Origin of the sequence: Streptomyces racemochromogenes, from assembly GCF_044129415.1 — a bacterium.
GTDB lineage: Bacteria > Actinomycetota > Actinomycetes > Streptomycetales > Streptomycetaceae > Streptomyces > Streptomyces racemochromogenes_A.
The window spans coordinates 1-57671 of sequence record NZ_JBBDHD010000040.1 but is presented as its reverse complement, the minus strand read 5'-3'; the positions used below and the strand labels follow the sequence as shown (position 1 = coordinate 57671).

At 74.9% G+C, this 57671-nt stretch carries 29 protein-coding genes, 1 pseudogene and 1 riboswitch (1 of these 31 running past the window's edge); of the genes and pseudogenes, 24 read left to right on the top strand and 6 right to left on the bottom strand.

What is annotated here, in order from left to right:
- The 3 genes from WDV06_RS17605 to WDV06_RS17595 all read left to right on the top strand — a co-directional run.
- On the top strand, positions 1-384 hold the 3' end of the coding sequence (locus WDV06_RS17605) for a DNA gyrase/topoisomerase IV subunit B (RefSeq protein WP_395510704.1). 1734 nt of this gene lie to the left of the window's left edge; only the last 384 of its 2118 coding nucleotides appear in the window; the start codon falls outside the window, past its left edge; it ends in the stop codon at positions 382-384.
- Positions 385-523: 139 nt separating this feature from the next.
- Positions 524-1012 carry a DUF485 domain-containing protein gene (locus WDV06_RS17600; RefSeq protein WP_395510703.1) on the top strand — a complete coding sequence of 163 codons (489 nt, stop codon included), beginning with the start codon at positions 524-526 and terminating at the stop codon, positions 1010-1012.
- Positions 1009-2601, top strand: a complete 1593-nt coding sequence (locus WDV06_RS17595; protein WP_395510702.1) for a solute symporter family protein — start codon at positions 1009-1011, stop codon at positions 2599-2601. Before WDV06_RS17600 ends, WDV06_RS17595 begins: the two co-directional genes overlap by 4 nt.
- Positions 2602-2619: 18 nt before the next feature.
- Here the strand turns inward: WDV06_RS17595 and WDV06_RS17590 are convergent, their stop codons facing one another.
- Complete coding sequence (locus WDV06_RS17590; RefSeq protein WP_463668220.1) at positions 2620-3276, bottom strand: DUF7342 family protein; 657 nt, start codon at positions 3274-3276, stop codon at positions 2620-2622.
- A 38-nt stretch (positions 3277-3314) separates the two neighbouring features.
- Complete coding sequence (locus WDV06_RS17585; RefSeq protein ID WP_395510700.1) at positions 3315-4931, bottom strand: sensor histidine kinase; 1617 nt, start codon at positions 4929-4931, stop codon at positions 3315-3317.
- A 239-nt stretch (positions 4932-5170) separates the two neighbouring features.
- Between WDV06_RS17585 and WDV06_RS17580 the strand changes: the two genes are divergently transcribed.
- The 4 genes from WDV06_RS17580 (at position 5171) to WDV06_RS17565 (ending at position 11192) form a co-directional block, all read left to right on the top strand.
- Positions 5171-6835: a sensor histidine kinase gene (locus WDV06_RS17580; RefSeq protein ID WP_395510699.1), complete on the top strand. Its 1665-nt coding sequence runs from the start codon at positions 5171-5173 to the stop codon at positions 6833-6835.
- Positions 6832-7506, top strand: a complete 675-nt coding sequence (locus tag WDV06_RS17575; RefSeq protein WP_395510698.1) for a response regulator — start codon at positions 6832-6834, stop codon at positions 7504-7506. The genes WDV06_RS17580 and WDV06_RS17575 overlap by 4 nt, the downstream gene beginning before the upstream one ends.
- A gap of 148 nt (positions 7507-7654) precedes the next feature.
- On the top strand, positions 7655-8443 hold the full coding sequence (locus WDV06_RS17570; RefSeq protein ID WP_395510697.1) for an ABC transporter ATP-binding protein: 789 nt from the start codon (positions 7655-7657) through the stop codon (positions 8441-8443).
- 187 nt (positions 8444-8630) lie between these two features.
- On the top strand, positions 8631-11192 hold the full coding sequence (locus tag WDV06_RS17565; RefSeq protein ID WP_395510696.1) for an ABC transporter permease: 2562 nt from the start codon (positions 8631-8633) through the stop codon (positions 11190-11192).
- Positions 11193-11200: 8 nt separating this feature from the next.
- Here the strand turns inward: WDV06_RS17565 and WDV06_RS17560 are convergent, their stop codons facing one another.
- The gene (locus WDV06_RS17560; RefSeq protein WP_395510695.1) at positions 11201-12469 is read right to left on the bottom strand and encodes a citrate synthase; all 1269 of its coding nucleotides are present in this window, start codon (positions 12467-12469) and stop codon (positions 11201-11203) included.
- A 70-nt stretch (positions 12470-12539) separates the two neighbouring features.
- Here WDV06_RS17560 and WDV06_RS17555 point away from each other — a divergent pair, with 70 nt between their 5' ends.
- On the top strand, positions 12540-13691 hold the full coding sequence (locus WDV06_RS17555) for a citrate synthase/methylcitrate synthase (RefSeq protein WP_395510694.1): 1152 nt from the start codon (positions 12540-12542) through the stop codon (positions 13689-13691).
- Between the two features lie 14 nt (positions 13692-13705).
- Positions 13706-14812 carry a CobW family GTP-binding protein gene (locus tag WDV06_RS17550; RefSeq protein ID WP_395510693.1) on the top strand — a complete coding sequence of 369 codons (1107 nt, stop codon included), beginning with the start codon at positions 13706-13708 and terminating at the stop codon, positions 14810-14812.
- An 82-nt stretch (positions 14813-14894) separates the two neighbouring features.
- Here WDV06_RS17550 and WDV06_RS17545 read toward each other — a convergent pair whose 3' ends face one another.
- Entirely contained in the window at positions 14895-16991 is a 2097-nt protein-coding gene (locus WDV06_RS17545; protein WP_395510692.1) for a restriction endonuclease, read from the bottom strand.
- 99 nt (positions 16992-17090) lie between these two features.
- Positions 17091-19547: a DNA gyrase/topoisomerase IV subunit A gene (locus WDV06_RS17540; protein WP_395510691.1), complete on the bottom strand. Its 2457-nt coding sequence runs from the start codon at positions 19545-19547 to the stop codon at positions 17091-17093.
- 208 nt (positions 19548-19755) lie between these two features.
- On the opposite strand from WDV06_RS17540, the gene WDV06_RS17535 reads away from it, so the two are divergent.
- The 4 genes from WDV06_RS17535 (at position 19756) to WDV06_RS17520 (ending at position 24500) form a co-directional block, all read left to right on the top strand.
- On the top strand, positions 19756-21102 hold the full coding sequence (locus WDV06_RS17535) for a M16 family metallopeptidase (protein WP_395510690.1): 1347 nt from the start codon (positions 19756-19758) through the stop codon (positions 21100-21102).
- A 20-nt stretch (positions 21103-21122) separates the two neighbouring features.
- Positions 21123-22490, top strand: coding sequence for a M16 family metallopeptidase (locus WDV06_RS17530; RefSeq protein WP_395510706.1), 1368 nt, complete (start codon positions 21123-21125; stop codon positions 22488-22490).
- Positions 22491-22683: 193 nt separating this feature from the next.
- Positions 22684-22841, top strand: a riboswitch (cyclic di-AMP (ydaO/yuaA leader).
- Between the two features lie 13 nt (positions 22842-22854).
- Complete coding sequence (locus WDV06_RS17525) at positions 22855-23661, top strand: M23 family metallopeptidase (RefSeq protein ID WP_395510689.1); 807 nt, start codon at positions 22855-22857, stop codon at positions 23659-23661.
- A 173-nt stretch (positions 23662-23834) separates the two neighbouring features.
- A complete protein-coding gene (locus WDV06_RS17520; protein ID WP_395510688.1) occupies positions 23835-24500 on the top strand; it encodes a GntR family transcriptional regulator in 666 nt (221 codons plus the stop codon).
- A gap of 196 nt (positions 24501-24696) precedes the next feature.
- On the opposite strand, the gene WDV06_RS17515 is transcribed toward WDV06_RS17520, so the two are convergent.
- Positions 24697-24978 carry an HPr family phosphocarrier protein gene (locus tag WDV06_RS17515; RefSeq protein WP_045948746.1) on the bottom strand — a complete coding sequence of 94 codons (282 nt, stop codon included), beginning with the start codon at positions 24976-24978 and terminating at the stop codon, positions 24697-24699.
- Between the two features lie 212 nt (positions 24979-25190).
- Here WDV06_RS17515 and WDV06_RS17510 point away from each other — a divergent pair, with 212 nt between their 5' ends.
- The 11 genes and pseudogenes from WDV06_RS17510 to WDV06_RS17465 all read left to right on the top strand — a co-directional run.
- Positions 25191-28004: a bifunctional acetate--CoA ligase family protein/GNAT family N-acetyltransferase gene (locus tag WDV06_RS17510; protein ID WP_395510687.1), complete on the top strand. Its 2814-nt coding sequence runs from the start codon at positions 25191-25193 to the stop codon at positions 28002-28004.
- Between the two features lie 38 nt (positions 28005-28042).
- Complete coding sequence (locus tag WDV06_RS17505) at positions 28043-28639, top strand: DUF5998 family protein (RefSeq protein ID WP_211275092.1); 597 nt, start codon at positions 28043-28045, stop codon at positions 28637-28639.
- Positions 28639-29844 (top strand): alkaline phosphatase family protein, encoded by a 1206-nt coding sequence (locus WDV06_RS17500; RefSeq protein WP_395510686.1) that lies wholly within the window; start codon positions 28639-28641, stop codon positions 29842-29844. Before WDV06_RS17505 ends, WDV06_RS17500 begins: the two co-directional genes overlap by 1 nt.
- A gap of 64 nt (positions 29845-29908) precedes the next feature.
- On the top strand, positions 29909-30559 hold the full coding sequence (locus tag WDV06_RS17495) for a thymidine kinase (protein ID WP_395510685.1): 651 nt from the start codon (positions 29909-29911) through the stop codon (positions 30557-30559).
- 139 nt (positions 30560-30698) lie between these two features.
- Positions 30699-31691, top strand: a complete 993-nt coding sequence (locus WDV06_RS17490; RefSeq protein WP_395510684.1) for a Gfo/Idh/MocA family protein — start codon at positions 30699-30701, stop codon at positions 31689-31691.
- Positions 31688-32692, top strand: a complete 1005-nt coding sequence (locus tag WDV06_RS17485; protein WP_395510683.1) for a Gfo/Idh/MocA family protein — start codon at positions 31688-31690, stop codon at positions 32690-32692. Before WDV06_RS17490 ends, WDV06_RS17485 begins: the two co-directional genes overlap by 4 nt.
- 278 nt (positions 32693-32970) lie before the next feature.
- Positions 32971-33588 carry an FMN-dependent NADH-azoreductase gene (locus tag WDV06_RS17480; protein WP_395510682.1) on the top strand — a complete coding sequence of 206 codons (618 nt, stop codon included), beginning with the start codon at positions 32971-32973 and terminating at the stop codon, positions 33586-33588.
- A gap of 35 nt (positions 33589-33623) precedes the next feature.
- Entirely contained in the window at positions 33624-34820 is a 1197-nt protein-coding gene (locus tag WDV06_RS17475) for a cytochrome P450 (protein WP_395510681.1), read from the top strand.
- Positions 34821-34851: 31 nt separating this feature from the next.
- Positions 34852-50604 (top strand): type I polyketide synthase, encoded by a 15753-nt coding sequence (locus WDV06_RS17470; RefSeq protein ID WP_395510680.1) that lies wholly within the window; start codon positions 34852-34854, stop codon positions 50602-50604.
- 24 nt (positions 50605-50628) lie between these two features.
- Positions 50629-50688, top strand: a pseudogene (locus WDV06_RS37355) (polyketide synthase docking domain-containing protein); the annotation flags it as partial.
- 54 nt (positions 50689-50742) lie between these two features.
- Positions 50743-57671: type I polyketide synthase (locus WDV06_RS17465; protein ID WP_463668219.1), on the top strand; the 6929-nt coding region annotated here is incomplete at its 3' end.

Here is a 57671-nt window from a genome sequence, read left to right as displayed (position 1 = left end):
CCGATGGTCGAGGCGGGCCGGGTCTTCGCGGCCGTCCCGCCGCTGCACCGGATCGAGCTGGTCCAGCCCAAGAAGGGCCAGGACAAGTACGTCTACACGTACTCGGACAACGAGCTGCGCCAGACGCTGCTGGAGTTCCAGCGCAAGAACATCCGCTTCAAGGACGCCATCCAGCGCTACAAGGGCCTCGGCGAGATGGACGCGGACCAGCTCGCGGAGACCACGATGGACCCCCGCCACCGCACCCTGCGGCGGATCAACATCGGCGACCTGGAGGCCGCCGAGCAGGTCTTCGACCTCCTCATGGGCAACGAGGTCGCCCCGCGCAAGGAGTTCATCACCAGCTCGGCCGCGACCCTGGACCGCTCGCGCATCGACGCCTGAGCGCGCCACCCGCGGTCCCGGCGCTCTTCACCCCCTCACCTGATGGGGTGAAGAGCGCCAGGACACCAGTCCGGAAAGCGACCATTCGGCACATCCTTGTGAGCACGCCGCCAAGGCGGCAGCGGACAAGGAGAGTTCGGTGGACAAGCGCGAAGGTCGTGAAGCCGGAACGATCCGGTTGGACGACCCCTGGTACGACGCCCTGGCCGTGGGCTGGGGCGAGGGCGCGGAGCCCCATCCGCCGCGTCGGCACCCGGCGGACCGCGGCGCCCCCGGAGCGTCCGACATCTACCTGGAAGTGCAGCGCAGCGCCGCCTTCCAGGAGGTCCGCGGCCGGTACCGTAGGTTCGTCGTCCCCGCGACCGCCGGCTTCCTCCTCTGGTACGTCGCCTACGTGGTCGCCGCGACCGCCGCGCCCGGGCTGATGGCCCGTCCCGTGGCGGGCTCGCTCAACGTGGCCCTGCTGGCCGGCCTCGGCCAGTTCCTCAGCACGTTCCTGCTGACCTGGGCCTACTCCCGGCACGCGCGGCTGCGCCGGGACAGCGCCGCGCTCGACCTGCGCTGGACCGTCTTCGAACGGGAACGCGGCCAGGAGCCCACCCGCACGACCCCGGGGGAGGGCCGGTGACCTCCGAACACCAGACGCTCGCGCTGATCCTCTTCAGCCTCTTCATCGCGGTCACCCTGGGCATCACCACCTGGGTCAGCCGCAGGAGGCACGGCTCGACCGAGGAGTTCTACGCGGGCGGCAGACTGTTCTCCCCGATGGAGAACGGTTTCGCCATCGCCGGCGACTACATGTCCGCCGCCTCCTTCCTCGGGGTATCCGGGCTGATCTCCCTCTTCGGCTACGACGGCCTGCTGTACCTGATCGGCTTCCTCGTCGCCTGGCTGATGGTGTTGTTCCTGGTCGCCGAGCTGGTGCGGAACTGCGGGCGCTTCACCCTCGCCGACGTGGTCGTCGCCCGGATGAGCGAGCGCCCCGTACGGATCGCCGCTGGGAGCTCCTCGGTGGTGGTCTCGGTGCTCTACCTCGTCGCACAGATGGTGGGCGCGGGCAGCCTCGTGGGACTGCTCCTGTCGGACACGGGGCCGGCGGCCCGGACCCTGACCGTCGTCGGGGTCGGCGCGCTGATGGTGGTCTACGTGGCCTTCGGCGGGATGCGGGCCACCACCTGGATCCAGATCGTCAAGGCCGTCCTGCTGATCGGCGGGGCGATCACCCTCACCGTGCTGGTCCTGCTGCGCTTCCACGGCGACCTCGACCGGCTGCTGGCCGCCGCCGCGGAGCGCAGCGGGCACGGGGCCCGGTTCCTGAGCCCCGGCCTCAAGTACGGCGGGGGCTGGACGGCGCGGCTCGACTTCATGAGCCTGGGCCTGGCCCTGGTGCTGGGAACGGCGGGGCTGCCCCACATCCTGTCGCGGTTCTACACGGTGCCGACCGCGCGGGCCGCCCGCCGGTCGGCGGTGTGGGCGATCGGGCTCATCGGGGGCTTCTACCTGATGACGATCGTGCTCGGCTTCGGGGCGGCCGCGCTGGTCGGCCCCGACGCGGTGCGCGCCTCCAGCGCCTCCGGGAACACGGCCGTGCCCCTGCTGGCGGGCATCCTCGGAGGGGGCGCCGACTCCACCGGCGGGGCCGTGCTGTTCGCGCTCGTGGCCGCCATCGCCTTCGCGACGATCCTCGCCGTGGTCGCCGGGATCACCCTGGCCTCGTCGGCTTCGGTCGCGCACGACCTGTACGCCTCCCTCAGGCGGCGGCGGGCCCGGCAGCGCAGCGAGGTGGCCGTGGCCCGGGTGGCGGCCGTGGGGATCGGTGCGGTGGCGATCGCCCTCGGGCTGCTCGCCCAGGACCTGAACGTGGCCTTCCTGGTGGGGCTGGCCTTCGCGGTGGCGGCCTCGGCCAATCTGCCGGTGCTGCTGTACTCGCTGTTCTGGCGGGGGTTCACCACCCGGGGGGCCGTGTGGTCGGTGTACGGGGGGCTGGTGCCGGCGCTGCTGCTGGTCGCCTTGTCGCCCGTCGTCTCCGGGAGTCCCGGATCCCTCTTCCCCGGGCTGGACTTCCAGTACTTCCCGCTGCAGAACCCGGGCATCGTCTCGATCCCGCTCGGCTTCCTGGCGGGCTGGCTGGGCACGGTCACCTCCGCCGAGGAGCCGGACGAGCGCAAGTACGCCCAGACGGAGGTCCGTTCCCTCACGGGGGCCGGCGCCGTGTGAGTGCCGTGGGGCGGCGGGTCAGGCGCCGGCCGACGGGAGCCAGCTGTAGCGGTGTTCCGGACGGCCGGTCTCGCCGTAGCGCAGGGCCAGGGAGACGCGGCCGGCGCGGTCCAGGAGCTTCAGGTAACGCTGGGCGGTCTGGCGGCTGATGCCGGCCCGGTCGGCGATCTGCTGGGTGGACAGGGGGCCTTCGGCCGTGCGCAGCACCCGGCGGACCAGTTCGGCGGTGGTGGGGGAGTGCCCCTTGGGGAGCTCGTTGGGGGTGCCGGCCGTGGCGAGGGCCCCGAAGATGCGGTCCACCTCGGCCTGTTCGGCCTCGCCGCCGCCGGACAGGGAGCGGCGCAGCGCCGCGTACGCCTCCAGTTTGGCGCGCAGGCCGGCGAAGGTGAACGGTTTGACCAGGTACTGGAGGGCGCCGAGGCGCATGGCCGCCTGGACGGTGGCCAGGTCCCGGGCGGCCGTGACCATGATCACGTCGGTGTGCCGGCCCAGCTGGCGCAGACGGCGTACCAGGTCCAGGCCGGTCCCGTCGGGGAGGTAGTGGTCGAGCAGGACCAGGTCCACCGGGTTCCCGGCGAGGAACTCCAGGGCTTCGGCAGCCGAATGGGCCCGGCCCGACACCTCGAACCCGGGAACCTTCGCCACGTACGCCGCGTTGATACGGGCAACACGCATGTCGTCGTCGACGACCAATACGTGGATGGGGGATCCGCTCACCGCAGGGCCTCCGGAAGTACGACGGAGAACTCCGCCCCTCCGTCCTCTGCTGCACCGGCCCGGGCGCTGCCGCCCTGCCGCTCCGCGAGGCGGCGTACGAGGGCCAGGCCCAGCCCGCGCTCGCGGTGGCCCGCCGGCTGCTTGGTCGACCAGCCCTCGGTGAAGATCTCCTCGCGGCGCCCGGCCGGGATCCCGGGGCCGCTGTCGCGGACGCGCAGGACGGCGGTGCGCCCTTCCGCGCGGATGTCGACCTCGACCAGGGGCGCGGCGGAGCCGGCCGCGGCGTCCAGGGCGTTGTCGACGAGGTTTCCGACGATCGTGACGAGGCCGCCGGGGTCCACCAGGCGGTCGGGGAGGAGGGAGTCCGGGGCGAGGCGCAGCGGGACGCCGCGTTCCGCCGCGACGGTGGCCTTGCCCACCAGCAGCGCCGCCAGCAGGGGGTCGTGGACCTTCTCGGTGACCTGCTCGGCCGTCGTGCGGTGGACTCCCACCACTTCGGTCACGAACGCGGCGGCTTCCTCGTGCAGGCCCAGTTCGAGGAGGCCGAGCAGGGTGTGGAGGCGGTTGGCGTGCTCGTGGTCCTGGGCGCGCAGGGCGTCTATCAGGCCCTTGGTGGAGTCGAGCTCGCGGCTCAGGTGCTCCAGTTCGGTGCGGTCGCGCAGGGTGGCGACGGCTCCGCCGTCGGCGGTGGGCATGCGGTTGGCGACCAGGACGCGGGGGCCCTGGACGGTCAGCAGGTCCCGGCCGGTGACGCGGCCGGCCAGGACGTCGCTGGTGCGGCCCGCGCCGAGGACCTCGTCCAGCGGCCGGCCGGCCAGGGTGCCCGGGTGGTCCTGGTCGAGGCCCAGCAGGCGGGCGGCCTCGTCGTTGACGAGGCGTACCCGGTCGTCGGCGTCGAGGGCGATCACGCCCTCGCGGATGGAGTGCAGCATCGCCTCGCGTTCCGCGAGGAGGCCGGCGATGTCGGAGAAGGCCAGGTCCCGGGTCTGCCGCTGGATCCGGCGGGAGAGGAGGTAGGCGGCGAGCGCCCCGGCGGCCAGGGCGCCGCCGGAGTAGGCGAGCAGGCCGGGAATGGCGCCGACGAGCCGGTCGCGCACGCTGTCGTAGGCGATGCCGACGGAGACGGCTCCCACGATCTGCCCGTCGGCGGCGACGAGCGGGACCTTGCCGCGGGCGGAGCGGCCCAGGGTGCCCCGGTCGATCTCCATCACCTCGTGGCCGGCGAGCGCGTCGCTCGGGTCGGTGGAGACGGGCAGGCCGATGCGGTCGGGGCTGGGGTGGGAGCGGCGGATCCCCTTCAGGTCGAGGACGACGACGTACTCGGCGCCCGTCGCGCTGCGGATCCGCTCGGCCGCGGCCTGCACGGGGCTGTCGGCGGTGGGCCCCGACCGCAGGAGGTCGGCGGCCAGGGAGGGGTCCGCCGCCGCGCTCTGTGCGATGGCCAGCGCGCGCCGCATCGCCTGGTCGTCCAGCTGGTGGCTCAGGGGTGCCAGGAACAGTCCCGTGGCCAGGACGAGGACCCCGGCGGCGATGGCCAGCTGGGTGAGCAGGATCTGCGAGACGGCGCGTCGGGGCAGGCCGAGGCGCCGCGTGCGCAGGGGGAGGGACCGCATGACGAGTAACCGTAGGTCGGCGGGAGCGGAAGCGGAATGTCCGTCGCGCAGACCGGTCCCGAGGGTCACGGACGGTGAGCGGGTTCCGGGCCGGTCGCCGCCCGGCCCCGGAGGCCGTGCAGGGCGCGCGGGGCGGGGGGCGGGCGGCGGTACCGGGGCGAGCCTCTGCCTTTCGGCAGAGGGGCGGATCGGCCGTGAGGCGCATGCCCCCGCCGGTTCCGGAATCGATACTGGTCAGCGTGGTGAGCACCGGGCCGTTCCGTTTCCGTCGTCCGTTCCGGGGTCCCGTGCGCGCGGTCGCGGAGACGGCCGGGGTCCTGCTCGCGGGGCTGGGCGTGTGGGTGGTGGTCGGCTACGCCGACGTGCTTCCGCACCCCTGGGTCCAGCTGCCCGCGCTGGCCGTCGCCGGGGCCCTCTTCCCGTTGCGCCGCCGCTTCCCGGCCGCCGTCCTCCTCGCCCTCGCGGCGCTGACCGGTGTGGCCGGCTGTGTCGGCCCGGTCACTGCGGCGACCGCGTACACGGTGGCCCGGAGGACGGTCGGGGCGCGGCGGCGGGCCCGGCTGCTGGCGGCGGCGGCCGCCCTGCTGGTGGTGTGCGCGACGGTGTTCGCGCCCTGGCTCGGGCCCGGGCCGCTGCCGTACGGGCCGGCGCTCGGGCTGGTCCTGACACCGGTCGCCGTCCTGGTCCCGGGGCTGGTCGGCACCTCGTACGGGCAGCAGCGGCGGCTGGTGCGGGCGCTGCGCGAGCGCGGGGACGCGGCCGAGCGGGCCCGCCGGCTCGCCGACAGCGAGGCCCGCACCCAGGAGCGGTCCCGGATCGCCGCCGAGATGCACGACCTGGTGGGTCACCGGCTCAGTCTGATCTCCCTGCACGCCGGAGGGCTGGAGCTGGCCCTGAAGCACGCCGACCCCGAACTGCGCGAGGAGGCGGTCCTGGTCCGGCGCACGACCCGGGACGCCCTGCGCGAGCTGCGCCAGGCCCTCGGGGTGCTCGGGCCGCTGGGCCGGGACACCGGTCCGGAGGCCCTCACCGACGCCACCGGCACCCGCGCCGACATCGAGGCGCTGGTGGCGGAGTCCCGGGACGGCGGGGTCGCCGTGCGCCTCGCCTGGACGGGCCCGGACCTGGACGGCCGCCCGGCGGGGGTGCGGCGGGCGGTGCACCGGGTGGTGCGGGAGGCCCTGACCAACGTGCACCGGTACGCGAGCGCGGCGCACGTCACCGTCACCGTGGCCCACGGCGAGGAGGCGGTACGGGTCACCGTCCGCAACGGCGCCCCGCCCGGGCCGCCCGTCCCCGCCGGGAGCCTGGGCACCGGCCGGGGGCTCACCGGCCTGCGGGAGCGGGTCGAGCTGCTGGGCGGGACCCTCGCCGCCGCCCCGCAGCCGTCCGGCGGCTTCCGGGTCGAGGCGGTCCTGCCCGCGGAACCCGGCGACGCCCTCGCGCCCCGACGGCGGGAGGCCCCCGGCACCGCCGCCGGGGCCGCCGCGGGGCCTTCCGGACCCCCACCCGCCGAGCGCGGCACCGCGCAGACGCTGACGCTCGCCCTCGGGATGGTGGCACTGAGCGTGCTGATGGCCCTCGGCACGCTCTTCGTCTACGCGAGCGCCCCGCATCGCGACGCCGGACCGCGACCGCTGCCCCGGGTCGGCATGAGCTACGGCGACGTGACGGGAACGGGAGTCACCGACAACGCGGCGGTCCGGGCCGCGGCCGCCGACCGGGAACCGCCGCGCCCACCCGGCACGGCCGGCTGCGTGTACCCGTTCAACGGGGCCACCGCGTCCCGCCCCGGTTCCCTGACCATCGCCCGCTACTGCTTCGACGCCGGGCAGCGCCTGATCGCCATCGACCGATTCACCGTCCCGTCGGTCCGGGACGCCACACCCTGGGAGATCCCGTGACCGATCCCGCCCACCCGATCCGAGTGCTCCTCGCGGACGACGAGGCGATGATCCGCGCCGGAGTGCGCCTGATCCTGCGGCACGCCGACGGCATCGACGTCGTCGCCGAGGCCTCCGACGGGCGGCAGGCCGTCGCACTGGCCGCCGCCCACCACCCGGACGTCGTCCTGCTGGACATCCGGATGCCGGTCTGCGACGGGCTGGCCGCGATCGCCCCGCTGCTCGCCCTCGACCCGCCGCCGCGCGTGATGATGCTGACCACCTTCGGCGACGACGACAACGTGGTGCGGGCGCTGCGCGAGGGCGCGTCCGGGTTCCTGCTGAAGGACGAGGGCCCGCAGGAGCTGATCAGCGCGGTGCGGGCGGCCGCCGCCGGGGACGCCGTGCTCTCCCCGGGGGTGACCGGGGCCGTGATCTCCCGGATGCTGACCGCCGCCGAGCCGCGCGCCGCCGACGCGGCCGCCGACGACCGGATCGCCCGGCTGACCGGCCGGGAGCGGGAGGTCCTGGCAATGCTCGGCGAGGGGCTGTCGAACCAGGACATCGGCGCCCGGCTGGGCATCGGGACCGGCACCGTGAAGACCCACGTGGGCGCCATCCTCGACAAGACCGGCTCGACGAGCCGGGTCCAGGCGGCGCTGCTGGCCCACCGGACCGGCCTGGCCCCCTGAACGCCGCGCCCCGCCGAAGGACAGAGCGGAGCCGCCCTCTCCTCCCCCCTCCGGCAGAGGACGGGCGCCACGCACCGGTCCTTCGGCAGAGCCGAACTCCCGCCTCCAGAGCGATGTCTGTGCAGGTCAGCGCCATGACGATGAACGCATGTCACAGACCTTCCCCCCTTCGGCCTCCCCTTCCGGCGCGGCCCTCCAGGAACCGGCCGCCCGCGCCTGCGGCCTGACCAAGACGTACGGAAAGGGCGAGACCCGGGTCACGGCGCTCGACGCGGTGTCCGTGGACTTCGCCCGCGGCCGCTTCACCGCCGTCATGGGCCCCTCCGGGTCGGGCAAATCCACGCTGATGCACTGCATGGCCGGCCTGGACCCGGTGACGTCGGGATCGGCCCGGATCGGCGGGGTGGAACTGTCCTCGCTGAACGACCGGCAGCTGACGCGGCTGCGGCGGGAGAAGGTCGGCTTCGTCTTCCAGGGCTTCAACCTGATGCCCACTCTCACGGCGCTGGAGAACATCACCCTGCCGCTGCGGCTGGCGGGCCGCCGGCCCGACGCGGCCTGGCTGGACGCCGTCGTCGCCACCGTCGGGCTCTCCGGCCGGCTCGCGCACCGGCCCGCCGAGCTCTCCGGCGGCCAGCAGCAGCGCGTGGCGGTGGCCCGCGCCCTGGCGTCCCGGCCGGAGATCGTGTTCGCCGACGAGCCGACCGGCAACCTGGACTCCCGCTCCGGCGCGGAGGTCCTCGGCTTCCTGCGCGACTCGGTGCGGGAGCTGGGGCAGACCGTGGTGATGGTCACCCACGACCCGGTGGCCGCGGCCCACGCCGACCGGGTCGTGTTCCTCGCCGACGGACGCCTGGTGGACGAACTGCACGAGCCGACCTCCGGCGCCGTGCTCGACCGGATGCTCGCGTTCGAGGCCCGCGGCCGCACCTCCTGACCGGCCCCCGTTCCGGTCCGCCGCGCCGTCCGGCCATCCCTGCTGCGGCCGGCCGATCCGGTCCGCCGTGCCGTGCCGTGCCGTGCCGCGCCGTCCGCACGGTCGCGCCCGTGTCCGTCCGCCGCGCCGTCAGGCCCGTCCCGGCGCCGGTTCCCCTCCGCCCCGCCACCCCTCCTGAAAGCCCGCCATGCTGCGAACAGCCCTGCGCAACGTCCTCGCGCACAAGGCCCGTCTGGCCATGACCGTCCTCGCGGTCTGCCTCGGAGTCGCGTTCATCTCCGGCTCACTGGTCTTCGCCGACTCCACCACCGCCGCCTACCGTGCCTCCATGGCGCGGAACCACGCCGGCACCGCCGTCACCGTGGACCCCGAGTACCCGCTCGGGGCCCCCGCCGACCAGCGCGAATCCGTCCTCGACGACGCGCTCGTGGCCCGGCTGGCCGCCGTCCCCGGTGTCGCCGCGGTCCGCCCGTCCGCCGACGGCACGGCCACCCTGGCCGCCAAGGACGGCACCCCCCTGCGCGCCGGCAACACCATGGGGAAGCCGGCCGCCGCCTACGTCCCCGGCCCCGACGGCAAGGACGGCCGCTACCCGCTGACCGCCGGCCGGGCCCCGCGCACCTCCGGCGAAGTGGCCCTCGACCGGGGCACCGCCGAAGCCGGCGGGTACTCCCTCGGCGACACCGTCAGACTGGCCACCGACGGTCCCGTCCTGCGGATGCGGCTCGTCGGCATCGTCTCGACCACCGACCCCCGGGTGACCGCCGGCGGCACCCTCGCCGTACTCGACAAGGCCACCGCCCAGGGGCTGTTCGCCTCACCGGGCCGCTACACCGGCATCGACCTCGCCGCGACGCCCGGCACCGACCCGGGCGACCTCGCCCGCCGCGTCGGCGCGCTGCTGCCGGCCGACCGGGCCGAGGCCACCACCACGGCCGCGCTCGCCGCGCGGCAGGCGGTCTTCATCGACACCAAGACCAGCAGCTACTCCCGGCTGCCCCTGATTTTCGCCGTGGTCTCCCTTTTCATCGGCTCGTTCCTCATCATCAACACCTTCACCATGCTGGTCACCCGGCGCTCCCGCGAGATCGCGCTGCTGCGCGCGATCGGCGCCACCCGCCGACAGGTGGTCGTCTCCGTGCTCGCCGAGGCGGCCCTGGTCGGGTTCGCCGCCTCGGTGCTCGGATTCGTCCTCGGGCTCGGCGTCGCCACCGTCCTGCCCGGCCTCCTCGGCGGCTCTGACGGCCTGCTGCCCCGGGGCCCCCTCGTGGTCGGCCCCGCCCCGGTGCTCGCCTCCCTGGCCGTCGGTGTCGGCGTCACGGTCCTGGCCGCCTGGCTGCCCTCCCGCCGGGCGGCCCGGATCGCACCCGTCGAGGCGATGCGCACCGCCGAGCAGCCGCCCTCCGCGACCCTGTCCCGGGTCCGGGGCGCGGCCGGCGCCGTCGTACTCCTCGTCGGCGCCGGGCTGCTGGTCTCCCTGGACGACGCCCGCGACGCCTCGGACGCGAACCTGCGGACCGCGATGTTCGGCTGCGGCATCCTCGTCACCGGGCTGATCCTGCTGGCCCCGCTGCTGGCGGGCCCGGTGATCCGCCTCCTGGGCCGTCTCACCGGCCGGTTCGGGGTGGTGGGCGACCTCGCGCGGGACAACGCCCTGCGCGACCCGCGCCGTACGGCGGCCACCGCCGTCGCCCTGATGATCAGTACCGGGCTGGTCTGCGGACTCGCGGTCATCGAGCACTCCTCCAGCCGCGCCCTGGACTCCCAGGCCGCCGCCGGGCTGAGCGCCGACTACGTCATCGGCACCCGGAGCACCACCACGGCCGTCGACGCGGCCGCGGTCCGGCGGATCGCCGCCCTGCCGGGGGTCTCGACCGCCTCGGCCGTGGCGGACTCCACCTTCTCGGCCGGGGCCCTCGCCCGGCAGGTCTCCGGCGTCGACCCGAAGACCGTCGGCGCCGTGATGAAGCTGCGCTTCACCAGCGGTTCGGCCGACGGCATCGGGCCGGGCCGGATCGCCGTCTCCCGCAGCTTCGCCCGTGAGAACCGGCTCGTCACCGGCGGGCGGATCGAGGGGAGCCTCGGCCCCGGCCAGGGCGAGGGAGACCGCACCTTCACCGTCGTCGGGATCTACGAGGACAACCCCACCGCGCAGGACGTCCTCGCCGACCGGGGCGAGGTCCAGCGGCACGGCTTCCTGCGCGACTCCGTCCAGCGCGTCCTCGTCCGTACCGGCCCGGGCGCGGCGGACCTGGAGAAGCGGCTGCGCGAAGCCGTCGACGACAGCCCGCTGCTGAAGGTGCAGAACCGGAGCCAGCTCGTCCAGGAGCAAGCCGGGGTGGCCGGCGACCTGATGACCATGATCTTCGGGCTGCTCGCCGTCGGCGTGGTCATCTCCGCCCTCGGCATGGTCAACACGCTCGCCATGTCGGTCGCCGAACGCACCCGGGAGATCGGCGTCCTGCGCGCCCTCGGCATGGACCGCGGCGGGATCCGCCGCATGATCGGGCTCGAAGCGCTCGCCATCGCCGCCTTCGGGACCCTGCTGGGCCTGGCCGGCGGCCTGTTCGGGGCGTGGAGGGTCAGCGGACTGGCCAACGGGGCCATTCCCCGGTACGCGTTCTCCCCGCCGTGGGGGACCCTCGCCCTGGTCGTCGTCCTCTCGCTCGCGGCCGGCGCCGCGGCGGCCGCGCTCCCGGCCCGCCGGGCGGCGGCGCTCGGGCCCCTGCGCGCGGTGTCCGGAGGCTGAACCACCGGTCAGGGGAGCGGGCGGGGCGGCCGCGGGCCCGTGTAGTGGCCGCTCGGGCGCATCCGCAGCGGCCGCTCCTGGTACTCCTCCAGGGCGTGCGCGATCCAGCCCGCCGTACGGGCCACCGCGAACACCGTCTCCCCGGCCTCGGCGGTCATCCCGCAGGAGACCGTCAGCACCGCCAGGGCCAGGTCCACGTTGGGGTGCAGCCCGTGACGGGCCATCACCGCCGCCACCTCCCGGGCCGCGCCGAGGGCGGCGGACGCCCGGGGCAGTTCCTCCAGCCGCCCGAACAGCGCCCGCGCCCGGGGGTCCTCGCCCCGGTAGAGGCGGTGGCCGAACCCCGGCACCCGGCGGCCCGCGCGCAGGTACTCGGCCACCACGGGCGCGGCGCCGCCCCGCTCCGGCACCTCCGCCAGCATCCGGTGCGCGAGCCGCCCCGCCGCCCCGTGCAGGGGGCCTTCGAGGGCGCCGAGCCCCGCCGAGACCACCGCGTACGGGTGGGCCCGCGCGGAGGCCGCGACCCGGACGGCCAGGGTGGAGGCGGCCAGGTCGTGGTCGACCAGCAGGCCCAGGGTCAGGTCCAGCACGTCCAGGGCCGCCGGGTCCGGTTCCTGCGCGGTCAGCCGGGACCACAGCCGCCAGGCGAGCCGCCCGTCCCCGGCCCGTGCGGGAGCCGCCTCGGGCAGGGCCCCGACCAGCGTCGGGATCAGGCAGCGCGCGGAGCCCAGTACGGCCTCCTCCGACAGGTCGAAGCGCAGTGGGTCCGCGACCGCGGCGGCCGCGACCGCCACCCGCAGCAGGTCCAGCGGCCCGCTGTGCTCCGGCATCGCGGCCACCGCCCGCCGGGCGGCGGCGAGCGGCTCCGCGGGAGCGGCGAACCGGGCCCCGTGCGCCGGGGTCCCCGTCCAGAGCCACTCCGCGACCTCCTCGAAGGCGTACCGGGAGGCCAGCTCGACCGCGTCCACGCCGCGGAACCAGTACCGGTCCGACCCCGGCTCGATGAGGGTGAGCGCCGTGCGCACGGCCGGCTCTCCTGTGGCCGGGCCGGCCGCCTCGCGCCGGCTGCGCCGGGCCAGGGCCTCCACCTCGGCGGCGTCGAAGGTGCTCCCGCGTCCCACCGGGTCGCGGCGGCTGTCGAGCTGGCCCCGGCTGACGTACGCGTACACGGTCGCCGGCTTCACCCCGAGGAGCCGGGCGGCCTCCTGCGTGGTGATCCGGCGGGGCAGGGCCTCCGCGGAGGTCTCGGCGGGGGGATCGGACGCGCGGTCGTTCATGACCCTGAGCATACATATGTTGATTCGATCAATGTTGACATCGATCCGATCAAGGGTGGATGGTCGATCCATGAACACCACCGTCGAAGTACCCCGCGGTCTCGCGGGAGTCGTGGTCACCGAGACGCAGCTCGGTGACGTCCGCGGCCGCGAAGGCTTCTACCACTACCGCCAGTACTCGGCCGTGGAACTGGCCGCGTCCCGCACCTTCGAGGACGTCTGGCACCTGATGTTCCGCGGCTCCCTCCCGGCCGACGCCGCCCAGCGGGCCGCGTTCGCCGCCGAGATCGCCCCGCTGCGCCACCTGCCCGCCGAGGTACGGGACGCCCTGCCCGCGCTCGCCCGGGCCACCGCCCTGTCCGGCCCGCTCGCCGGACTCCGCACGGCGCTCTCGCTCCTCGGCGCCTCCGCCGGCTTCCGGCCCGTCTACGACCTCGACCCCGCCCGCCGGGCCGCCGACGCCCTCGCCGCCTGCGCCGCCGTACCGACCCTGCTCACCGCCCTGCACCGGCTCGGCCAGGGCCTGGAGCCGGTCGACCCGCGCGACGACCTCCCGTACGCCGCCAACTACCTGTGGATGCTCACCGGCGAGGAGCCCGACCCCGTCAAGGCCCGCGCCGTCGAGCGGTACCTGATCTCCACCGTCGACCACGGCTTCAACGCGTCCACCTTCACCGCCCGCGTCATCGCCTCCACCGGCGCCGACGTCGCCGCCTGCCTCACCGGGGCGATCGGAGCCCTCTCCGGCCCCCTCCACGGCGGAGCGCCCAGCCGCGCCCTGGACACCCTCGACGCCATCGGCACCACCGACCGCATCGGCCCCTGGATCCGGGAGCGCGTCCTCGCCGGAGACCGGATCATGGGCTTCGGGCACCCCGTCTACCGCACCGAGGACCCCCGCTCGCGGATGCTGCGCGACATCGCCCGGCAGTTCGGCGGGCCGCTCGTCGCATTCGCCGTGGAGGTCGAACGGCAGGTGGAGGAGATCCTCGCCGAGCTCAAGCCGGGCCGGGAACTGCACACCAACGTGGAGTTCTACGCGGGGGTGGTCATGGAGCTGTGCGGCCTGCCGCGCGAGATGTTCACCCCGACCTTCTGCGCGGCCCGGGTGGTGGGGTGGAGCGCGAACGTCCTGGAGCAGGCCGCCGACTCGAAGATCATCCGGCCGGCCGCCCGCTACACCGGTCCCACCCCGCCCCAGCCGGTGCCCGCGCTGGGCTGACTACGATCGTCCGGGTGAACAGCGTCCAGCCCATCCCCGTCGTCGTCCTCTCCGGATTCCTCGGCTCCGGGAAGACCACGCTCCTCAACCACCTCCTCACCCATCGCGGGGGCACCCGGATCGGGGTCGTCGTCAACGACTTCGGCTCGATCGAGATCGACGCCATGGCGGTGGCGGGCCAGGTCGGCGACTCCATGGTCTCGCTCGGCGGCGGCTGCCTGTGCTGCGCCGTCGACGGCAGCGAACTGGACGCGTACCTGGAGAAGCTCGCCGCGCCCGTCCACCGGATCGACGTCATCGTCATCGAGGCCAGCGGGCTCGCCGAGCCCCAGGAAATGGTCCGGATGCTCGTGGCCAACGAGAACCCGGCCGTCCGCTACGGCGGCCTGGTCCAGGTCGTGGACGCCGCCGAGTTCGACGCCACCCGGGCCGCGCACCCCGAGACGGACCGCCACCTGGCCGTCGCCGACCTGGTCGTGCTCAACAAGACCGACCGCGTCGACGCCGCCGAACGCGCCCGCATCGAGGCCGAACTCGCCGCGCTCGCCGCCCCGGGCACCCCGCTCGTCGGCGCCGACCACGGACGGATCGACCCGGAACTCCTCTTCGACCGCCGCCCCTGGACCGAGACCCGCGGCCAGCTCTCCTTCGAGGACCTGCTGGCCGAGGCCGGGGAGCACGAGGACGGCGACCACCACGCCGCGCACGCGCACGCGACGTACGAGAGCGTCTCCTTCGCCACCGACCAGGCACTCTCCCCACGCCGCTTCATCGACTTCCTCGACCGCCGGCCCGCCGGCCTCTACCGGATCAAGGGCTTCGTGTGGTTCGGGGTCCCGGGCCACCAGGAGCGGTACGAGGTCCACGCGGTCGGCCGCTTCCTGCGGTTCGACCCCGGCCCCTGGGGCCGGGGCGAGCCGCGCCGTACGCAGCTCGTCCTGATCGGCAAGGGCATCGACGGCCCGGGCCTGCTGGGCGCCCTGGAGGACTGCCGGGAGGCCGACCCCGGGCGGGCCGGCCCGGAGAGCATGTGGGGAGTGCTGCGCTACGCACCCCGACCGGTGGAGGAGGCCCCGGCCGAGGACGCCCCCGAGGACCCGCCGGGCGGAGCGCGCGGGTAGCCGTCCGCGCCCCGACGACGGCGGTCGCCCCGCAGGCCACGGGCCGCTCCTGGCCCATGCCCGCCGCCGGCGGCTCCACCGCCTAGGCGACCTCCACGCCGTACTCGCGCAGCAGGTCCTCCAGGCCGCCGCGGTAGCCCTTGCCGCCGATGACGAAGTCCCAGTCGCCGTTGGAGCGGCGCCGGAACGAGCCGAGTACCAGGGCCGTCTCGCCGGGGCGGCCGTCGGACACCTCCAGTCGGCCGAGTTCCTCCCCGTCGGCGGACAGCAGGCGGATGAACGCCTCAGTGAACCCGGCGAGGTCGGCGTGCGGGTCCGCCTCCGGGTCGATCGCGGCCACGAGGACCAGCCGGTCGGCGTGCTCGGGCAACGCGTCGAACGACACCTCGACCGCGGCCTTGTCGGGTGCCGCGTGCGCGCGGGTGCGCACCGAACCGTCGGGCGTGCGGGGGTTGTTGTAGAACACGAAGTGTTCCTCGCTGAGGACCCGGCCGCCCGCGCACACGAGCGCGCACACGTCCAGCGAGACGGAGCCCGACCAGGACATGCCGAGCACATTGTGATCCGCCGGCTCCGCGGGCTGCGGTGTCCGCGGAGCGGGAGTCTCCGGGGCCGCCACGCCGCTGCCGCCGCCGAGCCGGCCGCGCAGACCGTACTGGTGCAGAAGCCCGACCAGATCGGCTCCGGGAACCAACTCCAGCGGCTTGCCGTTGGCAAAGGTGTACGACCCCGGTCCGAAGGACGCGGTGGTGACCAGCACCCCCTTGTTCGCCCCCTTGTCCTGGACGGTGCCGTACAGGTCCCGGACCGCCGTCGGGGGCACGGTGTTGCGGTAGCGCTTGACCTGCACCACGATCCGCCCGCCCCGGATCGGCGCCGGGTCCAGCGCCTCGACGTCCACACCGCCGTCACCCGAGCGCTGGGTGGTCACCGCCTCCATGCCCATCGCCCGGAACAGCTCCGCGACCAGGTTCTCGAAGTCGATCGGGTCCATCGCGAAGAGGTCCGGCTCGTCGGCGTCGGGCTCGTGCCCTCCGTGGCTGACGACGCCCCCGCCGACCTCGTCGGGCCGACGCCCGGCCCGTACCGCCGCCAGTTGGTCGGGGCGGGCGGACAGCTGGCCGCCCAGCCCGGAGACGAGGCAATCCACCGCGCTGACCTGTTCCAGCCGCAGCTCCCCGAACGCGGACCGCGCCGCCGCGACCGTGGCGAGCACGATCCGCGCCTCACGGCCCGTCGCCGGATCGTGGTCGTCCACGAAGCCGTTGACGACCACCAGGTCGAGCGCCTCGAACTCGTCCGCCGCGTAGAGCTCGCGTACCACCAGCAGAAGGCACTGGGCCAGCAGGTCGCGGTACAGCGCCCGGCGCTGCGCGGCGGGACGCGGCGACTCCCTGTCCTGGTCGGTTCCCGGCAGGTACCGCACCGACTTGGTCTCCGGGACCACTTCGTAGCGGGGCAGCTCCCAGTCGAGCACAAGATGCCGCGCCGCCTGGTCGTAGGCCGCGGTGACCTGCCTCGGCAGCTCCTGCGGCCATGCTGCGGACGCGTAGAGGGCGGCGGAGAAGTACTCCACCACGGCCTCGGCCTCACCCGCGCGCAGCCGCTCGGTGAGTTCGCCCAGCCCCTGGTTGTGGGCGCGTATCGCGGCGAGCTGTTCCGCCGCCCACCGGTCGTACTGCTGCCGCTGCTCGGCGAGCTGCTGCAGGCGCCGCGTCTCGGCGGCCCGCGCCTTCTGGCAGGCCCGGGTGTACTGGGCGTGCTCCTCGTGCTCCGCCTGGGCCCGCCGATAGGAACCCGCTGCCATGCTGCTGCTCTGCTGCTGGAACTGCTCGATCCGGGGCATCGCCACGGGGTCTGCCAGAGAGCCGGGACGGAAGGGTTCGAGTTCCTCGCTCCGCACGAGCGAGGACATCCGGAACGTCGCGGCCCGGCAGCCTCTGACAAGGAGGTTCTGCAGTGCCTCGACCTCGGCTTCGATGGCCTCCGTGCGCTGCCGGGCCTCGGCCTCCCGACGCAGCCGGTAGGCGGCCTGCTGTTCACGCTCGCCCCGGGCCACTTCGCGGTCCCACGCCCTGCGGCGGCGCTCCGCCTCACGCTGCTGGATCAGCTGCGTCCGCTGCTGCCTGCGTTGAGCCTCGGCCCAGTCCCCGATCATCCCGCTCGACTGACGGCTCATCAGCGTCCCCCCGCCCCACCACAAGCAACAACGGGAAAACACTAGTCGGCATTCGGGTGGTACGTCCCCCGGTCGCACCACCCGAATGCCGCAGGCGTCCTACAGCGCGGACCCCGCCAGTACCGCGACCGCCGCCGGGAGGGCGGTGCCCGAGCCGTCGCGGCGCGGGTCCGGGGCCGGGAGGGCCGCCGGGGTGCCGTTCGCGGTGGCCGCGCGGGCCGGGGCGTTGCCGGCCCAGGCCAGCACCAGCGTGTCCTCGCCCTTCAGGAACCGCTGGCAGCGCACCCCGCCGGTGGCCCGGCCCTTGCGCGGGTACTGGTCGAACGGGGTCAGCTTGCCCGAGGCCGGCGAGCCGTCGAGGGTGCCCTGCGCGCCCGCCACCGTGAACACCAGGGCGTCCCGGGCGGGGTCCACCGCCGAGAAGTGGATCACCTTGGCGTTCTCGGAGAGCTTGATGCCCGCCATGCCGCCCGCCGGGCGGCCCTGGGGGCGCACCTGGGCCGCCGGGTAGCGCAGCAGCTGGGCGTCGTCGGTGATGAAGACCAGGTCCTCCTCGCCCGTGCGCAGTTCGACCGCGCCGACGATCCGGTCGCCCTCCTTGAGGGTGATGACCTCCAGCTCGTCCTTGTTCGCCGGGTAGTCCGGCACGACCCGCTTGACCACGCCCTGCTCGGTGCCCAGGGCCAGGCCCTGGGAGGACTCGTCCAGCGAGGTCAGGCAGACCACCGTCTCGTCGGCCTCCAGCCCGGAGACGAACTCCGCGAGGGGCGCCCCGCCCGCCAGGCTCGGCGCCGCGTGCGTGTCGGGCAGCTGTGGCAGGTCGATCACCGGGAGCCGCAGCAGCCGGCCGTACGAGGTCACCACGCCCACGTCGGCCCGGGCGGTCGCCGCCACCTGCGAGACGATCAGGTCGTGCTTGGCGCGGGCCGCGCCCTCGTCCACCGGCAGCGGGTCGCCGTTCGCGGTACGGGCCAGCAGGCCCGTGGAGGACAGCAGGACGCGGCAGGGGTCGTCCGCGACCTCCAGCGGTACGGCCGCCACGGCCGTGCCCGCGGACTCCAGCAGCACGGTACGGCGCGGGGTGCCGAACTTCTTGGCGACCGCGGCCAGTTCCGAGGAGACGAGCTTGCGCAGCTCCGCGTCCGAGTCGAGGATCCGGGTCAGCTCCTCGATCTCCGCGGTCAGCCGGTCGCGCTCGGACTCCAGCTCGATCCGGTCGAAGCGGGTCAGCCGGCGCAGCGGGGTGTCCAGGATGTACTGGGTCTGGACCTCGCTCAGCGAGAAGACCTCCATCAGGCGCTCCTTGGCCTGCGCGGAGTTGTCGCTGTCGCGGATCAGGCGGATGACCTCGTCGATGTCGAGCAGGGCCACCAGCAGGCCCTCGACCAGGTGCAGCCGGTCGCGCCGCTTGCCGCGGCGGAACTCGCTGCGCCGGCGCACGACCTCGAAGCGGTGGTCGAGGTAGACCTCCAGGAGCTCCTTGAGGCCCAGCGTCAGCGGCTGCCCGTCGACCAGCGCGACGTTGTTGATGCCGAAGGACTCCTCCATCGGCGTCAGCTTGTACAGCTGCTCCAGCACGGCCTCCGGGTGGAAGCCGTTCTTGATCTCGACGACCAGGCGCAGGCCGTGCGCCCGGTCGGTGAGGTCCTTGACGTCGGCGATGCCCTGGAGCTTCTTCGAGCCGACCAGGTCCTTGATCTTCGCGATGACCTTCTCGGGGCCGACCGTGAAGGGCAGCTCGGTGACGACCAGGCCCTTGCGGCGGGCCGTCACGTCCTCCACGGAGACCGTCGCGCGGATCCGGAAGGTGCCGCGGCCGTTCTCGTAGGCGTCCTTGATGCCGGACAGGCCCACGATCCGGCCGCCGGTGGGCAGGTCGGGACCCGGCACGAAGCGCATCAGCGCCTCCAGGTCCGCGTCCGGGTAGCGGATCAGGTGGCGGGCGGCCGCGATGACCTCGCCCAGGTTGTGCGGGGGCATGTTGGTGGCCATGCCGACCGCGATCCCGGACGTGCCGTTGACCAGCAGGTTCGGGTAGGCGGCGGGCAGGGTGACCGGCTCGCGCTCCTGGCCGTCGTAGTTGGCGGCGAAGTCGACCGTGTCCTCGTCGATCGACTCCGTCATCAGCGACGTGGCGTCGGCCATCTTGCACTCGGTGTAGCGCATCGCGGCCGGCGGGTCGTCGTTGCCGAGCGAACCGAAGTTGCCGTGGCCGTCGACCAGGGGCAGCCGCATCGAGAAGGGCTGCGCCATGCGCACGAGGGCGTCGTAGATCGACTGGTCGCCGTGCGGGTGCAGCTTGCCCATCACCTCGCCGACGACGCGGGCGCACTTCACGTACCCCCGGTCGGGGCGCAGGCCCATCTCGTTCATCTGGTAGACGATGCGCCGGTGCACCGGCTTCATGCCGTCCCGGGCGTCCGGCAGGGCCCGGGAGTAGATCACTGAGTACGCGTACTCAAGGAAGGAGCCCTGCATTTCGTCGACGACGTCGATGTCGAGGATCTTCTCCTCGAAATCCTCCGGCGGCGGGGTCTTCGTGCTGCGGCGGGCCATCGCTGCGGCGCTCCTAACCAAGATCGGGGGGTGTACGTGCTGGGGTGTGCGACGGGGTCGACGCGGACCATTGTGGCCCGAGGCACCGACAACGCCCCACCCCGACCCATGTGCGGGGGTCGGGAACTTCTCCGCGCACCTGCGCGCTTGCATACAGTGGCAGGTCGACAGTGAATCTCCGCATCGCGATCGAAGGGACCACATGCCCATGGGTCACACGGCCACAGCTCAGGCCGGCTCCGGCGGCCTGACAGCGACCGAGCACCGGCTGGCCAACGGCCTGCGCGTGGTGCTGTCCGAGGACCACCTCACCCCGGTCGCCGCCGTCTGCCTCTGGTACGACGTCGGCTCCCGCCACGAAGTCAAGGGGCGGACCGGTCTGGCTCACCTCTTCGAGCACCTGATGTTCCAGGGATCGGCGAGCGTGAAGGGCAACGGGCACTTCGAGCTCGTCCAGGGTGCCGGCGGCTCGCTGAACGGCACCACCAGCTTCGAGCGCACCAACTACTTCGAGACGATGCCGGCCCACCAGCTGGAGCTCGCCCTGTGGCTGGAGGCGGACCGCATGGGCTCGCTGCTGGCCGCCCTGGACGAGGAGTCCATGGAGAACCAGCGCGACGTGGTCAAGAACGAGCGCCGCCAGCGCTACGACAACGTGCCGTACGGCACGGCCTTCGAGCGGCTGACCGCCCTGGCCTACCCCGACGGCCACCCGTACCACCACACCCCGATCGGCTCCATGGCCGACCTGGACGCCGCCTCCCTGGAGGACGCCCGGAACTTCTTCCGCACGTACTACGCGCCCAACAACGCCGTCCTGTCGGTCGTGGGCGACATCGACCCCGAGCGCACCCTCGCCTGGATCGAGAAGTACTTCGGCAGCATCCCGGCGCACGACGGCAAGCAGCCGCCCCGCGACGGCACCCTCCCCGAGATCATGGGCGGGCAGCTCCGCGAGGAGATCGTCGAGGAGGTCCCGGCCCGCGCTCTGATGGCCGCGTACCGCCTGCCGCACGACGGCACCCGCGAGTGCGACGCCGCCGACGTGGCGCTGACGATCCTCGGCGGCGGCGAGTCCTCCCGCCTGCACAACCGCCTGGTCCGCCGCGACCAGAGCGCCGTCGCCGCCGGCTTCGGCCTGCTGCGCCTGGCCGGCGCCCCCTCCCTGGGCTGGCTGGACGTCAAGACCTCCAGCGGTGTCGAGGTGCCCGCCATCGAGGCGGCCGTCGACGAGGAGCTCGCCCGGTTCGCCGCCGAGGGCCCCACGGCCGACGAGATGGAGCGCGCGCAGGCGCAGCTGGAGCGCGAATGGCTGGACCGGCTGGGCACCGTCGCCGGCCGCGCCGACGAACTGTGCCGCTTCGCGGTGCTGTTCGGCGACCCGCAGCTGGCGCTGACCGCCGTCCAGCGCGTCCTGGACGTCACCGCCGAGGAGGTGCAGGCCGTGGCCGCCGCCCGGCTGCGGCCCGACAACCGCGCGGTCCTGGTCTACGAGCCGCTGGCCGGTTCCGAAGAGAACGACGAGAGCGACGAGAACGAGGGGGCGGAGCAGTGAGCGACACCGCAGCCGTCACGATGACCTTCCACCCGCGGCCGGAGGCCGGCGAGGCCAAGCCGTGGGCCTTCCCCGCCCCCGAGCGCTCCACCCTGGGCAACGGCCTGACCCTGCTGCGCTGCCACCGCCCCGGCCAGCAGGTCGTCGCGGTCGAGGTCAACCTCGCGGCCCCGCTCGACGCCGAGCCCGAGGGGCTCGACGGAGTGGCCACGATCATGGCCCGGGCCCTGTCGGAGGGCACCGACAAGCACTCCGCCGAGGAGTTCGCCGCCGAGCTGGAGCGCTGCGGAGCCACCCTCGACGCCCACGCCGACCACCCCGGCCTGCGCGTCTCCCTGGAGGTCCCGGCCTCCCGGCTGCCCAAGGCGCTCGGACTGCTCGCCGAGGCGCTGCGCGCCCCCGCCTTCGACGACGGCGAGGTCGCCCGGCTGGTGCGCAACCGGCTCGACGAGATCCCGCACGAGCAGGCCAATCCGCAGCGCCGCGCCGCCAAGGAGCTCTCCAAGGAGCTGTTCCCGGCCACGCTGCGCATGTCGCGCCCCCGCCAGGGCACCGAGGAGACGGTCGCGCGGATCGACTCCGCCGCCGTACGCGCCTTCTACGAGGCCCACGTACGCCCCTCCACGGCCACCGCGGTGGTCGTCGGCGACCTGACCGGGATCGACCTGGACGCGGTCCTCGCCGACACCCTGGGCGCCTGGACGGGCGGCAGCGCCGCGCCGCTGCCGGTGCCGCCGGTGACGGCCGACGACACGGCCCGCGTGATCATCGTGGACCGGCCCGGAGCGGTCCAGACGCAGCTGCTGATCGGCCGGATCGGGCCGGACCGGCACGACATCGTGTGGGCTCCGCAGGTCCTCGGCACCTACTGCCTGGGCGGCACCCTGACCTCCCGTCTGGACAAGGTGCTGCGCGAGGAGAAGGGCTACACCTACGGGGTGCGCGCCTTCGGCCAGGTGCTGCGCTCCACGGCCGACGGCAAGGGCGCCTCGATGCTCGCCATCAGCGGCTCGGTGGACACCCCCAACACGGGTCCGGCGCTGGCGGACCTGTGGCAGGTGCTGCGCACCCTGGCCGCGGAGGGGCTGACGGACGCCGAGCGCGACGTGGCGGTGCAGAACCTGGTGGGCGTGGCCCCGCTGAAGTTCGAGACGGCCGCCTCGGTCGCCGGGACCCTGGCCGACCAGGTGGAGCAGGAGCTGCCGGACGACTACCAGGCGCGGCTGTACGCGCGGCTGGCCGAAACCGGTACGGCGGAGGCCACTTCGGCGGTCGTGAACGCCTTCCCGGTGGACCGGCTGGTCACGGTCCTCGTGGGTGACGCCGCGCAGATCGAGGAGCCGGTCCTGGCCCTCGGCATCGGCGAGGTCACCGTCGTCGCCAACTGACCGGCGGTCGGCCCGTTTTCGAGGGGGCCCGGTGGAGCATCCACCGGGCCCCCTTTGTCCGTTTAGTGGCGTGGTTTCAGGTATGGGGTGTGGCGTACGCAACAAATCCGCTCGTCTGTTTGGCGATTGACTGATGATCCGCCTAGCGTCAGGCGTGCTGTCCGTCAGTTGTGCCAGCCGCACCCGCGGCACCGGACAGCGATCGCCGAGTCCCCGTCAGGCGCGAGCCTGGGGAGCCGGGGACCCACATCGTCCCTGGGGTGAATCGGACCGCCTCGCCAGAGGGGGGCCGTAGGAGACCTTCCTGCTCCGAACCCGTCAGCTAACCCGGTAGGCGAGAAGGAAGGAAAGGATCACCCCCGCCATGGCGTTTGGCAGTCGTGCAGCCGGTTCCGGCAAGCACCGTGGTTCGAGCCGTCTGAGCCGCAAGACCGCCGGGTACGCCGGCATCGCGGCCCTCGCCACCACGGGCGTGGTCGGCACCCTGGCCGCTCCGGCCTTCGCCGCCGACTCCCACGGCGGCCCCTCCCCGGAGGACACCGGCGCGCTGAACGCCGTCGTCGTCGCCGACGGCCTCCAGGACGACATCGAGGTCCAGGCCGCGACCCAGCAGACCGCCGCCGAGTCCGTCGCCGCCCAGGCGCAGGCCGAGGCCGACGCGAAGGTGCGCGCCCAGGAGGCGAAGCGCATCGCCGAGGCCAAGGAGAAGGCCGAGCGCGAGGCGGCCGAGAAGGCCGCCCAGGAAGAGGCCCGCAAGCGCGCCAACACCTTCGTGGCCCCGGTCGACGGCTCCTACGTCAGCACCCAGTACGGCGCGGGCGGCGGCATGTGGTCCTCCGGCAGCCACACCGGCATCGACTTCCACGCCGACGAGGGCACCTCCGTCCACGCGGTGGGCGCGGGCACCGTCGTCGAGGCCGGCTGGGGCGGCGCCTACGGCAACAACGTCGTGATCCGCCACAACGACGGCAGCTACACCCAGTACGGCCACCTGATGTCGCTGAGCGTCTCGGTCGGCGAGACCGTCACCGCCGGCCAGCAGATCGGCCTGTCGGGCTCCACGGGCAACTCCAGCGGCCCGCACCTGCACTTCGAGGCCCGCACCGGTGCCACCTACGGCACGGACATCAACCCGCTGGCCTACCTGCGCCAGCACGGTGTCGGCATCTGACCCGACTTCGTGAGGAAGGCCCCGGCTCTGTGAGCCGGGGCCTTCTGCGTTTCCGCGTTTCTTCCGTCAGGATTTCCATGCGTTCTCGGAAATCTCCGCGGGTTGCAATAGAGTCGCAGGGGCGGCACGGTCGATCGGAACGAAACCCAGCGAAACCCAGCGGAGGTCCGGCCTTGAGTATTCCGGCGCACGCGGTGTGTACGGCCATTCGCGACGACATCGTCTCCGGATTCTTCGGGCTGGGCGGCCGGCTGACCGAGGAGGTGCTCGCCCGCCGGTACGGGGTCTCCCGGGTGCCGGTGCGCGAGGCGCTGCGCACGCTGGAGTCCGAGGGGTTCGTCACCACGCGGCGGCACGCGGGGGCGTGCGTGGCGGAGCCGAGCGAGCAGGAGGCGGCCGACCTGCTGGAGCTGCGGCTGCTGCTGGAGCCCCTCGCGGCCGCGCGCGCGGCCCGGCGGCGGACCGAGGCGCACCTGAAGGTGCTGCGGGGGATGGTGCGGCTGGGCCAGGAGCGGGCCGGGCGGGCGCAGGGGGAGGATCTGCGGGCGCTCGGGAGCTGGTTCCACGAGACCCTGGCACAGGCGTCCGGCAGCCCGGGGCTGATCACGCTGCTGACGCAGACCCGGCGCAAGATCGCCTGGCTGTACGAGGTGGGGGCGCCGGCCCGCCCGGTGGACTCCTGGGCGGAACACGGGGCGCTGGTGGACGCGGTGGCGCGGGGGGACGCCGAGCGGGCCCGGGCGGTGGCCGCGCTGCACGGGGAGCGGGCCGTGGGGGTGTTCCGGCCTCGGGTGAGGAATCTGCAACGTGCCGTAAACACGGCGGGCGGTCGGAATTAACGCGCGGCGTGTAGAAAAGGGGCCGGGCCGCGGGTAATTCCCCCGCAGCAGGCGTGCGGCTGCCGCCGGTCAATTCCGGTGAGAAATGCTGCGGCGGATTTTCGGGTGACGGAATTCCGGGGCGGGGCGGGGCGGACCGGGAACGTGCGAAGCCGCGGTCCCCGGGGTGGTGGGACCGCGGCTTCGGAGGAGGGGGTCAGACCGTTTCCGGGAGTTCCTCCAGGCCCTCCGCGACCAGCTTCGCGAGACGGTCCAGCGCGACCTCCGCGCCCTCCGCCTCGGACGCCAGGACGACCTCCTCGCCGCCCTGGGCGCCCAGGCCCAGGACCGCCAGCATGGAAGCGGCGTTGACGGGGTCGCCGCCCGCCTTCGCGATGGTCACGGGGACGCCGGAAGCGGTCGTCGCGCGGACGAAGATCGACGCGGGACGAGCGTGCAGGCCCTCGGCCCAGCCGACGTTGACACGGCGCTCTGCCATGGTGATGCCCTTCAGGTTCTCGCGGTTGTCTAGACCAGTCTCTCACGTGACCCGGAATGCTCGGACCGGCCTCCGGCCCGGTCCCGCCGCCGTTCGGCCCTCCTCAGCTTTGCACTGATCCGCCCCCTCACGCCTCATTCCCGGGGTACGCGCCGTACCGCCTGTCGGAGGTACCCGGTCGCCCGGCCGGATCCTGCGCTTAGGCTGGCCCCATGACCATCGCGTCGGACCCCTCGTACCCGGCCCACTGGGAAGCGGACGTCGTGCTGCGCGACGGCGGCACCGCCCGGATCCGCCCCATCACCACCGAGGACGCGGGGCGGCTGGTCAGCTTCTACGAGCAGGTCTCGGACGAGTCGAAGTACTACCGCTTCTTCGCCCCCTACCCCCGCCTCTCCGACCGCGACGTGCACCGCTTCACCCACCACGACCACGTCGACCGCGTCGGCCTCGCCGCGACCATCGGCGGGGAGTTCATCGGCACCGTCCGCTACGACCGCATCGGCCCCGACGGACGGCCCGCCTCCGCCCCCGCCGACGAGGCCGAGGTGGCCTTCCTCGTCCAGGACGCCCACCAGGGCCGCGGGGTCGCCTCCGCCCTGCTCGAACACATCGGGGCCGTGGCGCGGGAGCGGGGCATCCGCCGCTTCGCGGCCGAGGTGCTGCCGGCCAACACCAAGATGATCAAGGTGTTCACGGACGCCGGCTACCAGCAGAAACGCAGCTTCGAGGACGGCTCCGTCCACCTCACCCTCGACCTGGAACCCACCGCCGAGTCCCTCGCCGTCCAGCGCGCCCGCGAACAGCGCGCCGAGGCCCGCTCCGTCCAGCGGCTGCTGGCCCCGAGCTCCGTCGCGGTGATCGGCGTCAGCCGTTCCGGATCCGGCGTGGGCTGCGCAGCCCTGCGCAACCTGCGCGACGGCGGCTTCCACGGCCACCTCTACGCCGTCAACGAGGCCCGGGCCGCCGGGATGGAGGGGGACCTGCTGGACGGGGTGCGGGCCTACCGGGCCGTCGCCGACATCGGCGCCCCCGTGGACCTCGCCGTGATCGCCGTGCCCGCCGAGCGTGTGCCGGACGCCGTCGCCGCCTGCGGGGAGCACGGGGTGCAGGGGCTGGTCGTGCTGTCCGCCGGATACGGGGAGAGCGGCCCGGACGGGCTGGCCCGGCAGCGCGAGCTGGTACGGCAGGTCCGCTCGTACGGCATGCGGCTCATCGGGCCCAACGCCTTCGGGGTGATCAACACCGCGCCGGACGTCGAGCTCAACGCCTCCCTCGCCCCCGCCCCCGCCACCGCCCGCGGGCGGACCGGGCTCTTCACGCAGTCGGGGGCCATCGGTATCGCCCTGCTGTCCGGGCTGCTGCGCCGCGGCGCCGGCCTGTCCTCCTTCGTGTCCGCAGGCAACCGGGCGGACGTCTCCGGGAACGACATCCTCCAGTACTGGTACGAGGACGAGGCCACCGACGTGGCCCTGATGTACCTGGAAACCCTCGGCAACCCCCGCAAGTTCACCCGCCTCGCCCGCCGCACCGCCGCCGTCAAGCCGCTCGTCGTCGCCCTCGGCGGCCGGCACACCCCGGCCGGGCACCTCGTCCCCGGGACCCGGCTCCCCGAGGCCACCGTCTCCGAGCTGCTCCGGCAGGCCGGCGTCATCCGGGTCGACACCGTCACCGAGCTCGTCGACGCGGGGCTCCTGCTGGCCGGACAGCCCCTGCCGGCCGGGCCCCGCGTGGCGATCCTCGGGAACTCCGAGTCCCTCGGCGTCCTCACGTACGACGCCTGCCTGAACGAGGGGCTGCGGCCGTCACCCCCGCTGGACCTCACCACCGCCGCCACCCCCGAGGACTTCCGCACCGCCCTCACCGCCGCCCTCGCCTCCGAGGACTGCGACGCCGTCGTCGTCACCGCCATCCCCTGGGTCGGCGAGCGGGCCCTGGCCGACGACCTCGCGGAGGCCCTGCGCGAGGCCGTCGCCGAGGTCCCCGGCAAGCCCGTCGCCGTCGTCCACGTCGAGCTCGGCGAACTCGTCGAGGCGCTCTCCGCCGCCCGGGCCACCGCCCCCGCCGCCACCCCGCCGCCCGCCGCCCCCGGCGCCCGCGACCGCACCACGGCCGCCGCGGCTCCCGCACCCGCACCCGCCGGCCCCGGCTCCGGCGGCCGGATCCCCGCCTACCCCGCCGCCGAGCGGGCCGTGAAGGCCCTCGCCGAAGCCGTCCGCTACGCCCAGTGGCGCCGCGCCGCCGCCGACGCCGGGCACGTCCCCGAATACGAGGACATCGACGAGAGCGGCGCCGCCGCCCAGCTCAGCACCCTCCTCGCCGGGGTCGCCGAAGGCGCCGTGCTCACCCTGGACGAGCCCGACGCCCGCGCGCTGCTCGCCCGCTACGGCATCCGCGTCCTGCCCGTCCTCCCCGCCCCCAGCGCCGACGCCGCCGTCCGCGCCGCCCGCGTCCTCGGCTACCCCGTCGCCCTGAAGACCACCGCCCCGCACCTGCGCCACCGCGCCGACCTCGGCGGCGTGCGCCTCGACCTCACCACCGAGGCCGAGCTGCGGCGCTCCTACGAGGAGCTCACCGAGGCCCTCGGCAAGCCCGCCGAGCTGCTGCCCGTCGTCCAGTCGATGGCCCCGCGCGGGGTGGACACCGTCGTCCGGTCCGTCGTCGACCCCGCCGCCGGCACCGTCCTCTCCTTCGGGCTCGCCGGCGTCCCCTCCGAGCTGCTCGGCGACACCGCGCACCGCCTGGTCCCCGCCACCGACCGCGACGCCGCCGGACTGGTCCGCTCCCTGCGCGCCGCACCCCTCCTCTTCGGCTGGCGCGGCAGCGACCCCGTCGACACCCCCGCCCTGGAGGAACTGCTGCTGCGGCTGTCCCGCCTGGTGGACGACCACCCCGAAGTGACCGGGGTCTCCCTGGAGCCGGTCGTCGTCGCCACGGAAGGGCTCACCGTGCTCAGCGCCACCGTCCGCGTCGCCCACCCGCCCGCGCGGACCGACCTCGGCCCGCGCACCCTCCCCAGCTACTGAGCGACGGGCAGGTAGGGGGACCCCGTACGGGCCTTAGGATGGACCTCATGGCGAAATCCGGTACGACGACCCAGGGGCTGCGCGCGGCGATCGAGCGCAGCGGCTACTACCCGGCCCTCGTGGCCGAGGCCGTGGAGGCCGCGGTGGGCGGCGAGCCGGTCTCGTCGTACGTGGTCCACCAGGAGACCACCTTCGACTCCAACGAGGTGCGCCGGCACGTCACCGTGCTGGTCCTCACCGACAACCGGTTCATCGTCAGCCACACCGACGAGCAGGCCGCCGACGCCGGGTCCCCGTCCCCGTACGCGACCACCTCCACCGAGTCGGTCAAGCTCGGCTCCATCTCCTCGGTGGTGCTCAGCCGCGTCGTCGCCAACCCGGAGTCCTACACCCCCGGCCAGCTGCCCCGCGAGGTCGTCCTGACCATCGGCTGGGGCGCGGTCTCGCGCATCGACCTGGAGCCCGCCGCCTGCGGCGACCCCAACTGCGACTCCGACCACGGCTACACCGGCAACTCCACCGCCGACGACCTCAGCCTGCGCGTCAGCGAGGCCGGCGACGGCCCCGAGACGGTCCGCCAGACGCTGCTCTTCGCCCAGGCCCTCTCCGAGGCCACCGCGGCCACCGCCCGCTGATGTCCTACCCCGCGCCGCCGAACTGGCCAGGCGAACCGGAACTGCTCGACCTCGCCGGCGCCCCGGTCCCGCACTACGGCACCGGCTCGCTCGCCGACCTGCTGCCGACCCTCGCGGCCGGCCAGGGCGTGCCCGGCCTCACCGCCGGGATCGCCGAGCTGACCCCCGCCGACCGCAACTGCGTCTTCCTCGTCGACGGCATGGGCTGGGAGCAGATCGAGGCCCACCCCGAGTACGCCCCCTACCTGGCCTCCCTGCTCGCCACCTCGCGCGGCGGCACCGGCCGGCCGATCACCGCGGGCTTCCCGGCGACCACCGCCACCTCCCTCGCCTCCGTCGGCACCGGCCTGCCGCCCGCCCGGCACGGCCTGCCCGGCTACGCGGTGCGCAACCCGGCCTCCGGCGAGCTGATGAACCAGCTCCGCTGGTACCCGTGGACCCCGCCGAAGCCCTGGCAGCCGTACCCCACGGTCTTCCAGCTCGCCGACGCGGCCGGCGTGCACACCGCCCAGGTGTCCGCCCCCCACTTCCAGAGCACCCCGCTCACCCAGATCGCCCTCAGCGGCGGCACCTTCCACGGCCGGATGACCGGTGAGGAGCGGATGGACCTCGCCGCGATCCAGCTCGCGGCCGGTGAGCGCTCGCTCGTCTACACGTACTACAGCGAGCTCGACGGGGCCGGACACCGCCACGGCGTGGACTCCGACGCCTGGCGCGGCCAGCTCATGTACGTCGACCGGCTCGTCCAGCGCCTCGCCGAGCAGCTCCCGCCGCGCACCGCGCTCTACGTCACCGCCGACCACGGCATGGTGGACGTCCCCTTCGACGAGGACTCCCGCATCGACTTCGACGAGGACTGGGAGCTCGGCGCGGGAGTCGCCCTGCTCGGCGGCGAGGGCCGCGCCCGGCACGTCTACGCGGTGCCCGGCGCCGAGGCCGACGTACTGACCGTCTGGCGTGAGGTCCTCGGCGACCGCTTCTGGGTCGCGAGCCGCGAAGAGGCCCTGGAACTGGGCTGGTTCGGGGCGCCGGGGGAGTGCGACGAGCGGGTCCTCGGCAGGATCGGCGACGTGGTCGCCGCCGCCCACGCCGACGTCGCGATCACCGCCTCCCGCAACGAGCCCAACGAGTCGGCCCTCACCGGCATGCACGGCTCCATGACGGCCGCCGAACAGCTGGTCCCGCTGCTCGAAGTCCGCACCTGAGCACCGCCGTCCCGTCCCGCCCCGCCCCTCCACCGCCCACGACCCGAAAGGTCCCGTACCTCCCATGCCCGAGCTGGTGTTCTTCTCCGGAACGATGGACTGCGGAAAGAGCACACTGGCTCTCCAGATCGGCCACAACCGCTCCGCACGCGGCCTCCAGGGCGTGATCTTCACGCGGGACGACCGGGCGGGCGAGGGCAAGATCTCCTCCCGGCTCGGCCTGGTCACCGAGGCGGTCGAGGCGGCCGAGGGCATGGACCTGTACGCCTACCTGGTGGAACTGCTCTCCAAGGGAGGCAAGGCCGACTACGTGATCGTGGACGAGGCCCAGTTCCTCGCCCCCGAGCAGATTGACCAGCTGGCCCGCATCGTCGACGACCTCGACATGGACGTCTTCGCCTTCGGCATCACCACCGACTTCCGCACCAAGCTCTTCCCCGGCTCCCAGCGGCTGATCGAGCTCGCCGACCGGATCGAACAGCTCCAGGTCGAGGCCCTGTGCTGGTGCGGCGCCCGCGCCACCCACAACGCCCGCACGGTCGGCGGCGTCATGGTCGTCGAGGGCGCCCAGGTGGTCGTCGGCGACGTCAACCGGCCGGCGGAGGAGATCGGCTACGAGGTCCTGTGCCGGCGCCACCACCGCCGCCGGCTCACCTCCGCCACGGCGCACGCCGGCACCCTCTCCCCGGACGTCCTCCCCGTCACCTCCGCCTGACACCCCCCGGCCCCAGCCCCCTACGGGCCTACGGACTACCCACGTTGGTGATGGCCCCGGTCCCGCCCCCGGGCGAGACTGATCACACTTCGTGGCCGTGGCGTCGGCGAAGACGATGGGGAAGAGGGCTGGGGATGCCATGCGGCAACTTGACGTAGCACTGATCGGCGCGGGACTCATAGCCCGCTTCCACCTGGACGCGTGGACCGCCGTCGGCGCGTCCGTCCGCGTCCACTCCACCGACGGCCGCGCGGAGGAACTGGCCGGGGAGTTCGGCGCCAAGGCCGTCGGCTCCCTCGACGAGGCGCTGGACGGCGCGGACGCCGTCGACATCTGCACCCCGACGGACAGCCACCACGCCATCGCCATGGCCGCCATCGCCGCGGGCGTGGGCGTCGTGTGCGAGAAGCCCCTCGCCGCCTCCCTTCCCGAGGCCGAGGAGATCGTCGCCGCAGCCGCACGCGCCGGCGTACCGCTGTACCCGACCCACAACGTCCGGTTCGCCCCCGCCTACGCCCGCCTCCACGCGCTGGTGGCGTCGGGCCGCCTGGGTACGGGCGCCATCGGCCGGTTCACCGTGGCCGGACACCATCCGCGGCCCTGGACCGCCGAGGTTCCCGCCCGGTCGGGCGGCATCCTCACCGACCAGATGCTGCACGGCGTCGACATCGCGTACTGGCTCTTCGGGGACGTCGTCCGGGTCCACGCCGAGTACCAGGGCGACATCGCCGCCCCCGCCCCGACCGGGGCCGTCGCCACCGGAACCGCGGTCCTCACCCACGCGAGCGGCGCTCTCAGCCAGGTGGTGTGCCGGTGGACGGCCACCCCCCAGCCCCCCTTCCGCCTCACCTACCAGGTGACCGGCACGGACGGGACGGCCCTCTACGACTCCGAATGGCCGCAGGAGACCAGGGCGTTCGGCGTCGAGGACCCGGCGTTCGGGCACTTCGGGGAGAAGCCGTTCCTCTCCGAGATCAGCGAGTTCGCCCAGGGCCTCCTCGGCGGTCCCGAGCCGCGCCTGGGACCCCACGACGCACTGGCCGCCATCCGCATCACCCAGGCCGCCGCCGAGTCCGCCTGGAGCGGGCGCGCCGTGGACCTCGAACCGATCGGAAAGGGGGCCGCGGCATGAGGGTCGCCGTCCTGTCGTTCGCGCACGAGCGCGCCGCGACCTACGCCCGGCTGCTGGCCGCCACACCCGGCGTCGAGCTGGTCATCGCCGACCCCGACGGCCCGCCGCAGGACCCGGCCCGCGGGCGGGCCGTGGCACGGGAACTGGGAGCGGCCTACGCGGAGGGCTGGGACGAGGCGTTCGCGCTGCGCCCCGACGCCGTGGTGGTCACGAGCGGCCTCGCCCGCCGCAGGGACCTGGTCGAGCGGGCCGCCGGGGCCGGGGCCCACGTCCTGTGCGAACAGCCGCTCGCCGCCACCGCGACGGACGCCCTGGCCATGGTGCGGGCCTGCGAGGAGGCGGGGGTGCGGCTGACGCCCGCTTCCCCCGAGTGCTCCAGCCCCGCGTTCGCGGCCGTCCGGGAGGGACTCGCCGCGGGTACGGCCATCGGCAGGCTGACCACCGTGCACGGCGCCTGCAACGCCCCCGCCGCCGAGGGACCGGAGGCGGGCGCGGTCCTGGCCGCCAACGCGGCGTCCCTGCTCGCCCTGGTGGACGCCGTGCTCGGCGGACAGCCCGCCGAGCGGGTGTACGCCCAGTCCAACGGGCTCCTCAGCGGGGGCCAGGACGTCCAGAGCGCGGCCCTCATGACGGTGCGCTACGCGGACGGGACGGTCGCGTCCCTCGACTGCAGCCGGGGCCTGGCGGGGAACCCGTCGGGGGCGGGCGGGCCGGCCCTGACCTTCGTCGGCGAGCGGGGCAGCGTGGACTTCACCGCCCGCCCGCGGCTGATCGGCGGCTTCGACTCCGCCACGGGCGCGGAGCGCTGGGAGCCGGGCGGCGGAGACCTGGAGGCCCGCGTGCTCGGCGCCTTCCTCGCCGGCGACGGCGACGGCGGCGGCGGCGACGGGCCCGGCCCGGACGGCGCGGCCGCCGTGCGCACGCTGCGGATCATCGAGGCCGCGATCGAGTCGTCCCGTACGGGCCGGCCCGTCGAACCGGCCGCGCCCGCGGGCGCTTAGGCACCGGAGGCGGCCGACGGAGCTCCCGGCGCACGGTGGACCCCCAGGGGACACCGGGCGCCGGGAGCTCCGTCTTTTCCCCTCCCGATCGCGGCCGGAAATCCCCTTGAGATCCGCTGGGAAAGGGCGGGCCGGGGCCTACCAGGCTGAGGGATGTTGTGGCGTGAACCATCCGCCTAGCCTGGATCAGGAGATCAGGCCCATGCCCGCGCGACGCTTCGAAAAGCCGCTTCGGGGTGGGCGCTCACACATTTCGCGATCGTTAAGGGGACGTCCACATGTCGCAGCTTCTGCATGTCGATTCGAGTCTCGGTACTGAATCCGTGTCGAGGCGGCTCTCGGCCCACTTCGCCGAGGAGTGGCGCAACAACCACCCCGGCGGCGGCTACGCCTACCGCGATGTCGCGGCCCAGCCGGTACCGCACATCACCGAGCCCGTGCACCAGTCCCTCATCTACCCGGACACCGACCACGGGCAGAGCGAGCAGGAGCGGGAGCTCACCGCGGCGATCACCCGCGAGGTCCTCGACGCCTCCGTGATCGTCCTCGGCGTCCCCATGCACAACTTCACCATCCCGTCGGCGCTCAAGGCCTGGCTGGACCGCATCGTCCACCCGGCCCACATGGCCGTCCCCAGCCCGCTCAGCGGCAAGAAGGTCGTCGTCGTGCTCTCCCGGGGCGGCTCCTACGCGCCGGGTACGCCGCGCGAGGCCTTCGACTACCAGCAGACGTACCTCAAGGCGATCCTTGAGGCCATCGGCCTGGGCGAGGACCTCACCTTCGTCACCGCCGAGCTCACGATGGCCACCGTCGCCCCGCAGATGGCGGAGTTCCGGCCGCTGGCCGAGGCCTCCCTGGCGAACGCGTACGACACCCTCGCGAAGCTGGCCCAGTAGCCCAGGCCCCGCCCGCCCCGAGCGAGAAGGACCCCATGAGCGACGCAATCTCCTACGAGGAGCCGTGGGCGCGGACTCACCACTTCGACCCGCCCGCGCTATTCGATTCCCTGCGCAAAGAACGACCCCTCGCGCGCATGGTCTATCCCGACGGACACATCGGGTGGATCGCCACCAGCCACGAACTGGTCCGCAAGGTCCTCAGTGACCCGAGGTTCAGCCACGGCCTCCAGGAATTCCACTTCCCGGTGACCCGTTTCGGAGAAGCAGTCATCGGCAGCTCCCCGGAGATCCCCGGCATGTTCATCCACATGGACCCGCCGAACCACACCCGCTACCGGCGGCTGCTGACGGGCGAGTTCACCGCCCGCCGGGCGAACCTGCTGGCCCCGCGCGTCGCGGAGGTCGCCGCCGAGCAGATCGAGGTGATGCGCGCCCAGGGCGGTCCCGTCGACCTGATCGGCAGCTACGCCAAGCCGCTGGTCCTGAGGGTGCTGTCCGAGCTGATCGGCTTCCCGTACGAGGAGCGCGAGCGCTACCAGCACGCGCCGACGGTGCTGCACGACCCGGACTCCACGCAGGAGGAGGTCGGGGCCGCCTTCGGACAGGTGACCGCCTTCATCACCGAGCTCGTCGGGAACAAGCGGCAGCAGCCCGGCGACGACCTGATCAGCCGTCTGATCGCCGAGGGCGAGCTCACCACCGAAGAGATCTGCAACATCGTCACCCTGCTGCTCTTCGCCGGCTACGAGACCACCGAGAGCGCCCTCGCCGTCGGCGTCTTCGCCCTCCTGGAGCACCCGGAGCAGCTCGCCGCCCTCCGCGCGGATCCGTCGAAGCTCGACGCCGCCGTCGAGGAGCTCCTGCGCTACATCACCGTCAACCAGTACGAGATGTACCGCACCGCGCTGGAGGACGTCGAGCTCGACGGCCACCTGGTCAAGAAGGGCGACACCGTCACCGTGTCGCTGCCCGCGGCCAACCGCGACCCGGCCCGGTTCGGCTGCCCGGCCGACCTCGACATCGACCGCGAGACCTCGGGCCACGTGGCGTTCGGCTTCGGCGTGCACCAGTGCCTCGGCCAGAACCTCGCGCGCGTCGAGCTGCGCACCGGCCTGTCGGCCCTCCTGAAGGCCTTCCCCGACCTGCGGCTGGCCGTGGCCGCCGAAGAGGTCCCGCTCCGGCTCAAGGGCTCCGTCTTCGCGGTGAAGAGCCTGCCCGTCACCTGGTAGCAGTCGTCCCCTCGAAAGGAATTGCGGCGCAGTGCGCACCGAACTCATCAGGCCACTTCCCGTCGCACTCCTGGAGAACGCGACCCGCTTCCCCGACAAGACGGCCTTCGAGGACAGCCGGCGGTCGGTCACCTACGGCGACCTGGAGGCACGGACGCGCAGGCTCGCCGGACACCTGGCGGGCCTGGGCGTCGAGCCCGGCGACCGGGTCGCCCTCTGCCTGGGCAACACCGTCTCCACGATCGAGGGCTACCTCGCGATCGTCCGCGCCGCGGGCATCGGCGTCCCCCTCAACCCGGCCTCGTCCCTCGCCGAGCTGGAGTACCTGCTGGCCGACAGCGGGACCCGGGTGGTCATCACCGACCCCGCCCAGGCCCACCGGCTGCGGGGATCGGCGGCCCTCGGGCCAGGCACCACCCTGCTCGTCACCGGCGGAGACCCGGTGGCGGACGGGGCCGCGGGGGACCCCTCGGCCCACTCGTACGACGAACTGGCCCTGCGCGAGCCGGACCTGCCCGCCCGCGACGACCTCGGACTCGACGACGTCGCCTGGATGTTCTACACCTCCGGCACCACCGGCCGCCCCAAGGGCGTCCTGTCGACCCAGCGCAACTGCCTCTGGTCCGTGGCCTCCTCCTACGTGCCCGTTCCCGGACTCACCGACCGGGACCGCGTCCTGTGGCCCCTGCCGCTCTTCCACAGCCTCTCGCACATCGCGTGCGTCCTGTCGGTCACCGTCGTCGGCGCCACCGCCCGGATCATGGACGGCAGCTCCGCCGAGGACGTCATCCGCACCCTGCGCGAGGAGGACTGCACCTTCCTGGCCGGTGTCCCCACCACCTACCACCACCTCGTCGCCGCCGCCCGCCGGGACGGCTTCTGCGTCCCGAGCCTGCGCATCGGGCTGGTCGGCGGCGCGGTCACCGGCTCCCGGCTGCGCCGCGACTTCGAGGAGCTCTTCGGCGTCCCGCTGGTCGACGCCTACGGCAGCACCGAGACCTGCGGCGCCATCACCATGAACCCCCCGGACGGCGCCCGCGTCGAAGGCTCCTGCGGTCTGCCCGCCCCCGGTGTCGACGTCCGCATCGTCCACCCCACCACCGGCCGGGACGTACCGGCCGGGGAGGAGGGCGAGGTGTGGGTCAGCGGACCGAACGTCATGGTCGGCTACCACAACGACCCCGAGGCGACCGCCGCCGCCCTCCAGGACGGCTGGTTCCGCACCGGCGACCTGGCCCGCCGCGACGAGGCCGGCTACTTCACCATCTGCGGCCGGATCAAGGAACTCGTGATCCGCGGCGGGGAGAACATCCACCCCGAGGAGGTCGAGGCCGTCCTGCGCACCGTCGACGGCGTCACCGACGCGGCCGTCGCCGGCCTGCCGCACGAGACCCTCGGCGAGGTACCCGTCGCATACGTGGTCCCCGGCGCCTCCGGCTTCGACGCCGCCGCGCTGATCGCCCGCTGCCGCGAGCAGCTCGCCCCCTACAAGGTGCCGGAGCAGGTCCGCGAGGTCGACTCCATCCCCCGGACCGCCTCAGGCAAGACCCAGCGGCGCCTGCTGGCTGAACGGCCCGGCGTCCTGCGATACGAGACGGGTGCGGCCCTGGCCGAGGAGGCCGCGCGGCGGATCCGGCCCGACGCCGCCGTCACGGCCGCCCTGCGCGAGCGGCTGGCCGGACTGGACGGGCGCGCGCAGCTGGCCCTGCTGGAGGACCTGGTCCGCACGCAGGCCGCCGAGGTGCTGGGGGAGCCGGGCGGCGAGCCGCTCCCGGCCGACCGGGCCTTCCGCGACCTGGGCTTCACCTCCCTGGCCGTCGTCGCCCTGCGCAACCGGCTCGTGGAGATCACCGGGCTCGGGCTGCCCACCACCGTCGTCTTCGACCACCCCACCCCGGCGGCCCTGGCGGCCGGGGTGCGGGCCGAGGTCCTCGGCGCCGCCCCGGAGGCCGGGGGCGCGGGCACGGCCCCCGCCGCGGCCGACCCCGGCGAGCCGATCGCCATCGTGGGCATGGCCTGCCGGCTGCCCGGCGGGGTGGCCGGTCCGGAGGACCTGTGGCGGCTGCTGTCCGAGGGCCGGGACGCGGTCTCCGGCTTCCCCGAGGACCGCGGCTGGGACCTGGAGGGGCTGTTCCACGCGGACCCCGGGCACGCGGGCACCTCGTACACCGACCAGGGCGGCTTCCTGGAGGGCGCGGGCCTGTTCGACGCCGGGTTCTTCGGGATCTCGCCGCGCGAGGCCCTCGCGATGGACCCGCAGCAGCGGCTGCTGCTGGAGACCTCGTGGGAGGCCCTGGAACGGGCCGGCGTCGACCCGCTGTCCCTCAAGGGCGCCGACGTCGGCGTGTTCTCCGGGCTGTTCGGCCAGGGGTACGGGACCGGCGCCGCCGCAGTGGCCCCGGAACTGGAGGGCTTCACCACGACCGGGTCGGCGGCGAGCGTGGCCTCCGGCCGGGTCTCGTACGTCCTGGGACTCGAAGGTCCGGCGGTGTCGGTGGACACCGCGTGCTCCTCGTCCCTGGTGGCGCTGCACCTGGCGGCGCAGTCGCTGCGGCAGGGCGAGTGCTCGATGGCCCTGGCCGGGGGCGTGGCCGTGATGGCGACGCCCGCCCACTTCGTGGAGTTCTCCCGGCAGCGGGCCCTCGCGGCCGACGGCCGCTGCAAGGCCTTCTCCTCCACGGCCGACGGAACCGGCTGGGCCGAGGGGGCCGGGGTGGTCGTGCTGGAGCGGCTGTCGGTGGCGCGCGAGCGCGGCCACCGGGTGCTGGCCGTCATCCGCGGCAGCGCGGTCAACCAGGACGGTGCCTCCAACGGGCTCACCGCGCCCAGCGGCCCGGCGCAGCAGCGCGTGATCCGCAAGGCCCTGGCGGCGGCTGGGCTGGCCCCGGCGGACGTGGACGCGGTCGAGGCCCACGGTACCGGGACGGCGCTGGGCGACCCGATCGAGGCGCAGGCGCTGCTGGCGACGTACGGGCGGGACCGGGACGTGCAGCGGCCGCTGTGGCTGGGTTCGCTGAAGTCCAACATCGGGCACACGCAGGCGGCGGCGGGCGTGGCCGGCGTGATCAAGATGGTGCAGGCGCTGCGGCACGGGGTGCTGCCCGCGACCCTGCACGTGCAGGAGCCCACCGGACAGGTGGACTGGTCGGCGGGCGCGGTGGAGCTGCTGACCGAGGCGCGGGCGTGGCCGCGGGCCGGGCGGCCGCGCCGGGCGGGGATCTCGTCCTTCGGGGTCAGCGGGACGAACGCGCACCTGATCCTGGAGGAGGCCCCGGCCGAAGCCCCGGAGGAGCTCGCGGAGGCGGGGCCGGTGGCGGGTGGTGTGGTGCCGCTGGTGGTGTCGGCGCGCAGTGCCGCCGCCCTGGCCGGGCAGGCCGGGCGGCTGGCGGCGTACGTCGGCGGGGGCGACGCCTCGCTGGCGGAGGTCGGTGCGGCGTTGGTGTCGCAGCGTGCGCTCTTCGACGAGCGCGCGGTGGTCGTGGCCTCCTCGGCCGAGGAGGCGCGGACGAGGCTGGAGGGGCTGGCACGTGGTGAAGGTGCGACGGGTGTGGTCTCCGGCACTGCGACCGCTCCGGGCCGGGTGGTCTGGGTGTTCCCGGGCCAAGGGTCGCAGTGGGCCGGCATGGGACGGGAACTGCTCGACTCCTCGCCGGTGTTCGCGGCGCGGATCGCGGAGTGTGCTGCCGCGCTGGAGCCGTGGGTCGACTGGTCGCTGACCGAGGTCCTGCGGGGGGAGGCGGCGCCGGAGTTGCTGGAGCGGGTGGACGTGCTCCAGCCGGCGAGTTTCGCGGTGATGGTCGGCCTGGCCGCGGTGTGGCGCTCGGTGGGGGTTCAGCCCGACGCCGTACTCGGTCACTCGCAGGGCGAGATCGCGGCCGCGTGTGTCTCCGGTGCGCTGTCGCTGGAGGACGCGGCCCGGGTGGTGGCCCTGCGGAGCCAGGCCATCGCCGAGGAGCTGGCCGGGCGCGGCGGGATGGCCTCGGTGGCGCTGAGCGCCGACGAGGCGGCCGCCAAGCTGGAGCGGTGGGCGGACCGGGTCGAGGTCGCCGCCGTCAACAGTCCGTCGTCCGTCGTGGTCGCCGGTGACGCCGAGGCGCTGGATGAGGCCCTGGAGGCGTTGGCCTTTGAGGGTGTCCGGGTGCGCCGGGTCGCCGTGGACTACGCCTCGCACACCCGGCACGTGGAGGCGATCGAGGAGCTCCTCGCCGAGGCCCTTGCGGGGATCGCGGCGAAGGCGCCGGAGGTGCCGTTCTACTCGACCGTCACCGGCGGCTGGATCGAGGACGCCGACGTCCTGGACGGCGGCTACTGGTACCGCAACCTGCGCGGCCAGGTCGGCTTCGGCCCGGCCGTCGCCGAACTGACCGCCCAGGGCCACGGGGTGTTCCTGGAGATCAGCGCCCACCCGGTGCTCGTCCAGCCGATCGCGGAGACCGTCGACGGCACCGACGCGGTCGTCGCCGGCTCCCTGCGCCGAGAGGACGGCGGCCCGCGCCGCCTGTACGCCTCCATGGCCGAGCTCTTCGTCCGCGGCGTGGCCGTGGACTGGGCGGCGCTCCTGCCCGCCGTGACGGCGCGCGCGGAGCTGCCGACGTACGCCTTCGACCAGCGGCACTACTGGCTGCCCGCGGCCGGCCCGGCCGCCGACGCGGCCTCGCTCGGGCTGGCCGCCGCCGACCACCCCCTCCTCGGGGCGGTCGTCGGCCTGCCCGGCTCCGGCGGGCTCATGGCCACGTCGCACTGGTCGCTGCGCGCGCACCCCTGGCTCGCGGACCACGTGGTGTCCGACGCCGCCGTCGTCCCGAACGCGGCCCTGGTCGAGCTGTCCATCCGGCTCGGCGACCTCGCCGGCGTCCCCGTGCTCGCCGAACTGACCGTGGACGTGCCCGTCGTCCTGCCGCAGCGCGGCGGCCGCAGCGTGCAGGTGCTCGTCGGCGCACCCGACGGGGCCGGGCAGCGGTCGGTGGAGGTCCATTCACGCGCCGCCGACGCCGCCGTCGACGCCCCGTGGACGCGGCACGCGCACGGCGTGCTCGCCCCCACCGCCGCCCACGCGGCCGCGCCCGCCGGCCTCGGGCGCGCCACCGGCGTCGCCCTGGACGAGAACTCCCTTCGCGACGCGCACCGTTACGGCCTGCACCCCGCCCTGCTGGACGCGGCCGTCCGCACCGTCGTCCCCGCCGGCTCGCTCCCGTCCCGGTGGACCGGGGTGTCCCTGCTGGCGTCCGGCGCCTCTGCTCTGCGCGTGCGGCCGGCCGAAGGCGAGGGCCTGGAGCTGACCGACCCCGCCGGGCAGCCCGTCATGACCGTCGCCTCGCTGCGGTCCGCCCCCTTCTCGCCCGAACGGGCGGGGATCACGGGCGCGTTGCCGCACGACGCGCTGTTCCGCGTCGAGTGGACGCCGTGCGCGCTCCCCGCCGCCGGCGGGCCCCTCGACGTCGTGACCGTCGCCACCGGCGCGGACGTGACCGTCGCCGCCGGCGCGGCTCCCGACGTCCTCCTGTACGAGGTCCCGGCCCGCGCCGGGACCACCGACCCCCGTCCGGCGGTCGACGCCGCCCTGGCCGTCCTCCAGGCCTGGCTGGCGGAACCCGCCCTGGCCGAGACCCGCCTGGCCGTGGTCACCGCCGAGGACGGCGGCCTGGAGGCGGCCGCGGTGGCGGGCCTGGTGCGCTCCGCGCAGTCCGAGCACCCGGGCCGGATCGTGCTCGCCGAGCTCGACGCCCCCCGCTCCGCCCTGCCGGCCGTGCTCCTCAGCGGCGAAGCTCAGATCAGGGTGCGCGACGGCGTGGCCGAAGTGCCCCGGCTGGTACGGGCGACCGCGGCGCGGCCCCCGGCCGGCAGGCGGGCGCTCGACCCCGAGGGCACCGTACTGATCACCGGCGGCACCGGCACGCTCGGCGCGATGACGGCCCGGCACCTGGTCACCGCCCACGGCGTCCGCCACCTGGTGCTGGCGGGCCGCCGCGGCCACGCCCCCGGACTCCGCGACGAGCTGACCGCCCTGGGCGCGTCCGTCACCGTCACCGCGTGCGACACCGCGGACCGGGCCCAGGTCGAGGCCCTCCTGGCCGCGATACCCGCCGAGCACCCGCTCACCGCCGTCGTGCACTCGGCCGGCGTCCTGGACGACGGGGTGCTCACGGAGCTGACCCCGCGGCGCGTGGACACCGTCCTGCGGCCGAAGGCCGACGCGGCACTCCACCTGCACGAGCTCACCCGGAACCTGGACCTGGCCGCGTTCGTCCTGTTCTCCTCCGCCGCCGGCGTGCTCGGCAACCCCGGCCAGGCCAACTACGCGGCGGCCAACGCCTACCTGGACGAGCTCGCGCGCCGGCGCAACGCCCTGGGCCTGCCGGCGGTCTCCCTCGCCTGGGGCTACTGGTCGACGGTCAGCTCCATGACCGAGCACCTGGGCGCCGCCGACCTGCGCCGCAACCAGCGCATCGGCATGAGCGGGCTCTCCGCCGCCGAGGGCATGGCCCTCCTCGACGCCGCCCTCGGCGACACCGGCGCACTCGTGGCCGCCAAGTTCGACGTGCCCGCCCTCCGCACGGCCGCCGCCGAGGCCCCGGTACCGCCGCTGCTGCGCGGCCTGGCCCCGTCCCCGCGGCCCACAGCCCGGGCCACCGCCCCCCTGCGCGAGCGCGTCGCCGGCCTCAGCGCGGCCGAGCAGACCGAGGCCCTGCTCGCACTGGTGCAGCGGCACGCCGCCGAGGTGCTGGGGCACCCCACCGCCGACGCCGTCCCCGCCGGCCGCACCTTCAAGGAAGCCGGGTTCGACTCGCTGACCGCGGTGGAGCTGCGCAACCGGCTGGCCACCGCGACCGGGCTGACCCTCTCCCCGGTGGTGGTCTTCGACCACCCCAAGCCGGCCGCCCTCGCCGAACACCTGCGCACCAAGCTCTTCGGCCCCGCGGATGCCGACGCCGCCGCACCCGGGCGGCCCGCCCTGCCCGGCACGCCGCCCGCCGGTCCGGACGCGGACGATCCGATCGCCATCGTCGCCATGGCCTGCCGCTTCCCGGCGGGCGTGCACAGCCCCGAGGACCTCTGGCGGGTGGTCGCCGACGGCGTCGACGCCGTCACCGGGTTCCCCGCCGACCGGGGCTGGGACACCGACGGCCTCTTCCACGCCGACCCCGACCACCCCGGCACCACCTACGTCCGCCACGGCGCGTTCCTCGACGACGCCCCCGGGTTCGACGCCGCCTTCTTCGGCATCTCCCCGAACGAGGCCCTCGCCATGGACCCGCAGCAGCGCCTGCTGCTGGAGACCTCCTGGGAGGCCTTCGAACGGGCCGCGATCGACCCGACGACACTCGCCGGAGAGGACGTGGGCGTCTTCGTCGGCGTCAACAGCCACGACTACACCGTACGGACGCACCGGGCTTCCGGCGTCGAAGGGTTCCGCCTCACCGGCTCCTCGGGCGCCGTCACCTCCGGCCGCATCGCCTACCACTACGGCTTCGAGGGCCCGGCCATCACGGTCGACACGGCCTGCTCCTCCTCCCTGGTGGCCCTGCACCTGGCCGCGCAGGCGCTGCGGCAGGGCGAGTGCTCGATGGCCCTGGCCGGCGGTGTCATGGTGATGGGCACCGTCGAGACCTTCGTCGAATTCTCCCGCCAGCGCGGGCTGGCCCCCGACGGCCGCTGCAAGGCGTTCGCGGACGGCGCCGACGGCACCGGCTGGTCCGAGGGCGCGGGCCTGCTGCTCGTCGAGCGGCTGTCGGACGCCCGCCGCCGCGGCCACCGGGTCCTCGCCGTGCTCCGCGGCTCCGCCGTCAACCAGGACGGCGCCTCGAACGGCCTGACCGCGCCCAACGGCCCCGCCCAGCAGCGGGTGATCCGTAAGGCCCTGGCCCAGGCCGGTCTGGCCGCCTCGGACGTGGACGCCGTGGAGGCCCACGGCACGGGCACGACCCTCGGCGACCCCATCGAGGCCGAGGCCCTCCTCGCGACCTACGGCCAGGACCGCCCGGACGGCCGGCCGCTGTGGCTGGGCTCCGTGAAGTCCAACATCGGCCACACACAGGCGGCCGCGGGGGTGGCGGGCGTCATCAAGATGGTCATGGCCATGCGGCACGGCGTCCTCCCGCGGACCCTGCACGTGGACCGCCCGTCCTCGCACGTCGACTGGTCCGCGGGCGCCGTGGAACTGCTGACCGAGGCCCGTGACTGGCCCGGCGACGGCCGCACCCGCCGGGCGGGCGTCTCCTCCTTCGGCATCGGCGGCACCAACGCCCACGTCATCATCGAGGAGGCCCCCGCACAGCCGCCGGCCCCCGTCGCACCGCTGCCCGCACCGGCGGACGACCCGGCACCCGTGCCCGTCCTCGTCCCGGTGTCGGCACGGACGCGGGCCGGACTGGGCGGCCAGGCCGCCCGCCTCGCCCGCTTCCTCGACGAGCGCCCCGACGTGCCGCTCACCGACGCCGCCCACGCGCTCGCCACCGCCCGCGCCCAGCTCGACCACCGCGCCGTCGTCCTGGCTTCCGACCGGGGCGCGCTCGCCGCCGGCCTCGGCGCCCTCGGCCGCGGCGAGGCGGACCCCGCCGTGGTCCTCGGCACCCCCGCCCCCGGCAAGCTGGCCGTCCTCTTCACCGGCCAGGGCAGCCAGTGGGCCGGCATGGGCAGCGAACTCGCCCGGACCCAGCCGGTCTTCCGCGAGGCCTTCGAAGCGGCCTGCGCCGCCGTCGAGGAGCACCTGGCCGGACACGTGGAGCGCCCCCTGCGCGAGGTCGTGTCCGCCGCCCCGGGAACCCCCGGCAGCGAACTGCTCGACCGCACCGCCTACACGCAGGGCGCCCTGTTCGCCCTGGAGACCGCGCTGTACCGGCTCTTCGAGTCCTGGGGGGTGCGCCCGGACCTCCTCGCAGGCCACTCCGTCGGCGAGATCACCGCCGCGCACGTCTCCGGCGTCCTGGACCTGCGGGACGCGGGCCGGCTGATCGCCGCGCGCGGCCGGCTGATGCAGGCCCTGCCCGAAGGCGGCGCCATGGTCGCCGTCCAGGCGACCGAGGCCGAGCTCGCCCCCCTGCTGGCCCGGGCCCGGGGCGTCGTCTGCGTCGCGGCGGTCAACGGCCCCGACGCGCTGGTGCTCTCCGGTGCCGAGGACGCCGTCCTCGCCGCCGCCGCCGAACTGGCCGCCCGCGGCCGCAAGACGCGCCGGCTGCCGGTCAGCCACGCCTTCCACTCCCCGCTCATGGACCCCGTGCTCGACGAGTTCCGCGCCGTCGCGGAGGGCCTGACCTACCGGCCCGGCACCCTGCCCGTCGTCTCCACCCTCACCGGCGCCCCCGCCCGGGACGGACTGCTCGCCACCCCCGGCTACTGGGTCGACCAGGCCCGCGGCGCCGTACGGTTCAGCGACGCCGTCACCGCCCTCGGCGACCGCGGGGCCACCATGTTCCTGGAGGTCGGCCCGGGCGGCGCCCTCGCCGCGCTCGCGTCCGCCACCCTCGGCGACACCCGGGAGCACGCCTTCGTCGCCGGCCTGCGCAAGGACGGCGGCGAAACGGAGGGCGTCCTGACCGCCCTCGCGGAACTGCACGTACGCGGCGTGGACATGGACTGGACGGCCGTCCTCGGCCGGCCCGCCGGTGCGGCCGGCCCCGAGCTGCCCACGTACGCCTTCCAGCACCAGCGGTACTGGGCCGGCTCCGACACCGACCCGCGCGGCGGCGCCGAAGCCCTCGGCACCACCGCTGCCGGACACCCGCTGCTCGCCGCCGTCGTCGACGTACCCGGCGACGCCGACGGGGACGGCGGCTACGTGCTCACCGGGCGGCTCGCCCCGAACGGCCCGGGACGGCCCTTCGGCCCGGCGGCCGAGGACGCCGCCGAAGGCGTCCCGGCCGCGGCGCTGCTGGAGATGCTCGTCCGGGCCGGCGACGAGGCCGGCTGCGGAAGCCTCGAACGGATCGCCGTGGAGGCGCCGCTGACGGTCCCGGAGCACGGCCACACCCGGATCAGGGTGTCGGTCGACGGCCCCGGCCCGGACGGCCGCCGCCGCGCCGCCGTCCACGGCCGCCGCTCCGACGACGGCGGGCGAGGCCCCTGGACCTGCCACGCCCGCGCCGTCCTGGTGCCCGGCACGCCGCAGCCCTCCTTCGACCCGCGCACCTGGCCGCTGCCCGCCGACGGCGCCACCCCCCTCCCCGGAGCGCCGCGCGTGTGGGAACACGACGGTCACACCTTCGCGGAGATCACCCTGCCCGCCGAACTCGCCGACGAGGCCGCGCGGTACACCCTCCACCCGGCACTCCTCGACACCGCGCTGCGCGTCCTGGACACCGCCACGGCCCCGTCGGGCGACGGCCACCGCCGTGACCTGTCGCTCTGCGCGGACGTGGCCGTGTACGCGGAGGGCGCCGCCACGCTGAGGCTGCGCGCCACCCCCGCCGAGGACGGCCGCCACCTGCTGGAACTCGCCGACGCGGAGGGCGGACCCGTCGCGGTCCTCGGCCCGCTGGCCCTGGACGCCGTACCCGCGCCGCAGTCCGTCCAGGCGGCCCCCCGGGCCGCGGAGCGGACCGCGCCGCAGGCCCCCGTCCGGCGCGTGGCGGCGCGCGGCGAAGCGGCCGGGGGCGGCCTCGCCGGCCGGCTGGCCGCACTGCCGGGCGAGGAGCGGCAGCGCGTGGTGCGGGACCTGGTCCAGGAGGCGACCGCGTACGTGCTCGGCCACCGCGCGTCGGACGCGCTGGACGCGGAACTGTCCTTCAAGGGCCTCGGTGTCGACTCGCTCAGCGCCGTCAAGCTCCGCAACCACCTGCGCGAGCTCACCGGGGTGGACGACCTTCCGATGACCCTGGTCTTCGACTACCCGAGCCCCACCGCCCTCGCGGCGTACCTGCTGGCCGAACTGCTCGGCGGGCAGGAGGCCCCCACCGCCCCCGCCGCGGCGGCCGTCTCCGACGAGCCGATCGCCATCGTCGCCATGAGCACCCGCCTGCCGGGCGGCGCGGACAGCCCCGAGGAACTGTGGAAGCTGGTCGCCGAACAGCGCGACGCGGTCTCCGGCTTCCCGCTCGACCGCGGCTGGGACCTGGAGGGCCTCTACCACCCGGACCCGTCCCACCCGGGCACGAGCTACACCCGTTCGGGCGGCTTCCTCCACGAGGCGGCACGGTTCGACGCCGGACTGTTCGGGATCTCGCCGCGCGAGGCGCTCGCGATGGACCCGCAGCAGCGGCTGCTGCTGGAGACCTCCTGGGAGGCCCTGGAGCGGGCCGGCATCGACCCGCTGTCCGCCAAGGGCGCCGACATCGGCGTCTTCACCGGGATCGTCCACCACGACTACGTGACCCGGCTCCACCAGGTCCCGGAGAACGTCCAGGGCTACCTCATGACCGGTACGGCGGCGAGCGTGGCCTCGGGCCGCGTGTCGTACGTGTTCGGCTTCGAGGGCCCGGCCGTGACCGTGGACACGGCCTGCTCCTCGTCCCTGGTCGCGATCCACCTGGCGGCGCAGGCCCTGCGACAGGGCGAGTGCTCCATGGCCCTCGCCGGCGGTGCGACGGTCATGGCCAGCCCCGACGCCTTCATGGAGTTCTCCCGGCAGCGGGGCCTGTCCGCCGACGGCCGCTGCAAGGCCTTCTCCTCGACGGCCGACGGAACCGGCTGGGCCGAGGGTGTCGGCGTGGTGGTGCTGGAGCGCCTGTCGGTGGCCCGCGAGAAGGGGCACGAGGTGCTGGCCGTCCTGCGCGGCAGCGCCGTCAACCAGGACGGGGCCTCCAACGGCCTGACCGCCCCCAACGGGCCCTCGCAGCAGCGGGTCATCCGCAGGGCACTGGCCACGGCCGGACTCACCCCCGCCGACGTGGACGTGGTCGAGGCCCACGGCACGGGCACGGCGCTGGGCGACCCGATCGAGGCCCAGGCGCTGCTCGCCACCTACGGCAAGGACCGTGACGCGGAGCGGCCGCTGTGGCTGGGCTCGCTGAAGTCCAACATCGGCCACACCCAGGCCGCCGCGGGCGTGGCGGGCGTGATCAAGATGGTCATGGCCATGCGGCACGGCGTACTGCCCGGCACCCTGCACGTGGAGGAACCCACGGCGGCCGTGGACTGGTCCGCCGGGGCGGTACGGCTGCTCACCGAGGCCCGGGAGTGGCCGCGCGACGGCCGGCCGCGCCGGGCGGGCGTGTCCTCGTTCGGCGCCAGCGGGACGAACGCGCACCTGATCCTGGAGGAGGCCCCGGCCGAGCCCCGGCAGGAGGCCGCGGAGCCGGCCCCGGTGCCCGGCGGTGTGGTGCCGCTGGTGGTGTCGGCGCGCAGCGCCGCCTCCCTGGCCGGGCAGGCCGGGCGGCTGGCGGCGTACGTCGAGGGCGCCGACGCGGTGTCGCCGGCGGACGTGGCCGGCGCCCTGGTGTCGAGCCGTGCGCTGCTGGGCGAGCGCGCGGTGGTCGTGGCCGGATCCGGAGAGGAGGCCCTGGCGGGGCTGCGGGCGCTGGCCCGCGGCGAGAGCGCCCCGAACCTGGTGACCGGCAGCGCCGCCCCCGGCGCGGGCGCACCGGGGAAGGTCGTGTGGGTGTTCCCGGGCCAGGGGGCGCAGTGGGCCGGCATGGGCCGTGAACTGCTCGACTCCTCGCCGGTGTTCGCGGCGCGGATCGCGGAGTGCGCGACCGCCCTTGAGCCGTGGGTGGACTGGTCGCTGACCGAGGTCCTGCGGGGCGAGGCCGAGCCGCAGGTGCTGGACCGCGTCGACGTGCTCCAGCCCGCCAGCTTCGCCGTCATGGTGGGCCTGGCGGCCGTCTGGGCCTCGCTCGGCGTCCGCCCCGACGCGGTCGTCGGCCACTCCCAGGGCGAGATCGCCGCCGCGTGTGTCTCGGGGGCGCTGTCGCTGGAGGACGCGGCCCGGGTGGTGGCCCTGCGGAGCCAGGCCATCGCCGAGGAGCTGGCCGGGCGGGGCGGCATGGCCTCGGTGGCGCTGAGCGCCGACGAGGCGGCCGCGAAGCTGGAGCGGTGGGCGGACCGGGTCGAGGTCGCCGCCGTCAACAGCCCGTCGTCCGTCGTCGTCGCCGGCGACGCCCAGGCGCTGGACGAGGCGTTGGAGGCACTGGCCTTCGAGGGGGTCCGGGTCCGCCGGGTCGCCGTCGACTACGCCTCCCACAGCCGGCACGTCGAAGCCATCGAGAGCACCCTCGCCCAGGCCCTCGCCGGGATCGCGGCGAAGGCGCCGGAGGTCCCGTTCTACTCCACCGTCACCGGCGGCTGGATCGAGGACGCCGACGTCCTGGACGGCGGCTACTGGTACCGCAACCTGCGCGGCCAGGTCGGCTTCGGCCCGGCCGTCGCCGCCCTCCTCACCCAGGGCCACGGCGTCTTCGTCGAGGTCAGCGCCCACCCGGTGCTCGTCCAGCCGGTCAGCGAGGCGGCCGACGGCGCCGAAGCCGACGCCGTGGTCACCGGCTCCCTGCGCCGCGGGGACGGAGGCCTGCGGCGGCTCTACGCCTCGGCGGCCGAGCTCTTCGTCCGCGGGGCCGCCGTCGACTGGAGCGGTGTCCTGCCGCCGCCGGCCCACCGCGTGCAGCTCCCGACGTACGCCTTCGACCACAAGCACTACTGGCTCCAGGAGGCGGACACCGCCACCGGCCCCGCCGGCGAGGCCGAAGGCGCGGACCACGACTTCTGGGACGCCGTCGAGCGGGCCGACCTGGACTCCCTCGGCGCGCTGCTGGAGATGGCCTCGGCCGACCAGCGCAGCGCCCTGGACGCGGTCGTGCCCGTCCTGGCGGAGTGGCGCGGCAAGCGCCGCGAACGGTCCATCGCCGAGAAGCTGCGCTACCACGTCACCTGGCAGCCCCTCGAACGCGAGGCGGCCGGCGTACCCGGCGGCCGCTGGCTGGTCGTCGTCCCCTCCGGCCGCCCGGCCGGCGGCGCCACGGACGCGCTCCTGAAGGACCTGAGCGGCCTCGGCCTCGGCACCGTCCTGCTGGAGACCGACGCGGCGGACCTCACCCGGGACCGGCTCGCCCGGCGCCTGAGCGAGGCGCTGGCCGCCCAGGACCTGAGCGGTGTCCTCTCCCTCCTCGCGCTCGACGACCGGCCCGCCGCCGACGGGCACCCCCAGGACCCGGCCTCGGCCACCGCGCCGACGCTCGCGCTGATCCAGGCCCTCGGCGACTGCGGCGCCCCCCAGCCCCTGTGGTGCGTGACCCGGGGAGCCGTGAACATCGGCATCCACGACACCCTCACCTCCCCGGTGCCGGCGGCGCTGTGGGGCCTGGGCCGGGCCGCCGCGCTCGAACGCCCCGACCGGTGGGGCGGCCTGCTCGACCTGCCCGCCACCGACGACCCGCGGACGGCCACCCACCTGCTCGGAGCCCTCAACTCCGCCGCCGGCGAGGACCAGCTCGCGGTGCGCCGCTCGGGCGTGTACGCCCGGCGCCTGGTCCGCAAGCCCGTACCGGAGTCCACCGGCGACGGCTGGCGGCCCCGGGGCACCGTCCTCGTCACCGGCGGCGCAGAAGGCCTCGGCCGGCACGCCTCGGTCTGGCTCGCACAGGCCGGCGCGGCCCGCCTCGTCATCACCACCACCGCCCGAACGGCCGACGACAGCGTGCCGGGGCTGCGGGCGGAACTGGCCGCGCTGGGCCTCGACACCACCGTGGAGTCCTGCGCGGACACCGACCGGGAGGCCCTCGTACGCCTGGCCGACCCCACGGCGCCCGAGCAGCCGCTCACGGCCGTGGTGCACGCCGCCGACATCACGTGGACCGGCTCCGTCGACGACACCGGCGTCCAGGACCTCGCCGACGTGTTCGCCGCCAAGGTGGACACGGCCCTGTGGCTGGACGGGCGGTTCGCGGACACGCCGCTCGACGCGTTCGTGGTCTTCTCCTCGATCGCCGGCGTGTGGGGCGGCGGCGGCCAGGGCCCGTCCGGCGCGGCGAACGCCGTCCTCGACGCCCTGATCGAGTGCCGCCGCGGCCGCGGGCTGCGGGCGACGTCGATCGCCTGGGGCGCCCTCGACATGGTCGGCGTGGGCATGGACGAGGCAGCCCTCGCCCAGCTCCGCCGCCGCGGCGTCCTGCCCGTGCCCCCGCAGCTGGCGGTCACCGCGATGGTGCAGGCGGTCCACGGCAACGAGAAGTCCGTGGCCGTGGCCGACATGGACTGGAGCGCGTTCATCCCCGCCTTCACGTCGGTCCGCCCCAGCCCCCTGTTCGCCGACCTCCCCGAAGCCGCGCAGGCCCTCCGGGCACTCCAGGGCGACGGAGGGGACGGCGACGCCGCCGCGTCCCTCGCGGACTCCCTGCGCGCGGTCCCGGAGGCCGAACAGGACCGCATCCTGCTCCGGCTGGTCCGCGGCCACGCCTCGACCGTCCTCGGCCACAGCGGCGCCGAGGGCATCGGCCCGCGACAGGCCTTCCAGGAGGTCGGCTTCGACTCGCTGGCCGCCGTCAACCTGCGCAACACCCTGAACGCGGCCACCGGACTGCGGCTGCCCGCGACGCTGATCTTCGACTACCCGACCCCCGAGGCCCTGGTCGGCCACCTGCGCTCCGAACTGCTCCGGCAGGCGGACGACGGCCCGGACCCCCGCGAGGACGACCTCAGGCGCGTCCTGGCCTCCGTCCCGTTCGCCCGGTTCAGGGAAGCGGGGGTGCTCGACGCCCTCCTCGGCCTCGCCGAGGCCGGATCGGACGGGGACCCCGACGCCGCCCCCGGCGCCACCGCACCCGGAGGGGAACCGCCGGCGGCCGCCGCCGACGCGGAACTGATCGACGCCATGGACGTTGCCGACCTCGTGCAGCGGGCCCTGGGCAAGACGAGCTGATCACCTGTGAACGAATCGTGGAGGATGGATATGTCGGCGCCCGACCAGCAGGTCGTCGAGGCACTGCGCGCCTCGCTGAAGGAGAACGCCCGGCTCCAGCAGGAGAACAGCACGCTCGCCGCGGCGGCCGCGGAGCCCATCGCGATCGTCTCCATGGCGTGCCGCTACGCCGGCGGCATCCGCGGCCCGGAGGACTTCTGGCGCGTGGTCTCCGAAGGAACCGACGTGTACGGCCCGTTCCCCGAGGACCGCGGCTGGGACGTCGAGGGCCTCTACCACCCCGACCCCGACAACCCCGGCACGACGTACGTCAAGGAAGGCGCCTTCCTGCGCGACGCCGGCCGGTTCGACGCCGGGTTCTTCGGGATCTCCCCGCGCGAGGCCCTCGCCATGGACCCGCAGCAGCGCCAGCTCCTCGAAGTGTCCTGGGAGACCTTCGAACGGGCCGGCATCGACCCGCACTCGGTGCGCGGCGGCGACGTCGGCGTGTTCACCGGCATCGTCCACCAGGACTACGCCCCGGACCTCAGCGGCCACGAGGACTACCTCAGCCTGGAGCGCGCCCTCGGGACCGCCGGCGGCGTCGCCTCCGGCCGCGTCGCCTACTCCCTCGGCCTCGAAGGCCCCGCGGTCACCGTCGACACCATGTGCTCCTCCTCGCTCGTCGCCATCCACCTCGCCGCGCAGGCCCTGCGCCGCGGCGAGTGCTCCATGGCCCTCGCCGGCGGAGCGACCGTCATGGCGACGCCCGGCGGCTTCGTCGGCTTCGCCCGCCAGCGCGCCCTCGCCTTCGACGGACGCTGCAAGTCCTACGCCGCCGGAGCCGACGGCTCCGGCTGGGCCGAGGGCGTCGGCGTCCTGCTGCTGGAACGGCTGTCCGTGGCCCGCGAGCGCGGCCACCGGGTACTGGCCGTCATCCGCGGCAGCGCGGTCAACCAGGACGGCGCCTCCAACGGCCTGACCGCCCCCAACGGCCCCGCGCAGCAGCGCGTCATCCGCAAGGCCCTGGAGAGCGCCGGACTCACCCCGGCGGACGTCGACGCCGTCGAGGGCCACGGCACGGGCACCGTCCTCGGCGACCCCATCGAGGCACAGGCGCTCCTGGCCACCTACGGCCAGGGCCGCGACCCTCAGCAGCCGCTGTGGCTCGGCTCCGTCAAGTCCGTCATCGGACACACGCAGGCGGCGTCCGGCGTCGCCGCCGTGATCAACACGGTGCAGGCACTGCGCCACGGCGTCCTCCCGGCGACCCGGCACGTCGACGCGCCCACCCCGCAGGTCGACTGGTCCGCGGGCGCGGTCGAGCTGCTGACCGAGGCACGGGACTGGCCGCGCGGCGACCGCCCCCGCCGCGCCGGCGTCTCCTCGTTCGGGGCCAGCGGCACCAACGCGCACATGATCCTGGAGGAGGCCCCCGCCGAAGAGCCCGCCGCCCCGGCCGCGCCGCCCCAGGCCCCGGGCGTGGTGCCGCTGGTGGTGTCCGCCGGGACCGCCGGGTCCCTGACGGCCCAGGCCGAGCGGCTCGCCGCGTTCGTCGAGGACGCCCCCGGGCTGCCCCTGGCCGACGTGGCAGGCGCGCTGGTCTCGGGCCGGGCGGTGCTGGCCGAGCGCGCGGTCGTCCTCGCCGGCTCGCACGAGGAGGCACTGGCCGGGCTGCGGGCCCTGGCCCTCGGCGAGAGCCCGGCCGCCGTCACCGCCGGCCGGGCGGCCGGCGCGGGCGGACCGGGGAAGGTCGTGTGGGTGTTCCCCGGCCAGGGCGCGCAGTGGGCCGGCATGGGCCGTGAACTCCTCGACGCCTCACCGGTGTTCGCGGCCCGGATCGCCGAGTGCGCCACCGCCCTGGAACGCTGGGTCGACTGGTCGCTGGTCGACGTGCTGCGCGGTGAGGTGGCGCCGGAGCTGATGGAGCGGGTCGACGTCCTCCAGCCCGCGAGCTTCGCCGTCATGGTCGGCCTCGCCGCCGTGTGGCGGTCCGTCGGCGTCGAACCCGACGCCGTACTGGGCCACTCCCAGGGCGAGATCGCCGCCGCCTGCGTCTCCGGCGCGCTGTCCCTGGACGACGCGGCCCGGGTGGTCGCCCTGCGCAGCCAGGCCATCGCCAAGGACCTCGCCGGCCGCGGCGGCATGGCCTCGGTCGCGCTGAGCGCCGACGAGGCGGCCGCCCGGCTGGAGCGGTGGGCCGGCCGGGTCGAGGTCGCCGCCGTCAACGGGCCCGCCTCCGTCGTGATCGCCGGTGACGCCGAGGCGCTGGACGAGGCCCTGGACGCCCTGGACGACCAGGGCGTCCGGATCCGCCGGATCGCCGTGGACTACGCCTCGCACAGCCGGCACGTCGAGGCCCTCCGGGACACCCTCGCCGAGGCCCTGGCCGGGATCGGCGCCCACGCGCCCACCGTGCCGTTCTATTCCACCGTCACCGGCGGCTGGGTCGAGGACGCCGGCGTCCTCGACGCCGGCTACTGGTACCGCAACCTGCGCGGCCAGGTCGGCTTCGGCCCGGCCGTCACCGCCCTCCTCGCCCAGGGCCACGGCGTCTTCGTCGAACTCAGCGCCCACCCGGTGCTCGTCCAGCCGGTCACCGAGACCGCCGACCGCACCGGCGCCGACGTGCTGGTCACCGGCTCCCTGCGCCGCGGGGACGGCGGCATGCGCCGCCTGTACGCCTCCATGGCCGAGCTGTTCGTCCGCGGAGTGCCCGTCGACTGGGCCGCGGCCCTGCCCGCCACCACGGCGCGCCCGGACCTGCCGACATACGCCTTCGACCACCAGCACTACTGGATCCGCATGGGCGCCGGCGCCTCCGACGCCGCCTCTCTGGGCCTCGTCGGCTCCGACCACCCCCTCCTCGGCGCGGTCGTGCAGCTCCCGCAGTCGGACGGGCTGATCTTCACCTCCCGGCTGTCCCTGCGCACCCACCCCTGGCTCGCCGGCCACGCGATCGGCGGAAAGGTCATCGTCCCCGGCACGGTCTACGTCGACCTCGCGGTGCGCGCGGGCGACGAGTTCGGCTTCGGCGTCCTGGAGGAACTCGTCATCGAGGCGCCGCTCGTGCTGCCCGAGCACGGCGGTGTCCGACTCCAGGTCGCGGTCGGCGGCCCCGGCGAGACCGGCCTGCGCAGCGTCGACGTGTACTCCCTGCGCGAGGACGCCGCCGGCGGGCCCGGCACGGACGCCTGGACGCGGCACGCCACCGGCCTGCTGTCGGCCTCGCCCGAACAGCGCGGGACCGCCCCGGACTTCGACTTCACGGCCTGGCCCCCGGCCGGCGCCGAGCCCGTCGAACTCGGCGACTTCTACGGGGACCTTGTCACCCGCGGCTACGCCTACGGGCCCGCCTTCCAGGGCCTGCGGGCGGTCTGGCGGCGCGGCGACGAGGTGTTCGCCGAGGCCGCCCTCCCCGATGACCAGCGCGAGGAGGCCGGGAAGTTCGGCATCCACCCCGCGCTGCTGGACGCCGCGCTCCACACGAACGCCTTCGCCAACCCGGACGACGACCGCAAGGTGCTGCCGTTCGCCTGGAACGGGCTGCGGCTGCACGCCGTCGGCGCCTCGGCCCTGCGGGTACGGGTCGCGCCCTGCGGACCCGACGCCCTGTCGTTCCAGGCCGCCGACGAGGCCGGCGGGACGGTCCTGACCATGGACTCCCTCGTCTCCCGCGTGGTCTCCGCCGACCAGCTGGACGCCGCGGCCGGCGAGGACGGCCGGGACGCGCTGTTCGGCGTGGAGTGGACCGAACTGGCCCCCGCCGAGGGTTCCGCGACCACCCCGTGGGTGCCGGTGGCCGGCGCCGCCGACGTGGCGGCCCTGGCCGGGGACACCGCGGCCGCGGTGGTGCCGGTGCTGGAGGCCGTCGGCGGCGGGGCGCTGGCCCTGACCTCCCGCGTCCTGGAGGCCGTCCAGGCCTGGCTCGCCGGGTCCGGGCCGGAGGGCGCCCGCCTCGTCGTCGCCACCCGGGGCGCGGTGCCCGCAGGCGGGGACGGCGCGGTGACCGACCCGGCCGGATCGGCCGTGTGGGGCCTCGTACGGGCCGCGCAGGCCGAGAACCCCGACCGGATCGTCCTGATCGACCTCGACCTCGACCCCGACGCCGGAACCGGCGTCCAGGCGGTGCTGGGCACCGTACTGGCCAGTGGCGAACCCCAGGTCGCGGTGCGCGGGACCACCCTCACCGCCCCGAGGCTCGTCCGGGCCGCCGTCGCGGCCGCCCCGCAGCCCCCGGCCGTCTTCGGACCCCAGGGCACGGTCCTCGTCACCGGCGGTACCGGCTCGCTGGGCGCCCTCGTGGCCCGGCACCTCGTCGCCCGGCACGGCGTACGGCACCTGCTGCTGGCGAGCCGTCGCGGCCCGCAGGCCGAAGGCGCCCGGGAACTCGTCGCCGAACTGGGCGAACAGGGAGCCACCGTCTCGGTGGTGGCCTGCGACGTCTCCGACCGGGGGCAGGTCGCCGACCTGCTGGCCACCGTCCCCGCGGAGCACCGCCTCAGCGGCGTCGTGCACCTCGCCGGCGTACTGGACGACGGAGTGGTCGCCACCCTCACCCCCCAGCGGCTGGCCGGGGTGTTCGCCCCCAAGGTCGACGCGGTCACCCACCTCGACGCACTCACCCGCGACCTGGACCTGGACGCGTTCGTCGTCTTCTCGTCCGCCGCCGCCCTCATGGGCTCGGCCGGCCAGGGCAACTACGCGGCCGCCAACGCCTTCCTCGACGGCCTGATGGCCCACCGCCGGGCCGCCGGCCTGCCGGGCCTCTCCCTGGCCTGGGGCCTGTGGGAACAGAGCACCGGTCTGACCGCCCACCTCAGCGCCGTCGACCAGGCGCGCATGAGCCGCGGCGGCGTACTGGCGCTGACGCAGACCGAGGGCCTCGACATCCTCGACGCCGCCCTGTGCGCGGACCGGCCGCTGCTCGTCCCGATCAAGCTGGACCTGCGGACGCTGCGCTCCCAGGCCGCGGCCGGCGGCGGCGTCCCGCACCTGCTGCGCGGCCTGGTCCGCGCCGGCCGCCGCGTGGCGCGGGCGGCCGCAGGGGACAGCGGCGGTCTCGTCCGCCGGCTCGCCGGGCTGCCGGCCGCCGAGCAGGAGGCCGTCCTGCTGGGCATCGTCCAGCAGGAGGCGGGCGCCGTCCTGGGCTTCAGCGGCCCCGAACTGGCCCAGGGCACCCGCGGCTTCAACGAGATCGGCTTCGACTCCCTGACGGCGGTCGAGCTCCGCAACCGGCTGAGCGCGGCCACCGGTGTGAAGCTGCCCGCCACGCTGATCTTCGACTACCCGACCCCGATCGCCCTCGCCCGCCACCTGCGCGACGAGCTCGGCGAGGCGGCCGGTGACGCCGGCACGCCCGCTCCGGCCGTGGCGGGCGCCGCCGTGGACCCGGACGAGCCGATCGCCATCGTGGGCATGGCCTGCCGGCTGCCCGGCGGGGTCGCGGGCCCGGAGGACCTGTGGCGGCTGGTGGCCGAGGGCCGCGAGGGCATGTCCTCCTTCCCCGACGACCGGGGCTGGGACCTGGACGGCCTGTTCGATCCCGACCCCGACAGCGCGGGCACCTCGTACACGCACCGCGGCGGGTTCCTCCACGAGGCCTCCCGGTTCGACGCGGCCTTCTTCGGGATCTCCCCGCGCGAGGCCCTCGCCATGGACCCGCAGCAGCGGCTCCTCCTGGAGGCCTCCTGGGAGGCCCTGGAGCGGGCGGGCATCGACCCGACCCGGGAGCGGGGCGGCAACATCGGCGTCTTCTCCGGCGTCTCCATCCACGACTACCTGGAGTCCCTCAGCAACATGCCCGCGGAGCTCGAAGGCTTCGTGACGACCGCCACGGCCGGCAGCGTGGCCTCCGGCCGCGTCTCCTACACCTTCGGCTTCGAGGGCCCGGCGGTCACCGTCGACACGGCCTGCTCCTCCTCCCTGGTCGCCATGCACCTCGCGGCGCAGGCGCTGCGGCAGGGCGAGTGCTCGATGGCCCTCGCCGGCGGTGTCGCCGTCATGGGCTCGCCGATCGGCGTCCTCGGCATGTCCCGCCAGCGCGGCCTGGCCGCGGACGGCCGCTGCAAGGCGTTCGCGGACGGCGCCGACGGCACCGTCCTGTCCGAGGGCGTCGGCATCGTGGTGCTGGAGCGGCTGTCGGTGGCGCGCGAGCGCGGGCACCGGGTACTGGCCGTCATCCGCGGCAGCGCGGTCAACCAGGACGGCGCCTCCAACGGCCTGACCGCCCCCAACGGCCCCGCACAGCAGCGCGTCATCCGCAAGGCACTGCAGAGCGCCGGACTCACCCCGGCGGACGTGGACGCGGTCGAGGCCCACGGGACGGGGACGGCGCTGGGCGACCCGATCGAGGCGCAGGCGCTGCTGGCGACGTACGGGCGGGACCGGGACGCGCAGCGGCCGCTGTTGCTGGGCTCGCTGAAGTCCAACATCGGGCACACGCAGGCCGCCGCGGGCGTGGCCGGTGTCATCAAGATGGTGCAGGCGCTGCGGCAGGGCATCCTGCCCCCGACCCTGCATGTGCAGGAGCCCACCCGGCAGGTGGACTGGTCGGAAGGCGCCATCGAGCTGCTGACCGAATCCCGCGACTGGACCGGGAACGGCCGGCCGCGCCGGGCGGGGATCTCGTCGTTCGGCATCAGCGGGACGAACGCGCACCTGATCCTGGAGGAGGCACCCGCGGAGGCCCCCGTGGAGGCGGCTGCGGAGGGGGCGCCGGTGGCGGGCGGTGTCGTGCCGCTGGTGGTGTCGGCGCGCAGCGCCGCCTCCCTGGCCGGGCAGGCCGGGCGGCTGGCGGCGTACGTCGGCGGGGGCGACGACCCCCTGGCGGAGGTCGGTGCGGCGCTGGTGTCGCAGCGCGCGCTCTTCGACGAGCGCGCGGTGGTCGTGGCCTCCTCGGCCGAGGAGGCGCGGACGAGGCTGGAGGCCCTTGCCCGCGGGGAGGACGCGGCCGGTGTGGTGACCGGCGGCGCGGGTGCGCCGGGCCGGGCCGTGTGGGTGTTCCCGGGTCAGGGGGCGCAGTGGGCCGGGATGGGTCGTGAACTGCTGGATTCGTCGCCGGTGTTCGCGGCGCGGATCGCGGAGTG

Excerpts from the sequence above, each read along its gene's own strand:
- WDV06_RS17590 (WP_463668220.1), bottom strand. The coding sequence starts at position 3,276 with ATGCGTGTTGCCCGTATCAACGCGGCGTACGTGGCGAAGGTTCCCGGG.
- WDV06_RS17565 (WP_395510696.1), top strand. The coding sequence starts at position 8,631 with ATGCTGCGAACAGCCCTGCGCAACGTCCTCGCGCACAAGGCCCGTCTG.
- WDV06_RS17510 (WP_395510687.1), top strand. The coding sequence starts at position 25,191 with ATGACCATCGCGTCGGACCCCTCGTACCCGGCCCACTGGGAAGCGGAC.
- WDV06_RS17475 (WP_395510681.1), top strand. The coding sequence starts at position 33,624 with ATGAGCGACGCAATCTCCTACGAGGAGCCGTGGGCGCGGACTCACCAC.
- WDV06_RS17525 (WP_395510689.1), top strand. The coding sequence starts at position 22,855 with ATGGCGTTTGGCAGTCGTGCAGCCGGTTCCGGCAAGCACCGTGGTTCG.
- WDV06_RS17535 (WP_395510690.1), top strand. The coding sequence starts at position 19,756 with ATGGGTCACACGGCCACAGCTCAGGCCGGCTCCGGCGGCCTGACAGCG.
- WDV06_RS17530 (WP_395510706.1), top strand. The coding sequence starts at position 21,123 with ATGACCTTCCACCCGCGGCCGGAGGCCGGCGAGGCCAAGCCGTGGGCC.
- WDV06_RS17480 (WP_395510682.1), top strand. The coding sequence starts at position 32,971 with ATGTCGCAGCTTCTGCATGTCGATTCGAGTCTCGGTACTGAATCCGTG.
- WDV06_RS17555 (WP_395510694.1), top strand. The coding sequence starts at position 12,540 with ATGAACACCACCGTCGAAGTACCCCGCGGTCTCGCGGGAGTCGTGGTC.
- WDV06_RS17540 (WP_395510691.1), bottom strand. The coding sequence starts at position 19,547 with ATGGCCCGCCGCAGCACGAAGACCCCGCCGCCGGAGGATTTCGAGGAG.
- WDV06_RS17495 (WP_395510685.1), top strand. The coding sequence starts at position 29,909 with ATGCCCGAGCTGGTGTTCTTCTCCGGAACGATGGACTGCGGAAAGAGC.
- WDV06_RS17585 (WP_395510700.1), bottom strand. The coding sequence starts at position 4,931 with ATGCGGTCCCTCCCCCTGCGCACGCGGCGCCTCGGCCTGCCCCGACGC.
- WDV06_RS17545 (WP_395510692.1), bottom strand. The coding sequence starts at position 16,991 with ATGAGCCGTCAGTCGAGCGGGATGATCGGGGACTGGGCCGAGGCTCAA.
- WDV06_RS17515 (WP_045948746.1), bottom strand. The coding sequence starts at position 24,978 with ATGGCAGAGCGCCGTGTCAACGTCGGCTGGGCCGAGGGCCTGCACGCT.
- WDV06_RS17560 (WP_395510695.1), bottom strand. The coding sequence starts at position 12,469 with ATGAACGACCGCGCGTCCGATCCCCCCGCCGAGACCTCCGCGGAGGCC.
- WDV06_RS17505 (WP_211275092.1), top strand. The coding sequence starts at position 28,043 with ATGGACCTCATGGCGAAATCCGGTACGACGACCCAGGGGCTGCGCGCG.
- WDV06_RS17485 (WP_395510683.1), top strand. The coding sequence starts at position 31,688 with ATGAGGGTCGCCGTCCTGTCGTTCGCGCACGAGCGCGCCGCGACCTAC.
- WDV06_RS17570 (WP_395510697.1), top strand. The coding sequence starts at position 7,655 with ATGTCACAGACCTTCCCCCCTTCGGCCTCCCCTTCCGGCGCGGCCCTC.
- WDV06_RS17500 (WP_395510686.1), top strand. The coding sequence starts at position 28,639 with ATGTCCTACCCCGCGCCGCCGAACTGGCCAGGCGAACCGGAACTGCTC.
- WDV06_RS17490 (WP_395510684.1), top strand. The coding sequence starts at position 30,699 with ATGCGGCAACTTGACGTAGCACTGATCGGCGCGGGACTCATAGCCCGC.